The sequence below is a fragment of the Streptomyces sp. Ncost-T10-10d genome, from assembly GCF_900091955.1.
In the GTDB taxonomy this organism is placed as follows: Bacteria; Actinomycetota; Actinomycetes; order Streptomycetales; family Streptomycetaceae; genus Streptomyces.
On the sequence record NZ_FMDF01000153.1, the window covers coordinates 1 to 51982 of the forward strand.

Consider the following 51982-nt stretch of genomic DNA (forward strand, 5'->3'; position numbering starts at 1 on the left):
CCGGAACACCGACCGAAATCGCACCAGCCACCGCCTGCGAGGTCACCACCACCTCAGCCCCAGCGGTCTCGACCATGTAAGCCACCCGCTCCGCCGGCAGACCCGGGTCCACCGGCAGATACGCACCACCCGCCTTCACCACCGCCAGCAACGCCACCACCATCTCGACCCCACGCTCCAACGCGACGCCGACCACCGACTCCGGACCCACCCCACGCCCCACCAACAACCACGCCAACCGATTCGCCCGCTCATCCAACTCCCGGTACGACACCTCCACACCCTCAAACACCACCGCCACCGCACCCGGCGACCGCACCACCTGCGCCTCGAACAACCCCGACAACGTCGACGCCTCAACCCCCACCGCCGTGTCATTCCACTCCACCAACACCCGCCGACGCTCACCGGCATCGAGCACATCGATCGCGCTCAGCGGCACGTCAGGCCCTCCGTCCAGTGCCACCTCCAGTGCCGCCACCAGACCCTCGACTGCCGTACGCACCAGCGCGCCGACGGCCGTCGGCTCAACCGGCGCCACCGCGTCCACGGAGAGACCGATCTCGTCGCCGTTGTCATCCACGAGCAGGGCGAGCGGGTAGTTGGAGCGCTCACGCGCGAACACCAGCCGGGTGCCCTCCATCGCCGTGTCCCAGCTGGCCTCGGCATCCTGGCCGGCGTTGTGGCGGTAGTTGAGGAAGGAGGTGAACAGCGGCCCGTCGCCCAGCATGCCGCTGGCACGCTGCGCCACGACCAACGGAGCGTGCTCGTGCTCCAGTAGTTCGGCAAGCTGCCCGCGCATCCCGGTGACGGCGGCGAGCGCGCCCTGCTCGTCGACGCGGGCGCGCACGGGGAGCATGTTCATGAAGGGGCCGGGGACCCGGTCGGCGCCCGCGCCGGCGTTCAGGCGGCCGAGCAGAACGGTGCCGAAGACCACGTCGCCGCGGCCACTGACCGCGGCGAGCACCCGGGCCCACGTCACGTGCAGTACCGTCGCCGTGCTGACGCCGGCCCGGCGCGCCACGTTCCGCAGCCGAGCAGTCAACTTCTCATCGAGCGGCAGTGTTTCGACCACCGCACCGGTTCCGTCGCCTCGGACGTCGGCCAGCGCGTACGGGGCCGTCGGCTCGGTGATGTCACCGAGCAGTCCCGCGAAGTACTGCTCGTCCGTGGCCCGGTCGGCGCCGCCGCGCACCTGGGCCACGAAGTTGCGGAACGGCAGCGGCTCCGGCAGGTCGTCGTCCTGCCCGGCAAGGAAGGCCTTCACCTCATCGAGCACAACGTTGAGCGCCGTGTGGTCGCGGACGGCGTGGTGCATCCGCATCAGCACCAGCCAGCGTTCGCCGCCGGCGGCTGCTGCGAGTCGGAGGTCGAGCAGCGGCGCCCGGCCCAGGTCCATCGACGAGCCGACGAGTGCGACCAACTCGTTGACGGGATCGGCGCTCTGCGGGTCCAGCGTCACCTCGGCAACCGGCATCACGGCCTTGCGCCACACCACCTGGACCGGCTCGCGCAGACCCTCCCATGCCAGGGCGGTACGGAAGATGTCGTGGCGGTCGATCACCGCCTGCAGGGCGTCCGCGAAGGCGTCCGCCCGTTCCCGCGAGTCGAACTCCAGCACCACCGGCATGACGTAGGCGTCGTCGCCGCCGTCGGCGAGCAGGTGGTGGAAGAGCAGGCCCTCCTGGAGCGGGGCGAGCGGGTAGATGTCCGCGATGTTGGCCGCGCCGCCCTCGACCGTGGCGACGATCCGAGCGACCTCCTCCGTCGTGAGGTCCACCAGCGGAAGCATCTGCGGCGTGATCTCGGTCGCACCCTCCGGGATCAGGTTCTCCGGCACCGCCACCTGTTCCGGACCTGCCGCCAGGGCCAGCCCGGCCGGTGTCGGTGTCTGGAACAGCACCCGGATCGACAGCGCGACGCCGCGGGCCCGCAGGACCTCCGCCAAGCGCACTCCAAGGAGGGAGTGGCCGCCGAGCCGGAAGAAGTCGTCGTCCACGCCCACGTTCTCCAGGCCCAGTACCTCGGCGAACGCGGCGCAGAGTATCTCCTCGCGCACGTTCGCCGGCCCGCGGCCGGCGCCGGTCGTGTACTCGGGGGCGGGCAGGGCCTTGCGGTCCAGCTTCCCGTTCACGGACAGCGGCAGCTCATCCAGCACCACCACGGCGGACGGCACCATGTACTCCGGCAGCCTCTCCCCGACGAACCGGCGCACCGACTCAGGCAGTTCACCGACATCGCCGCCCCCGACGAGGTAGGCGACAAGCCGGATGTCACCGGGGCTGTCGTGGCGGGCGATGACAGCGACCTGCGCGACCCGGGGATGGGCCGCGATAACGGCCTGGACCTCACCCGGCTCGATCCGGAAGCCCCGGATCTTGACCTGCTCGTCGGTACGCCCCAGATACTCGACCACACCATCCGCGTTCCAACGCGCAATGTCACCGGTGCGGTACAACCGCTCACCCGATGCGTACGGCGACGCAACGAACCGCTCCGCCGTCAGACCGGGACGGCCCGCGTAACCACGCGCCAGCTGCACACCCGCCAGATACAACTCACCCGCCACACCCACCGGCACCGGCCGCAACGCACCATCCAGCACGAACACCCGCGTATTCGCCACCGGACCACCGATCGGCACCACCCCACCCCGGTCACCCCGCTCACACTCCCACGCCGTGACATCGACCGAAGCCTCCGTCGGCCCGTACAAGTTGTGCAGCTCCACACCCGGAAGAACCTCGAAGAACCGATCCCGCACCAACGACGTCAGCGCCTCACCCGAACACACCACACGCCGCAACACCCCCGCACAGCCCGCCACCCCCGGATCCGCCAGGAACGCCTCCAGCATCGACGGCACGAAATGCGCCGTCGTCACCCGCTGACCACGAATCACCCCAGCCAGACACGACGGATCCTTGTGACCCTCCGGCCGCACCATCACCAGACCCGCACCCACCGACAACGGCCAGAAGAACTCCCACACCGACACATCAAAACCGAACGGCGTCTTCTGCACCACCCGATCCACACCCTCAAGCCCGAACCGCTCCTGCATCCACACCAACCGGTTCACAATGCCCTCATGCGACACCACCACACCCTTGGGCCGCCCCGTCGAACCCGACGTGAAAATCACATACGCCGGATGCGACGGCAACACCCCCACACCCAACGACACACCCGACAACCCCGCCAACTCCCCCACAACAGCAGGCTCATCCAGCACCACCCGGCCCACGGACGCCGGCACCACACCAACCGACGAACCCACCGACACCACCACCTCGACCCCAGCAGTCTCAACCATGTAAGCCACCCGCTCCGCCGGCAGACCCGGATCCACCGGCAGATACGCACCACCCGCCTTCACCACCGCCAACAACGCCACCACCATCTCGACCCCACGCTCCAACGCGACGCCGACCACCGACTCCGGACCCACCCCACGCCCCACCAACAACCACGCCAACCGATTCGCCCGCTCATCCAACTCCCGGTACGACACCTCCACACCCTCAAACACCACCGCCACCGCACCCGGCGACCGCACCACCTGCGCCTCGAACAACCCCGACAACGTCGACGCCTCAACCCCCACCGCCGTGTCATTCCACTCCACCAACACCCGCCGACGCTCACCGTCGTCCATGAGTTCGGCGTGGTCGGCGAGTTCAGTCGGTTCGACGGACGTCATCCAGTGCACGAGGTTCATGAATCGCCGGGAGATGTCGACCGCCCCCTGCGCTTCATGGCGCTCCGGGTTGACGTCGACGTTGATCTGCAGGCCGGAACGCCCGTAGATGTCGATCCGGACGTCGTCGACCGGGCCGGTGGAGAGGTTGTGTGCCGTGCTGCTGCACGGCCCGAAGCGCAGGTCGTAGTCGAAGTGCATGACGTTGATGTGCAGGCCGCACAGGTCGCTGTCGACGATGTTCAGATCGCCGAGCATGTCCTTGTAGCGGTAGCCCTGGTGGCGCAATCCGTCGCGGACGACTCGGCTGGTCTGCCGGACGACGTCCTCGACGGTGGACTCCGGTCCGATGGACAGCCGCAACGGGATGATGTTGGAGGTCATCCCGGGGATGCCGAGTGTCCGCTTATCGAAGCGGGCGCGCACCGGCAGGCCGATCACCACATCCTGCTCGCCGGTGAGGCGGCGCTGGTACAGGGCGGCGGCGGAGATCACCAGGCCGGGGAGGCTGGTTCGCAGCCGTCGGGCGGCGGCGAGCAGAGCCTCTGAGGCGCCCTGGTCGATGCCGTCGGTGTGGCGCAGTGGCGCCTGCTGGGCGCGTCGGCTGCGGTAGGAGTCGTCGCCGCTGACGGCCGGGTGGTCGGCGAGCACGTGGTGCCAGTACGCCTGGTCGTCCTTGAAGTCGCTGGACGCACGGTAGGCGGCGTCGGCGTCGAACATGACGGAGACCGGTTCGACGGCTCCTTCGGCGGGCGAGCGGCCCTCGACGAGGGCGGTGTAGATCTCGGAGGCCCGGGTGGCGATGAGCAGGGCGCCCTGGCCGTCCAGAACCAGGTGATGCATACGGGTGTACCAGATGTGCCGGTCGTCGGCGACCTTGATGATGGCGGTGCCGCTCAGCGGCTCGTCGACCACCTTCATGGGCCGGTCGAGGTCGGCGTGCATCCAGGCGAGGGCGGCGGCGTGGGGGTCGGCCTCGGTGCTGGCGTCGACCACGTGGACGGGGTAGTCGGCGGCGTCGTGCACGTATTGCCGTGGGCTTCCGTCGATCAGGCGGATGCGCAGGCGGAGGGCCTCGACCTCCTCCGTCCTGAGCCGGGCGGCCTCCACCAGCAGGTCGTGATCGACAGGGCCGTGGATCTCCAGGTATTCGGAGATGTAGAAGGACCGGTTATCGGGGGCGAGTTGCTGGGCGTACCACATACCGAGCTGGCCAGCCATGAGTTCCCGGAGTTCAGCCTCGCGCATTGCCATTTCCGCACACTCCAATCGTTCGTCTCATCGACTGGAACAGCACGGGCCCCCACCACCGAGGCATACCACATGACCGCCCAGCTCTTGGTGCAAAAGCTGTAATCTGGCAGTTCGCACTTCCTTGGTGCCCCGGAAATTTCGGGCCGGCGGATCGGCGTGCGACCGGTTCGTCTCTGCGGCCCGGTTGTCGTGAGGGGTCGTGGAGTCGCCGGTGTGCCGCCTTGCCGGAAACAGAATCCACCGGACGTCGAGCGCCATCGGAACGGTAGGGACCTGGGTGGCGCTGCGGGTGCCCGACAGGGGATTGCTGCTTCGCGGTGATCCACTATGACCCAGTGCCGCACCGGCGATCAATGTTCCGCGTCCGCCTGGCCAACTGCCGCTTCCGCCAACGGCGTCGAGCCCCTCCGGACACGTTCAACTGTGCCGAAGCGGCAGTTGAACAGGGTGTTCCCGGTGTGCGAACCGAGGGGCCGTGAGCAGGTCGGTCGTCCGCCGCCGTTTCCTTGACGGTCTCCGCCGGGTGCTGCGACCGTGACAGCGGCCTATGGCCTGCCCGGTTCGTCCGCCCGCGGTTTTTCTCCGGCCCCGAATCCCGAATGAATGTGTGAGGCACCCGTATGCCCAGTGAGTCGACGGTTTCGCCGCCGCATATCGACCTGGTGGATCCCGAACTCTATTCACATGGTGACCCTTTCACGCAATGGCGGTGGCTGCGCGCGAATGATCCGGTGCATTGGCATCCACCGGCCGAACTGCCGGGTTTCTGGTCGCTGACCCGATACGACAACGTCCGGACGGCGTACAGGGATTCGGAGACATTCAGTTCGGCACAGGGAATTCTATTGCGGCCGGCCGAGCACGGGGCGGATCCCGGGGGCGGGCGCACCCTGGCTCTCACGGATCCGCCGCGTCACAAGCAGCTCCGGGAGCTGGTCGACGGGTGGTTCACGGTCCGTTCGGTGCGGGCGCTGGAGGAGGAGATGCGGGACATCGCGCGCAGCGTGGTGGACCGGGCTCTGGAGCGGGGTGGCTGCGATTTCGTTGCGGACATCGCGGCGCGGATCCCGCTGTATGTGATCTGCAAGATGATGGGGGTCCCGCAGTCCGACTGGGAGTATCTCTATGATTTGACCAGTCAGGCCTTCGCGGCAGGTGATCCGGTCACCCGGCGCTTCGCCCACCTGGAGATCCTGGGATACTTCGAGACGCTCCAGGAGGAGAAGGCGGCCCGGCCGGGCGACGACCTGGTGAGCGTGCTGGCGACGGCGAGTGTCGACGGTGAGCGGCTGAGCCCGGAAGACGTCATCCTCAACTGTGACAACCTGCTGGTCGGCGGCACCGAGAACACCCGGATCGCGGCCTCCGGAGGGATGCTGGCGCTGCTTGAGCATCCCGGCCAGTGGCACGCGTTGTCGCAGGATCCTGGGCTGCTGCCGAACGGGGTCGAGGAGATCCTTCGCTGGACGTCCACCGCGACCCACATCATGCGTACCGCTACCCGGTCGGTGGAGATAGGCGGGCGGCGCATCGCGGCGGGTGACAGGGTCGTGTTCTGGCTCCCGTCGGCCAACCGCGACGAGGAGGTGTTCGAGGATCCCGATCGTTTCGACGTGGGCCGACAGCCCAACCGGCATCTGGCACTGGGATTCGGCGAGCACTTCTGCCTGGGAGCGATGCTCGCCCGGGTGGAACTACGGTTGCTGTACGGCGAGTTGCTCGACCGGTCGGTGCGGGTGGAGCTGGACGGTACGCCGACCCTTCTGTCGTCGATCGTGGTCAACGGTCCGGAGCGTCTACCGGTCCAGCTGAAGGCCGGCTGACCGTCACTTCCTCGCGAGGTACGCCTGCGTCGCGGGCGCATCGGATTGCGAGGCGGCGCAGGTGCCGGGATCCGTAGGTCCGGGCCACCCGGGAGCGGGCTTGCACCATGCCTCGTTGCCGCCCATCGCCGACACGGCGGAAGGGTTCCCGTCCGGCTCCGTGGCGGCCTGCTATGGACCGTCTCCAACGGGCCGTACCGCTCGCGCAGGTCCCGCCATGGAACACGAGCGCGGGTGCGCCGGCGTATCCCGTCCATCAGCTGCCGCTTGGTGTGCACCGGCCCCCGTCCAGGCTTTTTCCCGACGGGGAGTACCAGCTTCAGCTTCGCCCACTGTGCATTCGTCAGATCATGCCTCCCCACGCGGTGGATCCCGACACATCGAGATCCACTTCTGGGACGCGTCCCGAACCTCACAGGGCAATACACCTGGTCCTGTCCGGGCCCGAGGGCGGGTGGCGTCTGGTGGCCCCCCGAGGGGTCGACGTCACCGTTCTCCCACTTGGGGTCGTAGGCCCAGGGCGGACCGTTCAGCGGTACGCCGCACACGAAAGACCCGGTGTGTCCCTCCGCCATGACGCTGCATCCGGACACACCGGGTTGTGGGAAGAGGTCAGGCGCCGCGCTGGACCGGACCGATGAGGGTACCGGTGGCCACCTCGAGCTTGCCCTGGGCGACGGACGTACCAGGGATCTCCCCGTCCGGAGCCTGGAGCGTGAACGATGCCTCCCCCGCGGCGGTGCTGCGGCCGCTACTGGGAACCTGGATATCGAAGTGCACGGGGTGGCCCGGGCCGAAGGTCACCACGGTTGCCTGGTTGCCGTAGTGGCCGGCGGTGACCCCGATATCCGAACCGCGGTCCGAGAAACTCACGTTGGTGGGCGAACCGGCCAGCTTGCACGGCTCGTACCCGCGCGGCGCGGTCAGCGTCACGCGGTAGTGACGGTGCCCTGCGCTGGCGGGCGCATCGGTGATCTTCGCGGTGTGGTTGGCCGGCCGGCAGGCCGAAGGGGCGAGGCCGCCGGCCGTTACGGGCGAAGCCTGCGCGACTCCCGCACCAACAGCACCCGTCAGCGCAGTGGCGGCGACGGTGACGGCGAACTTCCAGTTTGTACGCATCCTGAACACTCCTTGCCTTGCTTAATGGCCCTGTGGGTGTTCTCCATCAGAACCATGGTCAACACGATTCCTGCCCCTCAACACTCGCGGGGAATGTCTCAGGATTGACACGGCCGTACGACCAGACGTGTGCAACCCATACGGACCGTTGAGGTTCGACCACACGTCTGAAGGTCCCGCCCGAAGGGCGCGTCCGGTCGCTCACTGAGGGTTTCGCTTTGCCGTCGGGTGGTGACTGCCGGCGATCCCTGCGGTGCCGATGGGATGCGGTACGCGGAGTGTGGGGCCTGACTGTTGAGCGGCGGGCGCTCATGAACAGGTACGGCGAGAGGCCGGAGGGGCGGTTCGCGGCAGGGTGGGAAGACCGCGGTGATCGCGATGCCGGGTTCAGGCGGGGATCGCCGCCGTTTCCGGGTGAGTGGGTCGACGGCGACTGTGTGGCAGCCGCTGAAAAGGCATGGCTGGAAAGTCGGGATCCGCACCCGTCCGACGGCGGCAGTTCCTGGTGACCACTGAAAGCGCCACGGCTACACATCTCCTGTATCAGAACAGTGAGTTGTTACCCCGCAGCCGGCGGCGCAGGAACGTGGCGAAGGTCTGGTCCTCCAGGCAGGTGAGCGCGGAGCCGTTCGGCTCGATGCAGGCGATGCGCCAGTCCTGCGGGGCGCCCTTGGTGGTGAGCCAGCCGGTTGCTCGGCCCTCGACCTCTCCCCACTGCAGGAACAGTCGGTCCTCGTCCAGCCACCGCAGGACCGGGGACGCCGCGGTGTCCCCTGCGACGGGGAACACCCGCACTCCGGCGATGACACCGCCCGGGAACTCCCGCATGACCGTCAGGTAGTCCTCCGGGAGCACGTCGAAGGACTCGTTCACGGCCCGGTCCAGAAGCTCTTCCGCGTACTGCCGGACGCCCGGGATGCCGACGCTCCGCACCACCGTGAGGATCTCCTCGACCGCCCCGATATGCGGATTGGCCAGCGTCGTGGCCGTCTGTCGCATGTCGTCTGCGACATTCCAGAACGTGTTCGACTCGTATTCCTCATAGGTCTCGAACGCGGGAACTCCCTCAGGGCGCCCCAGAAGAGCCCGCGTGATGAATTCCGATGCGGAGAAAGGAAGGTCCAGCCACACCTGGAAATCGCGTTCGGCGAGGACGGTCGTCCAGTTCGCGGTGTTCTGGTCGGTGGTGTCCCACAGCAGCACGCCGTCACGGGCGGTGCGCCCCCACGGCACCATGCCGCCGGGGTTGGGGAAGAAGGGCAGGGGAAGCTCCTGTTCGCGGGTACGGAGGGACGCCTCCATGTCCTCGATGCGCGGCGCGGCGTCCTCCGTGAAGTGCTCCAGGGAACGCACAGGAAGAGCGGCACGCCCGAGAAGCACGGAACCCGCGATCACCCCCTTCTGCACTGCCTGGAGCAGCAGTTCGCAGTCCTCGGGGATCACGTGCTCGTGCCCGCCGCCCTCCGTCCGCACCGGGGCGTCAAGACCGAGCAGCCGGACGACATCGAGATGATTCACGTGTTCCTCCCTGAACGGCGGCGGTCGCGGGCGGGCAGTCGCCGGCCGCTGACCGCGCCACCACCCTCCGGCACGCGTCGGCTACCGTCTGCTGACGACGATCGAGAGCACCCGTAGCGGCTGCAGGCACGTTCCCACAGATGCCGGATCGGTCGGTCCTGGTTGGGAACGACTCTGGATCTTCCGTCGAACCCCGGCTGTCAGCTTTGCTGAGGATGAAGCGCTGACCGACGGTGTCGATCTGGGCCATGCCCTTCCCAGCGTTCGCGTGCCTGCTGGTCCTGTTCACCCTGGCAGAGAGTGCGTGGAGCTCGGCGAAGGGGCTCGGCGAAAGCGCACGCGAAGGCCCCTGACGGAAGCTGAGCACCAGGTCAGCGCACCCGACCGCGCGGCTTCAGGGCGACAGGCGGCAGTTCGGGAGCGGGTAGCCGGCCCCCGTCGTACCCCTTCACCTCACCGAAGCGGGAGCTCTCCATCCACCCCCTCCGCGCCTCCTCGATTTCCTCATGCGACCGCCCGATGAAGTTCCACCACATGACGATCTCCTCCTCGAAGGGCTCGCCGCCGAGAAGCATGAGGCCCGCGTCGGTGTCCGCGCGCAAGGGGAGTTCGGTCCGGCCGCAGCCGAGGTAGAGCATGGAACCGGGCAGCACGGGTACGCCGTCGACCTCGGCCTGGCCGGACATCGAGAGCACCGCGTACTCGAAGTCCGGGTCGAGTGGCAGTCGGGCCTCGGCGCCGGCGGACAGGGCCAGGTCGGCGCCGACGATCGGGGTGTACGTGGTGCCGGGCGAAGTGGCACCGTCGAGTTCGCCCAGGATCAGGGTGGCGGTGAGACCGGGGGCACTGACGATCGGCAGTTCGGTGTGGTGCTGGAAGTGCGGCTCGAGATGGCGGTGGGCGTCCGGCAGGGCGACCCAGAGCTGGGCGCCGTGCAGAAACCTCGCATGCGGCTTCGGGCTCTCCTCGGAGTGACTGATGGCCCGGCCGGAGGTCATCAGTCCCAGCTCGCGCGGGCGGACGGTGCGGAGACTGCCGAGGCTGTCCCGGTGCAGGACCTCACCCTCGTGCAGCCAGCTGACCGTCTGCAGGCCCATGTGGGGGTGGGGCGGTACCTGCATCCCTGGCTCGCCGGCGATGTCGTCGGGGCCGTAATGATCGACAAAGGCCCATGCGCCGACCATCCGGCGACCCAGATTGGGCAGCAGTCTGCGGACCTCGGTGGACTCACCCAGCCGGACATGGCGCGGGGTGAGGAGTTCACGTACAGGCTCGGCGACGACGAAGCCCCGTCCTCCACAGACGGAGAGTGTGGCCTGGCGATCGAGATTGCTCATGGCGCTCAACCTATTCCCGCGCGGGCCCGGGGTGCCGGTACCCACGCCGAAAATTTAGTGGAATATTCAACCAGTGCACCATGTTGGGGAGACTGCGGCACGGCTGAGCGTATGGCCGGGTCAGTGGCTGGACAGGGCCGGGAGCGATCCCGGGACGGTCCGTGAACGAGGAGGTCAAGTGAGCGACACCTATTTCGAGTTCGGTACGTCCGCCGACCGCTGGGACCGTGCGCAGATGTTCTTCGAAGCGAAGGAGTACATGACTGCGGCCCGGATCCTGGAAGGCCTGGTCGAGGAGGCGCCGGAGCAGGTCTCCCCGCGTCTGCTGCTGGCCCGGGCCTACTACCACTCGGCTCGGCTCGGCAGGGCCGAGACGGAACTGCGGGCGGTTCTGGAGCGCGACCCGGTGGAGCACTACGCGCGGCTGATGCTCGGCCGCACGCTTGAGCGCCAGGGGCGAAGCGCGGAGGCGAGCGGTCATCTGCGGATGGCGGCGGCGTTGTCCGGGGACTTCGACGCGGACCGGACAGGGCTCTAACGGTCGCGTGGGGCGTTCGACAGGCGGTTCAGCCATTCCGTCATGAGGGCGCCCTCGGCCGGACTGAGTGCCGGATCCGGCGACTGCCGCAGCAGCGCGCTCAGCCGGGCCGCGGTGGACGGCACGGGGGCCTCGGACACGGCGGCACCCGTGTCGTCCGCGTCGTCGGAGGCACCGGACACATCCGGGGTGAAGACCGCGGCATGCACGGCGTCGCGTACCCGCCGTGACACGCTCGCGTCGCCGAAGGTCGCGGGGCGGGCGACGAGCATCGGCCCTCCGGAGTCCCCTCCCCGCTTCGGACGCTCGGACAATCCGGATGCCTTCCGCCCGTCCCGCGTGATACTTCACTCGGTCATGACCGACCTTGAGACTCCCCGCCTCTTCCTCCGCCTGATGAGCGCCTCAGATGCCTTGCGGGTGATGGCGGGCAAACCGGGCGACGGTGCCCGCTGGGCGCCCGGATACCCGTCCCCCGGCGAGATGGCCGCGGCCGAGCGCTTCCTCGACACATGCGCGACGACGGGTGATCCCAGCCCCTTCGGTTCGTACGAGATATGTCGCCGCGACAACGGAGAGGTGATCGGCGGGCTGGGATTCCATGGCGCTCCGGACGACGACGGACACGTCACGATCGGCTATGGTCTCGTGCCCTCGGCTCAGGGCATGGGTTACGCCTCCGAGGCACTGCGCGCACTGCTCCAGTTCGCCCGCGACCAGGGTGTGAGCTGCGTGCACGGCGACACCGATCTGGACAACCTCGCGTCGCAGCACGTCATGACAGCCGTCGGTATGCACCTGGTGAAGGAGGACGCGCTGCTGAAGCACTACCGGATCGACTGGGATCGGCAAGCCGAGGAGTGAGTCCCCGCCGGCCCGGCCCCGTGCGGGTACGTACAGCCGTCGGCTCGGTTGCGCAGGACGGGACGACAGAACCCGCCGGGAAGCTCCCGGCGGGTTCCGATGTCTACTGGTGGGCAGTGGCGCGTCGGTCAGCCGGCCGCGGTGGCAGCCCGGTTCGCCGCACCGTTTCCGGTCCTGACGGAGTCGGTCCCCGGCACGAGAAGCTGTTCCGTCAGCCAGCCGAAGACGAGGCCGAAGGTGATCCAGAGAGTGGCCTGCACGGCGAGCGTGGCCAGACGGAACTCCCACAGCAGGCCGGCCGGGAAGTCCTTTCCGACCTCGTTGAACGAGGGCAGGAACACGTAGGCGACCCCGATCACGACGACGTAGGCGGCGGATGCGGTGATCGTCGCGTTCCAGTTGCCCAAGCGTGGAGCCAGCCGCTTGCCGAAGATGACGGCAGCGACGGCCAGCAGCACGCTGAGGGCGACCATCAGGAAGAACAGGGCGGTGCGTCGGCCGATCGTGTCGGGGTTGCCGACCGCCGGCGGGTTGGCCGGGTACTTCAGGAACGGCACGATGTACACCGCCAGCAGGGCCGCACCCGCGATCAGGGCGGCCGTTGCCCGCGGGCCGAATCTGCCGATCCGGCCGAGGGCGTAACAGAAGACGAGGGCGGCGATGCCGCCGATCGCCACACCGAAGACGAGCACACCGGTGGCCAGGCCGGCGGTGGACTGCATGGTGCGGCTGACGAGTTCCTCGCCGCCGCCGTGGTCATGGCTGTGCGCCTCTTCGAGAGCGATGGCCGCGTCCACCCGGGACTCGCCGAGGAAGTAGGCGACGACCAGAGCGAGCGCGCCCGCGGCGAGGCCGGCCAGCATGCCGCGGACGAGCAGGGCTCTGACAGATATGGAGTTCATGAGGATTTCCCCTGGATCGGACGGTACGTCAGTGGCAGGGGAAACCGAGGAGGTGGCGGCCGTCGTGGACCCACTCGTGGACGCCTTCGCCGGAGATGACCGCGGTGGCGCCCTGCTCGGCGCCGACGAAGTACAGCAGTACGAGCATGAGGATGCCGAAGAAGACCGCCCAAGGGGCAATGGCCTTCAGGGAGATGGGGGTGATCGCCGGTACGGCGGTGGCGGGGACAGCTGTCTGTGCCATGGCAGAACCTCCTGAGGGAACACGCGTCCCGTTCGTGGTGCCTGAGACGAAGGTGCTGGGTCTGACTTCCCGTACGGGTACGGGTTCACAGTGGCGCGACCGTGCCGGATTCTCACCGGACTTCCGTCACACTTCGTCATGCTCATCGGACGATACCGCCTGGGAGCAGGCGCGGCCATGGTGCCGTCGGCGGGGCCGGAACGCCCGGATGCCATGGTGGGTGCACTTGAGGGACCCGGATTTCAGGGAGTTGACCCGGTCATGACGATAAAGGTGATGTTGATCTCACCGGCGCTCAACGCCGCGCTGCGCGAGGCCCGCTTCGACGGCGATGCGCCGCTCGACGCGGTCGGGGCCCGGCGGGCCAGGGCCGCTGCGGCAGCGGTGCCCGCGGCCGACCGGTATGTCTGCGGGCCGTCCGAACAGTGCGCCCGGACCGCCGACGCGCTGGGGGTGCGCGCCGAGCACGAACTCGCGCTCCGGAGCTGGGACATGGGCCGGTGGAACGGGCAGCGGCTGGAGGAGGTGAGCGGGAGCGAGCCGGAGGCGGTGTCGGCCTGGATGACCGATCCTTCGGCGGCTCCGCACGGCGGCGAACCGTTGCTGGAGTTCTGCGCCAGGGTCGGCCGCTGGCTGGATTCCCTGCAGCCCCTGTACGGCGACGAGGACTGCCGTGTGCTGGGGGTCGTCGAACCTGCGGTGGTGCGGGCGGTGATCGTACGGGCCCTCGCTCTCCCGACGGAGGCGTTCTGGCGGCTGGACGTCGCCCCACTGACGCTGACCGGGCTCAGCGGCCGGTCGGGACGATGGAACCTGCGCTGTGGGCAGCCGCTGTCCCCGCTCGGGGGGACTGACGTCCTCCCGCGGCCCACAGCATGAACAACTGACGTGCCGGAACCTCCCGTCAGCGCCTACTGTGGTGGTGCAGCTGGTTCGCCCTGTCCGCCAGGCAGGCGCGTCGCAAGAGGGAACCCGGTGGGAATCCGGGACTGCCCCGCAGCGGTGAGTGGGAACGACCGCCGTCATCAAGCACTGGAGCCGATACGGGTCCGGGAAGCGACGGCCAGTAGGTGTCTCGTACGCGAGAAGTGCCCGCGAGTCCGAAGACCTGCCACTGCCCGTGTGCGTCGGACGCACACGGTGATCTCGGTGACCTCGTGGGCGGGTCGGCGTACAGATCGGGCAGGGCATGCGCGCCTCCACGGCGTTGCGGTTCCGCCCGGTCCGTCATCCCTTCGCGCCTTCGCTCCGTCCCGGGGTCGTATCAGGACACACGCTCGCGAAGGAGAGTTCCGTGACCAGCAAGTCCGCAGCCGCGGCAGCCCGGGCCACCGTGTACGGCTGTCCCCGCCAAGGGAGCAACCGCGAACTGAAGAGGGCCGTCGAGGGTTACTGGAAGGGCCGCGTCACCGCAGCCGCCCTCCGGGAGACCGCCGCCGGCCTGCGCCGCACCAACTGGTGCCGGCTCGCGGAGGACGGCATCCACGAGGTCCCGACCGGCGACTTCTCGTACTACGACCATGTGCTGGACACCAGCGTGATGGTCGGTGCCGTACCGGCCAGGCACCGTGAAGCCGTCGAAACCGACGGACTGGACGGCTATTTCGCGATGGCGCGCGGTACGCAGGATGTGGCCCCGCTCGAAATGACCAAGTGGTTCGACACGAACTACCACTACCTGGTGCCGGAGCTCGGTCCCGACACCGTCTTCGCCGCCGACTCCACCAAACAGGTCGCGGAGTTCGGGGAAGCGCTGGCGCTCGGGCTCAGCCCTCGGCCGGTGCTCGTCGGTCCGGTGACCTATCTTCTGCTGGCCAAGCCCGCTCCGGGCGTCGCCACCGACTTCGAGCCGCTGACGCTGCTCGACCGGCTGCTGCCGGTGTACGCCGAGGTGCTGGCCGATCTGCGTGCCGCCGGTGCCCGGTGGGTACAGCTCGACGAGCCCGCCCTGGTGCAGGACCGCACTCCGGCCGAGCTGAACGCCGCCGCCCGCGCCTACCGTGACCTCGGCGCGCTCACCGACCGGCCGAAGCTCCTCGTCGCCTCCTATTTCGACCGGCTCGGTGAGGCTCTCGCCGTCCTCGCGAAGGCGCCGGTCGACGGGCTCGCGCTCGACTTCACCGGTCCGGCGGCTGCCAATCTGAGGGATCTCGCCGCGGTCGGCGGTCTGCCGGGCAGGCGGCTGGTCGCCGGGGTCGTCGACGGCCGCAACGTATGGATCAACAACCACCAGCAGTCCCTCACCACGCTCGGCACCCTGCTCGGCCTCGCCGGCCGGGTCGATGTGGCGGCCTCCTGCTCCCTGCTGCACGTCCCTCTCGACGCGACCGCCGAGCCTGACATCGACCCGCAGGTGGCCCGCTGGCTGGCCTTCGCCCGGCAGAAGACCGCCGAGATCGCCACCCTGGCCCGGGGCCTCGCACAGGGTACGGATGCGATCGCCGCCGAACTCGCCGCGAACCGTGCCGATCTGGCCTCGCGGGCCGGTTCCACGATCACCCATGAACCGGCGGTACGGGCACGGGCCGCTGCCGTCACGGAGTCCGACGGCCACCGCGAAGCGCCGTATCAGCAGCGGGCAGCTGTCCAACGTGACCGCCTGCGGCTTCCGTTGCTGCCGACGACAACCATCGGTTCGTTCCCGCAGACCGCCCAACTGCGTACCGCACGAGCCGATCTGAGGGCCGGACGCATCGACACCGCCACGTACGACAAGCGCATCGAGACGGAGATCCAGGAGGTGCTGGCGTTCCAGGAGAAGGCGGGCGTCGATGTGCTGGTGCACGGCGAGCCCGAACGCAACGACATGGTGCAGTACTTCGCCGAGCGGCTCGTCGGGTACCTCGCGACTCGGCACGGCTGGGTCCAGTCGTACGGCACACGGTATGTCCGGCCGCCGATCCTGGCCGGGGACGTCTCCCGGCCGGAGCCGATGACGGTGCGCTGGACGGCCTACGCGCAGTCGCTCACCGCCCGTCCGGTCAAGGGCATGCTCACAGGTCCCGTCACCATGCTCGCCTGGTCCTTCGTCCGTGACGACCAGCCGCTCGGCGAAACCGCTCGTCAGGTCGCCCTCGCACTGCGGGACGAGGTGAACGACCTCGAAGCTGCCGGCAGTTCGGTCATCCAGGTGGACGAGCCGGCCCTGCGCGAGACGCTGCCGCTGCGGGTCGCCGATCGCGCCGGGTATCTGGCCTGGGCGACCGAGTCGTTCCGGCTGGCCACCAGTGGCGTACGTTCGGAGACTCAGATCCATACGCATATGTGCTATGCGGAGTTCGGGGACATCATCAGGGCCATCGACGACCTGGATGCGGATGTGATCAGCCTTGAGGCGGCTCGCTCCCATATGCAGGTGGCCGACGAACTGGCATCGGCGGGCTATCCGCGGGAGGTCGGTCCCGGTGTGTACGACATCCACTCCCCGCGGGTGCCGAGCGCTGCCGAGGCAGCGGTTCTGCTGCGCAAGGGGCTCGAAGCGATTCCCGCCGAACGACTGTGGGTCAATCCCGACTGCGGTCTGAAGACCCGGGGTTGGCCGGAAGTACGTGCCTCGCTGGAGAACCTGGTTTCGGCGGCCACCGAGGTGCGGGCGGCTCTGCCAGGTAACGCCCACTGACGTCAGTGCGGCCCGGGACGGGCGTCCGTCCTGGGCCGCACCAACGACGGATGGCTGCAAGAAGTATGGTCCGTACCAAAGCCTTGACACGGTCTGGGTTCACTTCTTAAATCGCATACGGAACGAAGACCTCTGCTCGCACCCCCACGACGCGGGAATTGTCATTTGCATGACAGATCCTCGATTCCCTCCACGGGAAGGACCCCATGACCTCCCCCCACCTCACCCGACGTCTCCTGGTGTCCGCTCTCTCCGTACTCGCCCTCGTCTCGGCCTCCTCCGGTCTCGCGGCCGGGGCGCCCCTGCCCGAACCGCGGACCGCTGCGGCGGCACCGTCATTCACCGACGATTTCGACGGCCCCGCGGGCTCCGCTGCCGACGGCGGCAAGTGGCAGATCGAGACCGGCGACAACGTCAACAACCATGAGCGGCAGTACTACACGGCCGGGAACAGCAACGCCGCACTCGACGGCCAGGGCCATCTCGTCATCACCGCACGCAGGGAAAATCCGAACAACTACCAGTGCTGGTACGGCACTTGCCAGTACACCTCGGCACGGCTGAACACATCCGGAAAGTTCTCCCAGACGTACGGACACGTCGAGGCCCGGATGAAGGTGCCGCGCGGTCAGGGTATGTGGCCCGCCTTCTGGATGCTGGGTGACGACATCGGCCAGGTCGGCTGGCCCAATTCGGGCGAGATCGACGTCATGGAGAACGTCGGCTTCGAACCGTCCACGATCCATGGCACCTTGCACGGTCCCGGCTACTCCGGCTCCGGCGGGATCGGCGCCGCGTACACCCTGCCCGGCGGGCAGGCGTTCGCCGACGACTTCCATACCTTCGCCGTCGACTGGGCCCCCGATTCGGTGACCTGGTCGGTGGACGGCAACGCCTACCAGCGCCGCACGCCCGCCGATCTCGGCGGCCACACCTGGGTGTTCAACAAGCCCTTCTTCCTGATCCTCAACCTCGCGGTCGGCGGCTACTGGCCGGGCGACCCCGACGGCAGCACCTCCTTCCCGCAGCAACTCGTCGTCGACCACGTCCGGGTCACCACCAGCAATCTCCGGCCCCCGGCCTGACCACCCCCGCCGCTCCGGGGTCGTCGGCCCTGCCGGTGAGTCCTGGTCACAGCATTCGCAACTACTGGCTGCGGTGGCCGCATCCACCGAGGATGGCGACCGGCTCGGGAGGTGGCGAAATGTCGGCGCATCGTGTCGCGGGTGGAGATGATCCCGTACTGCGATTCCGTGGAGCGGTGCCATTGCAGCACGGCCCCGGCTGGGTCGCGCCCTGGCGGGTGCCACACGAGGAGGCGAGGCTGCACCTGCCGGAGGGCGGGATCGGGCGGCCCGCCCTCCGGCAGGTGTCCGCGTCACGCTGCGGACCGACAGCCGGGAGATCGGCTGCCGCTACCGGGCCGAACCCGCACCACGACTCAACGGGCCACGAGGACCGGGCCGCCCGCACGCCGAACTCCTGAAGTTGGTGGGACTCGGCCCCGAGCACCCCCACCGCCGCCCCCGCCGGCTCTCCAGCGGCCAGTGCCGCGGCATCCGTACACGAAGTCGCTGCTCGCGGCCGTCGTCACGGTCGGTACGGATGCCGCCCCGCCCGGGGAGCTGCTGGAGACGGGCGGGCCGAAGCCTACGCGTCCCGGTATGCCTCCAGCAGGCGCAGCCAGACCTCACTGATCGTCGGATACGCGGGGACCGCGTGCCACAGCCGGCCGATGGGGACCTCGCCCGCGACCGCGACCGTCGCCGAGTGCAGGAGTTCGCCGATGCCCGGCCCGACGAACGTGACACCGAGCAGGATCTCCCGGTCCAGGTCGACAATCATGCGGGCGCGGCCTCGGTAGCCGTCCGCATACAGGCCGGAGCCCGCCACCGCGGCGAGGTCGTGGTCGACGGCGCGTACGCGGTGGCCGGCCTCCTCGGCCTCGGCGAGTGTGAGGCCGACCGACGCGGCCTCGGGGTCGGTGAAGACGACCTGGGGGACGGCCGCGTGGTCTGCGGTGGCCGCGTGGGCGCCCCAGTGGCCGGTGTCCAGCAGCGGCACACCCGCGGCGCGGGCGGCGATCGCGGCGCCCGCGATGCGTGCCTGGTACTTGCCCTGGTGCGTGAGGAGCGCGCGGTGGTTGACGTCGCCGACGGCGTAGAGCCAGGTGGTGCCGTCGACGCGGCAGCTGTCGTCGACGGCGAGCCAGGAGCCGGGCTTCAGACCCACCGTTTCCAGGCCGAGGTCGTCGGTGCGCGGGGCGCGGCCGGTGGCGAAGAGGATCTCGTCGGCCTCGACGCGCTCTCCGTTGTTCAGCTCCACGGTGACCGGGCCGTCCGGGACCGCGCGCCGTACGGAGGTCGCCGAGACTCCGGTACGGATGTCGGCGCCCGCCTCCGTCAGTGCCTGGGCGACCAGCTCGCCCGCGAACGGTTCCATCTTCGGCAGGAGTCCCTTGCCGCGGATCAGCATCGTCACCCGCGCGCCGAGGGCCTGCCAGACGGTGGCCATCTCCGTCCCGACCACGCCTCCGCCGACGATCACGAGGCGGCCGGGTACCTTTTTGGCGCTCGTCGCCTCCCGGCTGGTCCAGGGGCGGGCCCCGTCGATGCCGGGCAGGGCGGGGACGACGGCGCGGCTGCCGGTGCAGACGGCGACGGCCTGCCGGGCGGTGAGCCGGTGTTCCGTTCCGTCGGGGGCGGTGACGGAGACGGTTTTCCTACCGGTGAGCCGACCCTGGCCACGGTAGATGTCCGCTCCGACGCCCTTCAGCCAGGCGGCCTGTCCGTCGTCCTTCCAGTGCGAGGCGTATTCGTCACGGTGGGCGAGGACCGCTGCCGTGTCCAGCGGTCCCTGTACGGCGTCGCGGAGGCCGGGGACCCGGCGGGCATCGGCACGGGCGACTACCGGGCGCAGCAGGGCCTTGCTGGGCATGCAGGCCCAGTACGAGCATTCGCCGCCGATGAGTTCCGCCTCGACGACCGCCGTGCTCAGCCCGGCGGCACGGGCCCGGTCGGCGACGTTCTCGCCCACCGGACCTGCTCCGATCACCACGACGTCGTACTCGGTGTTCAGGGAACTATCTGTCATGGGGACAGTCTGGTCGTGGGTGTGCGCGACGGCCACATGGGCAGGCGGAATAGCGCAGGTACAGGCACGGTTGTGTGGGACAGGTCCGAACGGGCACAGGAAGAGGTAACAGAGCATGAGCACCGTTGAGCTCACCAAGGAAAACTTCGACCAGGTCGTCAGTGACAACGACTTCGTCCTGATCGACTTCTGGGCTTCCTGGTGCGGCCCGTGCCGGCAGTTCGCGCCGGTCTACGACGCGGCGTCGGAGCGCCACGGCGACCTGGTCTTCGCCAAGGTCGACACGGAGGCGCAGCAGGAGCTGGCGGCGGCCTTCGAGATCCGTTCCATCCCCACACTGATGATCGTCCGGGACAATGTGGCGGTGTTCGCCCAGCCCGGCGCGCTGCCGGAGGTGGCGCTGGAGGACATCATCGGGCAGGCCAGGAAGCTGGACATGGACGAGGTCCGCAAGTCCATCGAGGACCAGCAGAAGGAACAGAAGTAGGTTCCGCGCGCATGAGCAGGGTGAGGGGCCCGACCACCGTGGCCGGGCCTCTTTCCGTGGCCTTCGGAGGCCTTCCGTGGCCTTCGGTGGCCTTCCACGGCCGGAAGCGGGCGGCCCGGCCTCAGCTGTCGGCCGTGTCCTCGGCGTTCTTCTCCTTGACCCGGACAGAGAGGCCGTAGTCCAGCTCGGAGCCGTCGACCAGCAGGGCCTCCACCGTGCGCGTCGCCGGATCGATGTCCGCCACGATGCCTTCGCCCGAATACCGGGGGTAGCCCGATGCCCCTGTCTCGCCGGTCGCCGCCACGACCGCCGACCGGATGGCGCCCCCGGGCTCGGCGGCGTCGGCGGTGTCCTCGGCGAATCCGGGGACCAGCAGGATCTCGTAACTCTGCGGATGACTCATGGTCATGACGCTAAGCAAGCGGCGCTCGGCGCGCATGTCGTCGCGCTGCCGCACCGTGCGGAGTCGGCGGCTCAGCTGGACTCGCGGTGGACCGCCCGGGCCCGCAGCAGGTCGTGGTGCTCGGGGGCACCGCCGGGGTGCTGCACCAGCCGGTCGACGAGGTCCGCCAGCGGCTGTGGCGTGGCCAGCTCCATCCGTACGCTGCTGAGCCGGGGCCGCAGCAGTCTGCCGAGCATCAGGTCGTCGGCGCCGACCACGGCCGTCTCGCGGGGCACCTCGATGCCCGCGTCCTGAAGGGCCCGCATCAGGAGCATCGCGTATTCGTCGTTGTAGGCGAACACGGCATCGAGGCCCATGGTGCGCCAGCGGGCAGCCAGTCGGGCGGCCGATTCCTCCTCGTACCGCAGCGGAAGCGGTTCGATACGGGCCCCGTGGCTCAGTGCGGCCTGCCGGGCTCCGGCCAGCCGGGGTTCGGCGAACAGGCCGAGGCCGCTTTCCTCGGGCATGACGACGCCGATGTGGCGCCGGCCGCGCTCCAGCAGATGTCCGGTCGCGCAGCTGCCGACCATGCGCTGGTCCATGACCAGCGCATGGGCACCGTCCACCGGCCGGGGCCCGAGGGTGATCACGGCCTTGGCTCCGGATCGCCTGAGTACGGATATGCCCTGCGGGGTGAGGGCGATCGTGCCGGGTGCGATGACGGCGACGGGACGGAGTTCGGCCCAGGCGCGGGGCGCGTCGTCGGCGTCCAGACCGGTGCTGCCGTACTGGACCACGGTGTAGTCGAGGCGGCGCAGTCCGGATTCCAGTTGGTGGAGGAAGCGGTGGTGGAGCGGGCCGGCCGGGAAGTTCATGGTGGGGAGCAGCACCATGCGGGTGTGCCCGGCACGCAGACTGCGGGCCGCCGCGTGCGGTACGTAGCCCAGTTCGGTGGCCGCCTCCCTGACCCGGCGGCGGGTGGGTTCGCTGATCCGCACGGACGCGTTGTTGTTCAGTACGTAGGACACGGTGGCCCGGGAGACTCCGGCGAGCCGTGCCACATCGGCACTGGTCGGGACGGGGCCTTCGGTGGGCTGGTTCGGTAACTGGCTCATGGCGTCGCGCAGTCTTCCAGACCCGTGCGGCGTGGGTAGGCTCCGGGGCATGGATGACTCCTCGATGGTGGGACTGATCGGCCGGGTGACCGGGACCGTGGGGCCGGGGCTGGTCGGCGAGGTGATCGTACGGATCCGGGGCGGCGCCGAGCACTTCCTCGCGCATCCGGCCTCCGCGAAGGAACGCATCGAGCCGGGCACGGTGGTGACGGTGATCGAGTATCTGCCGCCGCGGACGGTGTATGTGGCTCGCGCATACGGTAGTTGAGGCCTCGGCGGGAGGGTCTTCACACTTTTCGTCGTCAAGAATTCGGCAAGGTTGCGCACGCGTCTTCTCCACCGCCGCGAGCAGGAGAAGACTCCCCCTGTTCAGCGGTGCCGACGGGGCACTGCGATAAGGGGGCGCATGCCGATGGTCATCGGCGTCACGGCGGGTCTCGTACTCGCCGCCATCATCGTGTTGATCGGCCTGTTCAAACTGATGTGGCGAGTGGCCGAGCCGAACGAAGCACTCGTCATCTCCGGTTCCAAGCACAAGACCGAGGGTCTCGGGCAGGGCATGGGGTTCCGGATTGTCACTGGTCACGGCACGCTCGTCCTGCCCGGGGTCCAGGCGGTACGGAAGATGTCCCTGGACCTCAACGAGACCGAACTGTCGGTCGATTGCGTCACGCATCAGGGGATTCCGCTGCGGGTGCGAGGCGTTGTCATTTTCAAGGTGGGCGACGACTTCGTGTCGATCGCCAATGCGGCCCGCCGCTTCCTCGACCAGCAGAAGATGATGTCGGAGCGGGTGCACAACGTGTTCGCCGGTCATCTGCGTTCCATCGTGGGCGGGTTGACGGTCGAGGACATGATCCGGGACCGGGAGAAGCTCACCGGGCAGACCCGGGCGGCTTGCGGGACCGAGATGGAGAAGCTCGGGCTGATCGTCGACTCGCTCCAGATCCATGAGATCGAGGACCCGACGGGCTACATCAAGAACCTGGCGATGCCGCATGCGGCGGCGGTGCAGCGGGATGCCCGGATAGCGCAGGCCGAGGCCAACCGGCGAGCCACCGAGGCGGAGCAGCAGGCCGCTGCCCGGATGTCGGAGGCGACCCGCGACAGCGAGATCCTGCAGGCCGGGTATCAGGCCGAGCGCGACAAGGCCGCGGCCAGCTCCCGGCAGGCGGGTCCGCTGGCCGACGCGGCGGCGCGGCAGGAGGTCGTGGTCCAGGAGACCAGGGTCGCCGAACTGGAGGCCCAGCGGCGCGAGCAGCAGCTGCAGGCCGATGTCCGCAAGCCCGCGGACGCCCAAGCGTACGAGAAGCGCACCCTGGCCGAGGGCGAGCGCGACGCCCGGATCTCGGCGGCCGAGGCGAAGGCCCGGGAGACGGAGCTCGCCGCGGTCGCGGAGGCCAACCGGGTCAAGACGGCGGCGCTCGCGGAGGCCGAGGCGACGAAGGCGCGTGGCGCCGCCGCCGCGACGGCGACCAGGGCGACGGGTGAGGCGGAGGCCGCCGCGGCCCAGGCCAAGGGGCTGGCACTGGCCGAGGCGACCCGCGCCAAGGGCCTCGCCGAGGCGGAGGCGATCAAGGCCAGGGCCGCGGCCCTGGCGGAGAACCAGGAGGCGGTGGTCGCCCAGCAGCTGGCCGAGAAGTGGCCGGAGATCGTCGAGGCGGGCGCGGGCGCCTTCAGCAGCGTGGACCACATGGTGCTGCTGAACGGCGCCGACGGCATGTCCGACATGTTCGCGAAAGCACTGACGATGGGTGGCACGGGTCTTGGACTGGCCCGGCAGCTGCTTTCGACAATGAGTCAGGACAGCCCGGCCGAACCTGCGTCCAAGGTCAACGGGGTCATGCCGGCCGCTGCGCCCTCGCCGCGCAAGCAGCACATTCCGGTGACGGGTGATCAGGAGGGCGGCACGCCTTCCTGACCGGTCCGGTCGGCCGTGGCCGGTGCACGCCCGTCAGCCTCGGGCGAGCACCGGCCACAGCTGTGGTCCCTCGCAGTCGGGCGTGCGGCCTGCTGCCCGTTCACCGGCCCCGCTCCGTGGAACGGGCCGTGCAGGTCCTACGGTGTGGGGATGATCAACCAGCACCGTGACGACAGCACCGACGGCGCGGCCGCCTTCCCCGGCCGCACCGGCCCGGCCGCCACAGCCGAGGCCGACCCGCGCGACGTGGGCCCGGTCCGCACCTCGTACGCCCCCGACCGGGACGGCGACCCCGACCCCGGCGAGATCGTCTGGACATGGGTGCCGTTCGAGGAGAACGACGGGCGCGGCAAGGACCGTCCGGTTCTGGTGGTGGCCCGTGAGGCGGCGGGCACGCTGCTCGCCGTGCAGCTCTCCAGCAAGCGGCACGACCGGGACCGCGAGTGGGTGGCGCTCGGGGCCGGACCGTGGGACAGCTCGGGCCGCCCGTCCTGGGCCGATCTGGACCGGGTACTGCGGCTGCACGAGGACGGGATGCGGCGTGAGGCGTGCGCTCTGGACCGGGACCGGTTCGATTCTGTCGTCGGCCGGCTGCGGGAGCGCTACGGCTGGAACTGACTGCTGAACGTCCGGGCGAAGGCGGACCTGGTGGCGGATTCGGGGCTGCGGTCGAGGATGCCGAAGACGATCTGCTCGAAGTGCCCGGCGAACCTGCCGTCGTCCAGCAGCAGCGTCCGGAACGCACGGGCCACCTGCGCCGGATCGTTGCGGAACACACCGCAGCCCCAGGCACCCAGCACCAGCCTGCGGTACCCGCGCACCGCCGCGACCTCCAGCACCCGCTCGGCCCGGGACGCGAGCGCGGCGGGGATGCGGTGCGCTTCCTCGGGGGTGCGGCTGCGGATGACTCCGGCGTTGGGTGCCGGGGAGGTGAGGAAGCCCGCGGTGTACGGGGTGTCGAGCAGCCGCCCCCGGTCGTCCCGGAACACCGGTACGCCCGGTGAGTGAATCACCCGGTCGGTGTAGAAGGCGCTTCGTTCTGTGCGGTGGTGGGCGTAGTAGTCGGGGGCGCGCAGCAGCGTGGCGTACAGGGCGGAGCCGCGGCACAGGGCTTCCTCCTGGGCCTGTGCGCCGTTGAGATAGCCGCCTCCGGGATTGCGGGCGGAGGCGTAGTTCAGGACAGCGACCTTGCCGGGCCCTTCGCCGGCCATCCGGCGTGCCGCCTGCAGACTGCTCTCGCCGCTGACCTCGACGACCGGCGTGCGGTCGGAGTCGAGTGCCGCGACGGGTACCGGCTCGGGGCCGTACAGCCTGGTACCCGACAGTGCGGTGGTCAGCGCACGCTCGATGCTCACCTCACGCCCTTCCTGCGTGCGGTAGCGGCCGGCCTCGACAATGGCTTCGGTCTCTCGCGCGATGCCGCGCAGCCGTGCGCTCATCGGTACTCCCCCGTGTGGTGCATACGGGGCATGCTCTGCGCTCCAGCGGCATGGATGCAACTGTATTTCCAACGCACAGGGGCACCCTTGTGCGATCTCCCCACAGGGGTTTGGCTGGTACGGACGAACCGAGCAGAAGGAGGCCCCGGCATGTCATCCGACACACCCGGAGACCACGGTCCGCCCGGCCAGGCCCCGCCCCTCGTCGAGGACGAGGCGGAGGATTTACTGCGCTGCATCTGCTTCAAGACCGGACCGCCCCGAACGGTCGGCGTTGAACTCGAATGGCTCATTCACCACCGGGATCAGCCCCGCGTCCCTGTTCCCCACCACCGTCTCGACGCGGCCGCCGACATCCTCCGGGCCCTGCCCCTGAGTGCGGCGCTCACCTTCGAACCCGGCGGCCAGCTGGAACTCAGCTCGCGCCCCGCCGGCTCCCTGATGGCGTGCATCGACGCCACCGCCGCCGATCTCACCGCGGTACGTGACGCCCTGGACCGGGTGGATCTCGCACCTGTGGGTCTCGGCGTCGATCCGTGGCATCCACCCCGCCGTCTGCTGCACGAGCCCCGCTACGACGCCATGGAGATCTCGTTCGACCGGTCGGGACCGGCCGGCCGCGCCATGATGTGCACCACCGCGTCCGTCCAGGTATGTCTGGACGCAGGAGAGGAGGAACCGGGTCCGCTCGGCTACGGGCGGCGTTGGCAGCTGTCCCATCTGCTGGGCGCGGTGCTGGTGGCGGCGTTCGCCAACTCGCCGTTCCAGTACGGCCGCCCGACGCGATGGCGGTCCACCAGGCAGTCGCTCTGGGCCGACCTCGATCCATGGCGGTCCCTGGCACCGCCCGGCTGTCTGCCGCCCCGCGACGCCTGGGCCACGCATGTCCTGGACACCCCGGTGATGTGCATCCGGGACGACGAGGGGCCATGGGCGGTGCCGGACGGTCTGACCTTCCGCGACTGGATCCGCACCGGCACACCGAGACCACCGGTGCGCGCCGACCTCGACTACCACATCAGCACCCTCTTTCCACCCGTACGGCCGCGCGGACACCTTGAGCTGCGCATGATCGACGCGCAGCACGGCGCGGACGGGTGGCTGGTGCCGCTCGCCGTCAGCACTGCCCTGTTCGACGACCCGGAGGCCGCCGAGACCGTGTACCGCACCGTCAAACCACTGGCCGAGACGGCCGGGCCACGGCCCGCGCCGCGCAATCCGCTCTGGGTGGGCGCCGCCCGCGACGGCCTGACCGATCCCGAACTGCGGTCGGCTGCCGTCACCTGCTTCGAACTCGCGCTGGAGGCGCTGCCCCGGATGGGAGTGACCACGGCCGTGCAGGAGGTGGTGGCGGACTTCTACGACCGCTTCGTCGCCCGGGGCCGATGTCCGGCCGACGATCTTCCCGAACTGCTCGCGCCGGGTTCAGCGGGTGATTCGGGCCATCACTTCGAGGGGCCCCGCTCATGACAGACTCCCCCACGCCCGCCGCGTCCGGTCCGCACCGTCCGGTCGGTCCGGACGAGGCGGACACCGAGTCGCTCCGGCAGCGCGCCCTCGCGGCGCTGCTCACCGCCCGCGAACGCACCACACTTCTCACCGACAGCGTGGACGACCATGAACTGACCGCACAGCACTCGCCGTTGATGTCCCCCCTGGTCTGGGACCTCGCGCACATCGGCAATCAGGAGGAGCTGTGGCTGCTGCGCGGGGTGGCGGGGCGGGAGGCGATGCGCCCGGAGATCGACGGACTCTACGACGCCTTCGAGCATCCCCGGGCGACCCGCCCTTCGCTGCCGCTGCTGGCGCCCGCCGAAGCCCGTGTGTACGCCGCGGAGGTACGTGGTCGCGCGCTGGACGTGCTCGACGGCACGACACTGCACGGTGACCGCCCGCTGGTGCGGGCGGGGTTCGCCTTCGGCATGATTGCCCAGCACGAACAGCAGCACGACGAAACGATGCTGATCACCCATCAACTCAGATCGGGACCTGCCGTTCTGACCGCGCCGGTTCCTCCGCCCGCACCCACCGACGCGGCGGGTCTCCCTGCCGAAGTACTGGTCCCGGGCGGCCCGTTCACCATGGGTACGTCCACCGAGCCGTGGGCGCTGGACAACGAACGCCCCGCCCATGTGCGCGACGTTCCGGACTTCTTCATCGACACGACCCCGGTCACCTGCGGCGCGTACCAGGGGTTCGTCGAGGACGGCGGCTACACCGAGCGGCGCTGGTGGGCACCCGAGGGCTGGGCCATGGTCCGCGAGCACGAACTGACTGCTCCACTGTTCTGGCACCGGGATGCCGGCCAGTGGCTGCGCCGCCGCTTCGGAGTGACCGAGACCGTCCCCGAGACCGAGCCGGTGCTCCATGTCAGCTGGTACGAGGCGGACGCGTACGCCCGCTGGGCCGGGCGCCGACTGCCCTCGGAAGCGGAGTGGGAGAAGGCGGCACGCCACGACCCGGCGTCGAGCCGTTCGCTGCGCTATCCGTGGGGCGACGAGGACCCGACCCCCGAGCGGGCCAATCTGGGTCAGCGCCATCTGCGGCCGGCACCTGCGGGGGCGTACGCCGCGGGCAAGTCGCCCCTCGGCGTAAGGCAGTTGATCGGTGACGTATGGGAGTGGACGTCGAGCGACTTCCTCCCCTATCCCGGCTTCGCGGCGTTCCCGTACCGCGAGTACTCCGAGGTCTTCTTCGGAGCGGCACACAAGGTGCTGCGCGGCGGCTCCTTCGCCGTGGACCCGGTCGCATGCCGGGGGACGTTCCGCAACTGGGACCTGCCGGTGCGGCGCCAGATCTTCTCCGGATTCCGTACCGCGAGGGGTCTCTGATGTGTCGTCATATCGCATATCTGGGACCGCCGGTAGCCCTCGGTGAGGTGCTGACGCGACCGCCCCACAGCCTTGTGCACCAGTCCTGGGCGCCGAGACACCAACGGCATGGGACCGTCAACGCCGACGGTTTCGGCGTCGGCTGGTACGCGGACGGCGATCCGGTGCCCGGACGCTACCGGCGCCGGGGCCCGGTCTGGGGCGACCAGACGTTCGCCGATCTGGCCAGAGTGGTCCGCAGTCCGGCGCTGCTCGCCGCGGTACGTGACGCCACCGAGGCGGGCGCCGACGGCGAGGCGGCGGCCGCACCGTACGCCGCCGGACGGCTGCTGTTCAGCCACAACGGCGCAGTGAAGGGCTGGCCCGAGTCCCTGACGCCGCTCGCCGCCGCGCTGCCCCCGGCCGAGCTGCTGACCCTCACCGCCCGCTGCGACTCGGCCCTGGTCTGGGCCCTCGTACGACACCGCCTCGCCGACGGCGACGAACTGCCGCAGGCCGTCGCCGACACCGTGCTCGACGTGGCGGCCGCCGCACCGGAATCGCGGCTGAATCTACTGCTCACGGACGGCACCACGATCGTGGCGACGGCCTGGGGAGACACCCTGTGGTACCTCGCCGAGCCCGGCCTGCGCACGGTCGTGGCCTCGGAACCGTACGACGACGATCCGCACTGGCGCACGGTTCCCGACCGGACATTACTGACGGCGACCCGCGCCGAAGTCCTGCTGACCCCGCTCAAGGAGCCCACTGAGTGAGTCCCTTCCTGCTGACCCGCACCCTGCCGGCGGACGCGACGGACGCGGCGCTGCGCGCCGATGTGCTGCACGGCCTGACCCGGCACCCGAAGACACTGCCGCCCAAGTGGTTCTACGACACGCACGGCAGTGAACTGTTCGAGGAGATCACCCGCCTTCCCGAGTACTACCCGACCCGCGCCGAGCGCGAGATCCTGATCGACCGCGCCGAGGAGATCGCCGCGGCGTCCGGGGCGCAGACCCTGATCGAGCTGGGATCGGGGTCGTCGGAGAAGACCCGGCACCTGCTGGACGCGCTGCCCGCGCTGCACAGCTATGTGCCGGTCGATGTGAGCGAGAGCGCGCTGCGCGGCGCCGCCGAGGCCCTGCTCGCGCAGCGGCCCGACCTCTCCGTGCACGCCCTGATCGCCGACTTCACGGGCGGTCTCGCACTGCCCGGCACCCCGGGGCCGCGGCTGATCGCGTTCCTGGGCGGCACGATCGGCAATCTGCTGCCCGACGAGCGGTCGGTGTTCCTGAAGTCGGTCCGGTCGCTGCTCTCCCCCGGCGACGCGCTGCTGCTCGGCACGGATCTGGTCAAGGACGAGAAGGTACTGATCGCTGCTTACGACGATGCGGCCGGGGTGACGGCGGAGTTCAACAAGAACGTGCTCAGGGTCGTGGACCGGGAGCTGGGCGCGGACTTCGACCCGGCCGACTTCGATCATGTGGCGCTCTGGGACCCGGAGCGGGAGTGGATCGAGATGCGGCTGCGGGCCCGCGAGGCACTCACGGTGAAGGTCCCGGACCTGGATCTGATGGTGAGCTTCGAGGCCGGCGAGGAGTTGCGTACCGAGGTGTCGGCCAAATTCCGCAAGGAGGGCATCCGGGCCGAACTCGCCGCGGCCGGTCTGAGCATGGATCAGTGGTGGACGGACTCCGGGGACCGGTTCGCGCTGTCGTTGGCGACGGCGGTCTGAGCAAGACGGGCCAGAGTGCGGCGGTCCGGGCAGTCGCCCGCCGGAATCTGCGGCAGGACGCGGATCTCCGCGGTCAGCCCGGCCGCCGTCACCACCCGCCACAGGGACGCGATGAGCCGATCGTCGCCGACGAACGCGGCCGCACCGGCCGGGGCCGTGTGCTCCGCCGGAGCGGTGCGGTAGGTGATGCGCACCGGATGAATGGTGGCGTTCGCGTCGATCGCGGCCTGGAACACGGCGGGCCCGAACCGCCCGCCGCCGCGCCCGCACCAGGTGGTGCCTTCCGGGAAGGCGACCACCCGTGATCCGCGGCGCAGTGCCGCCGCGATGTCGCGCACGGTCGTGGGCAGTGCGCGAAACCGTTCGCGTTCGACGAAGAGTGTGCCGCCGACGGCGGCGAGCCGGCCGAGCAGCGGCCAGTTCCTTATCTCGCTCTTGGCCAGCATCCGGCCGGGGAACACGGCCGCGACGAGCGGGATGTCCAGCCATGAGATGTGGTTCGCGACGACGAGCGTGCCCGGTGCGCCTGCCCCGGGTGGCCCGATGACCCGCACACGTACCCCGAAGGCCCGCACGACCCCGTACGCCCAGAGCCGGATCAGCCGCTCCCGCCGTACTGCGCCGAGCAGCAGCCCGAACGGGGCGCCCAGCACCCCGGCCAGGATGCACGCGCACCCGGCGAGCAGCAGGACCACGGCCACCGCGCGGCCCCGCGTGCGTCCGTCGTGACGTGCGCAGGTGGGCGGGGTGCAGGGTGAAGTGGGCAGCCAGGGGTTCACCGCAGTGGGGCGAGTGCGAGGAAGTGCCGCAGATAGCGCGGGTCGGTGCGGCGCAGCGACAGCAGTACGTACAGGTCGGCGACGTTGAAGTCGGGGTCGTACGCGGGCGCCCCGCAGACCCGGGCGCCCAGTCGCAGATAACCGCGGAGAAGGGGAGGGAGTGTGGAGAGTCCGGTGGGCACGTCTCCGCTGCCTGCGGATCCGGCGGCGGGCTGCCACAGGCGGTGGGGGGTGACCCAGTGGTCCTCGGGTGCCAGGTGTTTCGTCCGTACGGTTTCCCAGGCCCCGGCCGCAGCGACGCCACCGTCGGCGAGAGGTATCGAGCAGCAGCCGGCCAGCCAGTTGTACCCGGTGCGTTCCATGTAGCGGGCGAGTCCGGCCCAGATCAGCGCGATGACGGCGCCGTCCCGGTGGGCCGGGTGGACGCAGGACCGGCCGACCTCGACCAGGTCGTCGCGGATCGGTTCGAGCCGACCGAGGTCGAACTCGCTCTCTGCGTAGAGGCGCCCGGCGATCCGTGCCCGGTCGGGCGGCAGCAGGCGGTAGGTGGCGACCACGTCGCCGGTGGTCTCCTCCCGTACCAGCAGATGGTCGCAGTAGGCATCGAACGCGTCGCTGTCCAGACCGGGTTCGGCTCCCTCCAGCCTGGCGCCGAGCTCACCGGCGAAAACCTGATGACGCAGGCGCTGGGCGGCGCGTACGTCCTCCTGGTCGACGGCGAGGGACACCCGGTAGCGCGACGAGGCGGGAGGGGCGGGCCGCTCGGGCGCAGCGGGGGCGGTGGGGGGAGAGGTGACGGGCAGCGCGTTCATGACGGTCTCCGGGGACGGATCGGCAAGGGCGGCCGCCGGACCTTCGCACTGCTGTGAAGGCCCGGCCCCTTACTTCTTCCGTGACCGGCTGGATTCGACATGACCGCATGGGAGAGCCGGGATGTGCGAAGGCTGAATCCCGGGTGTGCCCGAACGGATCGGTGCTGAGTGTGTCAGCGGACCGCGAGCTGGTCGGTGATCTTCTCCGAGGCGGCCTTCGCCTCTTCCTGCGGGTCGCCGCCCTGGAGAACGGCCGTCATGTACGGCTTGATCGGGTTGACGGCCTCGACATTCGCCCACTGCGGCGAGTTCGGCGTCGCACGCCCCTTCGTGGCGCCCCTGGCCATCGCCGCGGTGCCCTCCTGTCCCACGATGACACGCGCGAGATCGGGCTTGTTGGGCACGTAGCTCATGGTTCTGGCGAGTTCCTCCTGCCACTTCCGGCCCGCCAGTGCCTTGATCACATCGATCCCCGCGGTGCGCTGACTCGCCTTCTGCGGAACGATCAGATCGGACCCGCCGGTGAAGACGGAACCGGGAGCCGTCGCGGTCTTGCCCGGGATCGGGAAGTAGCCCAGCTTTCCCTTGAGTTCGGGGTTCAGCTGCTCGATCTGCGCGGCGGCGCCGGGCACCGAAATGATCTGCGCGACATCGCCCTTGGCAAAGACCTTGGCCTGCGGGGGCTTTTCCTCGTCCGCGTCCTTGGGGCCGTCACCGAGCGCCTGGAGTTCTTTGTAGAAGCTCATGCCTCTGATTGCGCCGGGGCTGTCCAGGGCGCCTTCCCAGTCGCCGCCCCTCTCCTCGGCCAGTTCGCCGCCCTCGTCCCAGATGAAACCGGCGAGGACATACCAGTTCTGGCCCGCGAGATAGATGCCCTGGTTGCCGTTCCGGTTCAGCTGTGCGCTGTCCGCGATCCACTCGTCCCGGGTCTTCGGCGGGGTCTTGATACCGGCCTGCTCGAAGAGGTCCTTGTTGTAGATCACCACTCGGTTGGCCGCGTACCAGGGGATGCCGTACTGGACGCCGTCGATGCTGCCCGGGTCGGCGAGACCGGGCAGCCAGTCCTCGCTGCCGAGGTCGCGCACGGACTCCAGCGTGAGGTCACGCAGCCCGCCGCTCTCCGCGTACTGGGGGACCTGGGTGTTTCCGACCTCGATGACGTCCGGGGTGTCCTTGCCCTTGAGCGCATCGGTGACCTTCGGACCGATGCCGCTCCAGCTCTGGATCTTGAACTCGAGCTCGATGGAGGAGTGTTCGTCCTCGTACGTCTTTGTAAAGCGCTTCAGGAAATCGGCGGAGACGCTGTCCTTCATCAGCCAGATCGTGACCTTTTTACTGCTGGACGCCTCCGAGCCCGGGACGAAGCCGCATCCGCCCAGCGCGAAGGTGGAAACGAGCGCAACGGCTCCGACGAGTATGCGGTTCTTCACCAGGTTCACCTTCTGCGAAACGGCACGACGAAATTCAGAACCCGGTGTGGGGGGACTGCGGGCGGCGCTCGCACGGGCGTGGCTGGATTTTGGTATGGACCATTGCTCCGGTCAAGTCCCGTTCATCGCGCATTCCGCACACCGACCTCTCGCGCACCCGGGCCGGGTAGGGCACCGTGGTAGGGACGAGAGGAGACATAAGATGTCGAATCACACCTATCGGGTCACGGAAATCGTGGGGACCTCTCATGAAGGCGTCGACGACGCCATCCGCAGGGGCATCGCAAGAGCTTCGGAAACGTTGCACAATCTCGATTGGTTCGAGATCACTCAGGTTCGCGGAGAGATCACGGATGGCCGGATCGAGCACTTTCAGGTGGGCCTGAAAGTGGGCTTCCGGCTCGACGAGACGAGCTGATCCGGCGCGACCGGATCAGGGCCGCGTCCGGCCGGTGCCGCCACGCCGGGATCACGTACGGCCCTCACGCTCCTGCGCGTCCTCGAGCGCGGGCGACACCCTCATCCAGCGGGCCCGCACCACAGTGAAGCCGGCCTGCTCCGCCGCGACGCAGACGAGTTCGTCGTCATCGACCAGCATCCGCACCACGTACTCCCGGCCCAGTCGCTTCAGGATCTCCAGCTTGGTGTGCCGGGCCGGCCTGCGGTCGTCGCTGCGGCGCATGTACAAGCGCCCCTCGGGCAGCCCCTGTACCGCCAGCCAGGCCACGGTGTCCCGGCGGCAGCGCTCGGGCCGCCCGGTGAGGTACCTGACCTCGCATTCCTTGGCACTGCTCAGTACCAGCCGTACCCCTTCGGGAAGCGGCGGGTCGTCGACGGCTGCGGAGAAGAAGCCGTTCCAGTCGCGCCGTCGACCCTCCAGATAGTGCTGCCGATGGCCGGTGTCCGCGAGCGTGCCGTCCAAGTCGAATACGGCCAGGGGCCGGTGGTCGCTTCTCACGCCCCCAGCAAATCAGACCAGCGCAACCACCAGGAGCACCAGCACGACCACCCCGGCCACCGCTGCGGCCACGCGCAGGGACCGGCGCCGCGACCAGATCGGGAGGACCTCGGGACCATCGCGTCCGGGGAAGACGTAGAAGACGTGGTCGGGATCGTCGGGGATCGAGACGGCGGCCAACTGCAGCCGGCCGATGTCGACGCGTCGGGCCACTTCGCCCTGGAGCGGCGCGAGGGCCGATTCGACGGCCTCGATGTGGGCCGGGTCCAGACCGTCGGGGAGCGGGTCGCCGACCGAGGTCAGAGTGACGCGTTCCCACGCACCGACACGTCCGGTCTGCTGCCGGACGCGCAGCGGCGGTGCCGGCTCCGGCAGCTTCAACGCGGTCCGCTCGGGTGCGTGTCCGACCGACCCCCCGGTCCACAGGGTGACCAGGCCCGTACCGTCGCACGGGGCGTGCTCCGTCGACCTCTCACCCGAACAGACCGGGCAGACCCTGAAGCCCGTGTCGTCGCACTGAGAACACTTCTTGGTGCCCCATCCCCGACATTCCGGACAAGCGGTGCGGGGTTTGCGGCACTTCACGCAGGTGGTCCGCCCGGCAGCGGGGCTCTCCCGCGCCGACTCGGCCGTCGTGCGGCCCTTGCGGCGTTCGCCCGTGCCGTCGCACCAGGTACACGGCTCGACCCCCTTGCAGGCCGGGCACAACGGGCCGGTGTCACAGCGCAGCTTTCCCTTGGCCCGGCACCGCGAGCACGGCTGCCGTCCCTCGTCGCAGCCGCAGGGCACCGTTCTCACCGAGCCACGGAGCACGAACTCCACCGTCCGCGAAACCGTCGGGTCCTTCGGCGGCTCGACCGGATGGTCGCGCAGGTCGCCTTCGTACGTGGGCCGGCCCGACGTGTCGTAAGTGCCGGCCCTGGTCTCCGGCTGCGTGGTACGGGTCTCCACGCAGCGGACGATCCGCAGGTCGAGCATCGGGAGTTGAGCGATGTCGGCGCCGGTCCGCCGCAGCTGCGGCCCCTGTCCGGGCCGGCCGGCGTGCCGGGCGATCGCTTCGAGGATGTCGTCCTCGGACAGTGAATCGGCCATGACGGCGCTTCCGCCTCCCCGGTAGGCGCGCCCGTGCGCAGCACGCAGCGTACGGGCCGGGCCGTCCGCCACTCAAGAGTGCGTCGCGAGGACCTTACGAGGACCGCCCCGAGACGTCCATTGCGCAACCCCCGCGCCCACACGCGCACGGATGTGTGATCATGTCCCTACGTTCCGCGCAGATCGCAAAAGGTTGTACAGGATGTGCGTGGAACCAAAAGCGTTCGTAAAGCTATATTCAGGTTTGTGGCATCCAACGTTAACCATGTGAAGCGAATACTCCTGCGTTCAGGGAAGAGCCCCTACGACGTCGTCCCTGTCGAGCGAGCTCTCCATGAGGACGTGTTCGCCACCAACTCAGGCAATCTGATCTTCAGCGACGCCGCTCACAAGATCCTGGAGACGCCACGTTCGGAGGTGGTGTCGAACGGCATCACCACCAGGGTCGCCGATGCCGACCGGATCAACAGCGAGTACGACGTCTTCGTCATCCCGCTCGCCAATGCCTTCCGGCCGTCCTTCGAGCGCCAGCTGGAGCGCCTGACGCAGCTGATCTCGAAACTGAAGATCCCGGTCGTGGTCCCGGGTGTGGGTGCCCAGACCGGCGTCAACTACTCCGCGGACCGGCTGAAGCCCATGCAGCCGACGGTCCACGCGTTCGTCTCGGCCGTGCTCGACCGCAGCGCCTCCATCGGCGTGCGCGGGGAGTTCACCGAGCGGTATCTGCGGGACATGGGTTTCCGTGACGTGGACGTCATCGGCTGTCCCTCGATGTTCCTCAACGGCAACAGGATCGACATCCGGCAGAGCGGCCGGGCGCTCGGGCCCGAGTCCCGGATCGCCGTCAACGGATCGCACGACGCCGTGCGGAAGCACAAGCTCGGGCGGATCATCAACCACGCCCACGCGCGCTACCCCCACCTCCGGTTCATCGGCCAGAACATCTCCGAAGCACGTCAGCTGCACTGGCGCGACCTGTCCCATCAGAACGCCTCGCTGACCGACATCCCCACCCACCCCGACCACCCCATGTACGGCCAGGACAAGGTCCGGGTCTACATCGACCCGGTCACCTGGATGGACGATCTGCGGGGCTTCGACTTCTCCTTCGGCTCCCGGATCCACGGCAACATCGCGGCGCTGCTGGCCGGAACGCCCGCCACCGTGCTCTGCGGCGACTCCCGGACACTGGAGCTGTGCCGCTACTTCGACATCCCGCACCGGATGCTCGCCGACGCCCCCTTCGACCTCGATCCCGCCGCCCTCTGCGCCGAGGCGGACTTCGGGCCGCTGATGCGCGGTCACCGGGAGCGGTTCGACCGGTTCATGAACTTCCTCGACAAGAACGGCCTGGAGAACACCTTCACCCACGGCGACAGCGGTGCGGCCTTCGAGGCACGGATGAGCTCGCTGGCCTTCCCTCCGGGTATCCGCCCGTGGGTCGGAGCCGACGCCTCCACGATGGGTGCACGACTCAACTGGCTCCAGTCCCAGCTGACGGACCTCACCAACCAGAACACCCAGCTCAAGCGGAAACTCGCGAAGAACACCGCGGTGCCCGTCCAGCGCTCCACGTACCAGCGGGCCCGCAGTGTCGTGGGAAGGCCCATAAAGCGCGCCCTGCGTCCGTCGCGCTAGCACCCTCCCAGGACCCGTCCTGCCTGACCCGAGGCCGGTCCGGCAGGACCGGCCTCCGGTGGTCCCGGGCCCGGGAGACGGTCCGACAGCCCTGCTCCGACCGGTCCCGTACCTACGGGCCTCGCCGCTCCTGAGCCGCTCCTGACGCCTAGTATCGGAGTGTTTGTCCCCAGGCCGCCGGCCCTGCCCCGATCCGTACGGAGTCCCCGCGCACATGTCCACCCCCCACGATCCGTACGTCCGGGTGCGCGGCGCCCGTGAACACAATCTCCAGGACGTCTCGGTCGACATCCCGCGCGACACACTCACCGTGTTCACCGGCGTCTCGGGCTCCGGAAAGTCCTCCCTCGCGTTCGGGACGATCTACGCCGAGGCGCAGCGCCGCTACTTCGAGTCCGTCGCCCCGTACGCCCGCCGGCTGATCCATCAGGTCGGTGCGCCCGCGGTCGGCGAGGTCACCGGGCTGCCGCCCGCCGTCTCGCTGGAGCAGCGCCGCTCGGCGCCCGGTACCCGCTCGTCCGTCGGGACGGTCACCACGCTCTCGAATTCCCTGCGCATGCTGTTCTCGCGCGCCGGGGACTACCCGGCCGGTGCCGAACGGCTGGACTCCGACTCCTTCTCACCGAACACTCCCGCCGGGGCGTGTCCTGAATGCCACGGTCTCGGCCGTGTCCACGGCACCACCGAGGAGCTGCTCGTCCCCGACCCCTCGCTGTCGATCCGGGACGGTGCGATCGCCGCCTGGCCGGGGGCGTGGCAGGGCAAAAACCTGCGCGATGTGCTGGACGCACTGGGCTACGACATCGGCCGTCCGTGGCGCGAGCTCGACGCCGGGGACCGGGAGTGGATCCTGTTCACCGATGAGCAGCCGGTGGTGACGGTCCATCCGGTGCGTGACGCGGGGCGCATCCAACGCCCTTACCAGGGTACGTACATGAGTGCCCGTCGCTATGTCATGCACACCTTCGCGGACTCCAAGAGCCGCACTCTGCGGGCGAGGGCGGAGCGCTTCCTGACCAGTGCCCCCTGCGCGGTCTGCGGCGGCAGCCGGCTGCGTCCGGAGGCGATGGCCGTCACCTTCGCCAACCGCTCGATCGCCGAACTCGCCGCGCTTCCGCTCACCTCGCTCGCCGAGGTGCTGCGCGCGGCGGGCGGCGGAGACACGGCGCGGGTACTGACGGCGGATCTGCTCGCCCGGATCGAGACGGTCTCCGAGCTCGGACTCGGCTATCTCAGCCTCGACCGTACGGCTCCGACACTGTCCTCCGGCGAGCTGCAACGGCTTCGGCTCGCCACCCAGTTGCGCTCCGGTCTGTTCGGTGTCGTCTATGTGCTGGACGAGCCGTCGGCCGGTCTGCACCCGGCGGACACCGAGTCGCTGCTGGGAGTGCTCGGCCGGCTGAAGGAGGCCGGGAACTCGGTCTTCGTCGTGGAGCATCAGATGGACGTGGTGCGCCGGGCGGACTGGCTGGTCGATGTGGGACCGCTGGCCGGCGAGCACGGGGGCCGGGTGCTGCACAGCGGCCCCCCGGCCGGACTGGCGGAGGTGGCGGAGTCGGCGACCCGGCGCTTCCTCTTCGACGACGGGCCCGCTCCGGTGCGGGAGGTACGTACGCCGTCGGGATGGCTGAAACTGAACGGGGTCGACCGCCACAATGTGCGAGGGGTGGACGCAGAGTTTCCACTCGGGGTGTTCACGGCCGTCACCGGTGTCTCGGGGTCGGGGAAGTCGACCCTGGTCGGTCAGGTGCTGGCCGGTGTCCTCGCCGACCGGCAGGCCTCCGCCACCGCCGACCTTCCCGCCGAGCGTCCCACACCCGGGTGCGCGTCGGCGGAGGGACTGGAGGCGGTGGACCGTCTGGTGCAGGTCGACCAGAGGCCGATCGGCCGTACCCCTCGGTCCAATCTGGCCACCTACACCGGGCTCTTCGATGTCGTACGGAAGCTGTTCACCGAGACGGACACCGCGCGCGAGCGCGGCTACAAGGCCGGACGGTTCTCGTTCAACGTGGCGGGCGGGCGGTGCGAGACCTGCCAGGGCGAGGGTTTCGTCTCCGTCGAACTGCTCTTCCTGCCCAGCACGTACGCGCCCTGCCCCGACTGTCACGGTGCGCGGTACAACCCTCAGACCCTGGAGGTCACCCTGCGCGGTCTCGACATCGCGCAGGTGCTGGACCTGACGGTGGAGTCGGCGGCCGGCTTCTTCGCCGGTACGCCCGCTGCCGAGCGCAGTCTGCGGACACTGCTCGACGTCGGCCTCGGCTATCTGCGGCTCGGTCAGCCCGCCACGGAGCTGTCGGGCGGTGAGGCCCAGCGGATCAAGCTCGCCGCCGAGCTCCAGCGCACCCGCCGAGGCCACACCATGTACCTGCTCGACGAGCCGACGACCGGGCTGCACCCCGCCGATGTAGAGGTGCTGATGCGGCAGTTGCACGGTCTGGTCGACGCGGGCAACACGGTCGTGGTCGTGGAGCACGACATGGCAGTGGTGGCGGGCGCCGACCGGGTGATCGACCTCGGTCCCGGCGGCGGCGACCGGGGCGGCCGGATCGTGGCGGCGGGATCACCCGCCGAGGTCGCGCGTGCGGAGGGCAGCCGTACGGCGGCGTACCTCAGGGCCTCCCTCCGTCTCGCCTGAGGATTCCATCGACCTCAACTCACCTGCTTCCAGCAAGAGTTGCCGCATCAGGCAAGCAATGGGAAATGAAAGGGCAAAGAACATTGACCACGGGCTGGTCCAGACCAATCATGGGCATGCCTCACGGCCGCTCCATGCCGTGCGGCATGTGACCCCCGGCCGGGATTCACAGGAACGGGCCGCGCCCCGACCGGGCGCGGTTGAGCCGTGCGATCCGCCCGTTGTCTCACCCCGCTGGGAGCACCCCATGAGACGTCCAAGAACACTCGGCGCAGTCCTGAGTGTCCTGGCAACGACCGTCGCGTCCGCCGGCCTGGTCCTCGGATCGGGCGTCGGCGCGCAGGCCGCCACGAACGCCGCCACTCCCCTGCCCGCGCATGTCTTCGCCCCATACTTCGAGGCGTACAACGGAGACAGTCCGGCCGCTCTCTCGGAGCAGTCCGGCGCCAAGTATCTGACCATGGCCTTCGTCCAGACGGAGGCCCGCGGTTCCTGCACCCCGTACTGGAACGGCGAATCCGGCCGGCCCATCGCACCGTCCGAATTCGGCGCCGACTTCACCACCATCCGGTCGCGCGGCGGCGATGTGATCCCGTCGTTCGGCGGCTACGCGGCCGACAACGGCGGCACCGAGATCGCCGACAGCTGCACCGACGTCGACTCGATCGCCGCGGCGTACGAGAAGGTCATCACGACCTACGACGTGTCCCGCCTCGACATGGACATCGAGGACAACTCGCTGGAGAACAGCGCAGGAATCGACCGCCGCAACAAGGCGATCAAGAAGGTGCAGGACTGGGCCGCCGCCAACGGGCGCTCGGTGCAGATCTCCTACACCCTGCCCACCACTACGAGCGGTCTCGCCGACAGCGGTCTGGCGGTGCTGGAGAACGCCGTGTCCAACGGCACCAGGGTCGACGTCGTGAACCTCATGACGTTCGACTACTACGACGGCGCCTCGCACAACATGGCGCAGGACACCCGGACGGCGATCAGCGGCCTGAAGGGCCAGCTGGCCGACCTGTACCCGGCGAAGACCGACGCCCAGCTGTGGGGCATGACCGGCATCATCGAGATGCCGGGCATCGACGACTACGGCCCGGCCGAGACGTTCACCACGGCCGACGCCATCTCGGTCTACAACTGGGCCGTGTCCAAGGGCGTCAGCACCCTGTCGTTCTGGGCGCTGCAGCGCGACAACGGAGGCTGCCCCGGCACCGGGGGCAGCGACACCTGCTCCGGCATCGCGCAGGACACTTGGTACTTCTCCCACACCTTCGCGCCCTTCACGAGCGGCGCCGGCCCGGTGACGGACGACTACTCGGTGACCGTCGCACCCGCTTCGGCCACGGTCGCCCCCGGTGGCTCCACCACGGCGACCGTCAACACCGCGGTCACCTCCGGCAACGCCGGGACCGTCGCGCTGACGACGAGCGGGGCACCCGCCGGAGTGACGGCGGCCCTCAGCCCGGCCTCGGTCACCGCCGGGGGTACGTCGAAACTGACGGTGAACGCGTCGGCTTCCGCGGCGCCCGGCACGTACCGGATCAGTGTGACCGGCACGGCGGGCACGCTCAGCCACGCGGCGACCTTCACCCTGACGGTGTCGGGTCCGGGCGACGGCACCGGCGCACTGGTGAACGGCGACTTCGAGACGGGTTCGCTGAGTCCCTGGACCTGTGAGACCGGCGGCGCGGTCGTCTCCACTCCCGTGCACGGCGGTTCGCACGCGCTCGCTGCGGCGGCCGGCCCGTCCCGGACGGGCGAGTGCACGCAGACGCTCGCCCTGTCCCCCAACACCAAGTACACACTGAGCGGTTGGGTGCAGGGCAACTACGGCTACCTCGGTGTGCGGGGCGACGCCTCGGCGAGCACCTGGGGTTCGTCGAGCGGCTATGCCAAGCAGTCGGTGGCGTTCACCACCGGCTCGACCGGCACGGTGACCGTCTATCTGCACGGCTGGTACGGGCAGGGCACGGTCTACGGCGACGACATCTCGGTGACGTCGTGACCTGCCTGAGCATCTGAGACTTCCTGGCCCCTGAGGTGAGCGGCCTCCGGGGCCAGGAACTCGGCCGTGGTCTCAGCGGTGCACCTTCCGGGTCGCCCGCAGCCACTCCTTGTTCATGGCCGAGATCGACGGCAGCGGAATGCCCTTCGGGCACGCCGTGGCGCACTCCCCGGTGAGGGTGCAGCCGCCGAAGCCCTCGCTGTCCATCTGTCCCACCATGTCGAGCACCCGGGTCTCGCGCTCGGGGGCGCCCTGCGGCAGGACATTGAGGTGGTTGATCTTCGCCGACGTGAAGAGCATCGCCGAGCCGTTGGGGCAGGCCGCGACGCAGGCGCCGCAGCCGATGCACTCGGCGTGCTCGAAGGCGAAGTCGGCGTCGGGCTTGGGCACCGGTGTGGCGTGTGCCTCGGGAGCGGTGCCGGTCGGGGCGGAGATGTAGCCGCCCGCCTGGATGATCCGGTCGAAGGCCGAGCGATCCACGACCAGGTCCTTGACGACCGGGAAGGCGGAGGCGCGCCACGGTTCGATGTCGATCGTGTCGCCGTCCTCGAAGGACCGCATGTGGAGCTGGCAGGTGGTGGTGCGCTCGGGACCGTGGGCATCGCCGTTGATGACGAGGCTGCAGGCGCCGCAGATACCTTCGCGGCAGTCGTGGTCGAAGGCGACGGGGTCGTCGCCGGCGAGGATGAGCTCCTCGTTGAGGGTGTCGAGCATTTCCAGGAACGACATGTCCTGCGAGATGCCGTCCACCTCGTAGGTGGACATGGCGCCGGGGGCGTCGGCGTTCTTCTGGCGCCAGACGCGCAGGGTGAGCTTCATGCGTAGCTCCGCTGAGTGGGGTGGACGTACTCGAAGACAAGGTCTTCCTTGTGCAGGACGGGGGCTTCGCCGGTGCCGGAGAATTCCCAGGCGGCGGCGTAGGAGAACTCCTCGTCCCGGCGGGCGGCTTCGCCGTCCGGGGTCTGTGACTCCTCGCGGAAGTGGCCTCCGCAGGACTCGGCGCGGTGCAGGGCGTCGAGGCACATGAGCTCGGCGAGCTCCAGGTAGTCGACGATGCGGTTGGCCTTCTCCAGCGACTGGTTGAACTCGTCACCGGTGCCGGGCACCTTGATGCGGCGCCAGAACTCCTCGCGGATCTGCGGGATCCGGTCGAGCGCCTTGCGCAGCCCCTCCTCGGTGCGGGCCATGCCGCAGTACTCCCACATGAGTTCACCGATCTCGCGGTGGAAGGAGTCGGGGGTACGGTCGCCGTCGACGGCGAGCAGCAGGTTCAGCCGGTCCTCGGTGTCCGCGACGACCTCTTCGACGGCCGGGTGCGAGGCGTCGAGCTCGCCGTGGTGCGGGTTGCGGGCCAGGTAGTCGTTGATGGTCGACGGCAGGACGAAGTAGCCGTCTGCGAGGCCCTGCATCAGCGCCGAGGCGCCGAGCCGGTTGGCGCCGTGGTCGGAGAAGTTCGCCTCACCGATGGCGAAGAGGCCGGGGATGGTGGTCTGGAGGTCGTAGTCGACCCAGAGTCCGCCCATCGTGTAGTGCACGGCCGGGTAGATGCGCATCGGGGTCTCGTACGGGTTCTCCGCGGTGATCCGCGCGTACATGTCGAAAAGGTTGCCGTACTTCTCCTCGACCTCGGCCCTGCCCATCCGCTGGATGGCTTCGGCGAAGTCCAGGTAGACGCCCTGTCCGCCGGGGCCGACGCCGCGGCCCTCGTCGCAGACGTTCTTCGCGGCGCGCGAGGCGATGTCACGCGGCACGAGGTTGCCGAAGGCCGGGTAGATGCGCTCCAGGTAGTAGTCGCGCTCGTCCTCGGGGATCTCGTTCGCGGGGCGGTTGTCGCCCTTGGCCTTCGGCACCCAGATCCGGCCGTCGTTGCGCAGCGACTCGCTCATCAGCGTCAGCTTGGACTGGTGGTCGCCGGTGCGCGGGATGCAGGTGGGGTGGATCTGGGTGAAGCACGGGTTGGCGAAGTACGCGCCGCGCCGGTGGGCGCGCCAGATGGCGGTGGCGTTGGAGTTCATGGCGTTCGTCGACAGGTAGAAGACGTTGCCGTAGCCGCCGCTGGCCAGCACGACCGCGTCCGCGAAGTAGGTGTCGATCTTCCCGGTGACCAGGTCGCGGGCGACGATGCCACGGGCCTTGCCGTCGACGATGATCAGGTCGAGCATCTCGGTGCGGGCGTGCAGTTCGACGTTGCCGGCCGCGATCTGCCGGGACAGTGCCTGGTAGGCGCCGAGGAGGAGCTGCTGCCCGGTCTGGCCGCGGGCGTAGAAGGTGCGGGAGACCTGGACCCCGCCGAAGGAGCGGTTGTCGAGGAGGCCGCCGTACTCGCGGGCGAAGGGGACGCCCTGGGCGACGCACTGGTCGATGATCTCCACGGAGATCTGGGCGAGCCGGTGGACATTGGACTCGCGGGCGCGGAAGTCGCCGCCCTTGACCGTGTCGTAGAAGAGCCGGTGGATCGAGTCGCCGTCGTTGCGGTAGTTCTTCGCGGCGTTGATGCCGCCCTGGGCGGCGACGGAGTGGGCGCGGCGGGGCGAGTCCTGGAAGCAGAACTGGACGACGTGGTAGCCCTGCTCGGCCAGCGTCGCCCCGGCCGAGCCACCGGCCAGGCCGGTGCCGACGACGATGACGGTGTGCTTGCGGCGGTTGGCCGGGTTGACCAGCTTCGCCTGGAAACGGCGGGTGTCCCAGCGTTCGGCGACGGGGCCTTCGGGGGCCTTGGTGTCGACGGCGGGCGCGCCCGTCTCGTAGCGCGAGTAGTCGGACATGTCAGCTCACGACTCCGGTCATGACGGCGACGGGTACGGAGATGAAGCCCACCGTCAGCACCAGTGCGAGGACGTTGGCGATGGTCTTGAGGGCACGGTCACGGGTCGCGTTACCCGCGCCGAGAGTCTGGGCGGCGCTCCAGAAGCCGTGCTGGACGTGGAGTCCGAGGGCGAGCATGGCGACGATGTAGATGGTGTTGCCGTACCAGGTGGAGAAGGTGTCGATGACGTTCTGGTACGGGTGTCCGGACTGGAATCCGCCGGAGTGCACCGTGCCCGTCGTCAGGTCGAGGATGTGCCAGACGATGAACAGGGCGAGGATGATCCCGCCCCAGCGCATGGTCCGCGTGGCATAGCTCGCCCGGGGCTTCTTGTGGACGTACTTGCTGGGCCGTGCCTTGATGTCGCGGCGGCTCAGCTGGTACGCGGAGGTGGCATGCAGCACCACGGCGGCGACGAGCACGACGCGGACGACCCACAGGGCCCACTCGTAGTGCAGGAAGGGCTCACCCATGGTCCGCAGCCAGTGCGCGTAATGGTTGAACTCGCCGGACCCGAAGAAGATCTTCAGGTTGCCGATCATATGGACAACCAAGTAAAGGAGCATGATCAGGCCACTCACGGCCATGATCGTCTTCTTGCCGACGGACGAGTCCCAGAGCGTACGCGTCATGGACGGCCGTCGGTCCGTCCGTGTTGCCAATGCCATGGACACGACGCTAGGGCCGAAAGACCCCATCAGTCCAAGACATGGAGCAGCTCATCTTCATAGGTGTGGACTATCGTGGCCGCTAGGCTGAGTGCATGCAATTCCAGCAGCTGACGTACTTCGTGGCCGTGGCCGAGACCCGTCACTTCACCCGTGCCGCTGAAGAGGTGCATGTGTCACAGCCCTCGCTCTCCCAGCAGATCAGAGCGCTGGAGAACGAGCTGGGGGCGGAGCTGTTCAGCAGGGCCCGCGGCAACATCACCCTGACCGATGCGGGCGAGGCCCTGCTGCCGCTCGCCCGGCGCATCCTCGCCGACGCCGACACCGCACGCCACGAGGTGCAGGAGCTGGCTCAGCTGCGCCGGGGCCGGGTCCGGCTCGGCGCCACGCCCAGTCTCTGCACGGGCCTGCTCCCCGACGTACTGCGTGCCTTCCACGACCGGCATCCGGGAATCCAGCTGCTGCTGGAGGAGGGCGGCTCGCTCGACCTCGTGCGGGAGCTGGCGCGCGGAGCACTCGATCTGGCCCTGATCGTGCTGCCGCTGCCCGCGGCGTCCCCCGCACTCACCACGGTCGAGCTGCTCCAGGAGGATCTGGTCGTGGTGTCGTCGGCACAGGCGCCGCGGCCCGGCAGGGGCGGGAGCGTGAGGATCGCCGACCTGCAGGGAGAATCCCTGGTGATGTTCCGGCACGGCTACGACCTGCGCGAACTGACTGTCGCCGCCTGCCGGGCGGAGGGCTTCGAGCCGTCGTTCACGGTGGAGGGCGGGGAGATGGACGCGGTGCTCGGCTTCGTCCGGGCAGGACTCGGGATCGCTGTGGTGCCCAGCATGGTCGCCGGCCGGGCCGGCCACGACCTGCGGACCACACCGCTGGCCCGCCCGGGCCTGCGGCGCACGATCGCGCTCGCGCACCGCAGCGATGTGGCACCACCGCGCGCGGCGCGCGAGCTGCAGAAGGTGGTACTCGCAGCCGGACGGGCCTGAACCGGCGCCGGGCCGCCGGTTACGCGGTCTCCGGCCGCGCTGCGTTCCCGAGCCCCTGATGGACTTGATGTGCGCGATCGAGGACGCGACGTCGACCGGGCGGCCTCGGTGCCTTCACTCCCCGCTCCCTCACACCGCGTCCGCCAGCAGCAGTGAGTGGATCCGGTCGGGCGCACCGGGGCGGGCGTAGTACCACCCCTGAGCCGTGTCGCATCCCAGCTCCCGCAGTTGCTCCGCCTGGGCCCCGGTCTCCACCCCCTCCACCGTGACCGCCAGGTCCAGGCTGTGGGCCAGCGAGACGATTCCTTCGACGATCTTCAGATCGACCGGGTCCGCCGGATGCTGCTGCATGCCCTGCGTGAAGGAACGGTCCAGTTTGAGGACACTCACCGGAAGCCTGCGCAGGTTCGCCAGGTTCGAGTACCCGGTGCCGAAGTCGTCGAGAGCTATGTCGACGCCCATTTCCGCCAGTTGCCGCAGCGGCTTCAGCAGATCGTCGTCCGCGCCGATGAGCGCGGACTCGGTGACCTCCAGGCACAGGGCCCCGGGTTCGAGCCCCGAGCGCTCCAGCACGTCGACCGTCTCGGCGACCAGCCGCGGATGGTGCAACTGGGTCGGCGAGAGGTTGACATTGATCCGCAGCGGACCGCCGTCGCTGTGCCGCTCCTGCCAGACGTGGGCCTGCCGCACGGACTCCTCCAGCACCCAGCGGCCGAGCGGCACGATCAGCCCGGTGTGCTCGGCGAGCGGGATGAACCGGTCGGGACCGAGCACTCCGTGCTGCGGGTGGCACCAGCGCACCAGTGCCTCCGCACCGTGCACCGTGCCGTCGCCGAGGTGCACGAGGGGCTGGTACTCGATGAAGAACTCACCGCGCTCCAGGGCGGCGGGCAGCGCGGTGGTCAGCCCGTGCCGGGTGATGGCACGGGCGTCCGCCTCGGCGTCGGCGAGCTCGAAGCGGTTGCCGCCCGCCGACTTGGCCCGGTACATCGTGATGTCGGCGCTGCGCAGCACCTCGGCGGCGCTGCGTTCACCGGCCGGCCCTTCGACGACCCCGATGGATCCGCGTACGGTCAGCTCACGACCCTCCAGCCGGATCGGGGTTCCGAGCACGCCGAGGATCCGGCAGGCCAGCTCGTCGACCTCCGTCCGGGTGTCGGGGCCGGTGGTCAGGGCCACGAACTCGTCGCCGCCGAGCCGGGCCACCATCTCGCCGGGCGCGGTCGCACAGCTCTGCAGCCGGTCGGCCACCTCGACCAGCAGCCGGTCCCCCGACGCATGGCCGAGGCTGTCGTTGATCGCCTTGAAGCCGTCGAGGTCCAGGTAGCACAGGCCGAAGCGGCTGCCGTCGTCGGCGGAGAGCGCCTTCTCCAGCCGTTCGAAGAAGAGAGTCCGGTTGGGCAGACCGGTGAGCGCGTCATGCGTGGCCTCGTACCGCAGCCGCAGGTTGAGCAGCCGGCGCTCCGTGGTGTCCTCCAACAGCGCCAGCTGATACTCCGGCCTGCCCTCGGAGTCGCGCAGCAGCGACACCGTCAGATTGGTCCACAGCACGGTGCCGTCGTTGCGGTAGTACGGCTTTTCGACCCGGTAGTGCTCGCGTTCGCCACGTACCAGCTCGTTGTAGTACTTCCATACCTGGGGCGAGTCCTCGGGGTGGACCCACTCGTTGATCTTGTGGCTGCGCACATGGTGTTCGAGCCCGCCGAACATCCGGGTGAGCGTGTCGTTGACCTCCAGCACATTGCCGTCCAGGTCGGCGATCCCGATGCCGATGGCCGCGTCCTTGAAGACGGCGCGGAAGCGTGCCTCGGTGGCGTGCAGAGCCTGCTCGGCATCCGAGCGGGCGGTGAGCGCCGAGCGGGCGATGGCTTCCTGTTCGGCGAGGGTCCGCTCGCGCAGCGCCTGCGTGAAGCCGCCGGCGAGGGCGTGCTGTATCCGGGCGCAGCGGGCCCTGCTGTCCTCGGTGGACAGCGACGTAGCGCCGTTGCCTCCGCAGTAGAGCACGAGGTACGAGTCGATGACGCCGAGCGTGCTGCTGAGCGCGTCCGGGTCCGTGCAGTGCGCGGCCACGAGGGCGACGCCCACCTCGCTCGCGGGCGTCGCGTCGAAGGGCCGCGCGTGCAGGATGTCGCTGAGCCCGCGGGCCAGCGGCAGCAGATGCTGTTCGAACTCCGTGCGCGTCATGGAGGTGGCCGTCGACGGGAAGGTGGCCCGGCTCCAGATCGTGGCGAATCTCCGGAGCCGGTCCTCGGGCCCGTCGGGGTCCGTGTCGGGCGCTCCGGACGACTGGGCGGGAATGCTCACGCCTTGCGTCCCACTCCTGCGAAGCCCGAGAAGGCAAATGGGTCCTCGTGCTCCACCGCATGGGGGGTGTCGGGACGCCAGTTCGGCATCGCCACGAGTCCGGGCTCGACCATCTCGTATCCCTCGAAGAAGCCGGCGATCTCTTCGCGCGACCTCATGACCAGGGGGTTGCGGATGTTCTTGTAGACGCCGACCGCGCCGCCGGCCTCCTCCTGTGTGAGCGGAATCCCCTCGTACGAGGCGTGGGTGATGACGATGAGGCTGCCGGGGGCGAGCGCCTCGCGCAGTTCGGCGACCGCGGTGTACGGGTCGTCGGAGTCCTCGATGAAGTGGAGTACGGCGACGAGCAGCAGGGCCACCGGCCGGTCCAGGTCGAGCAGTTCGGAGATCGCCGGGTTCTTCACGATCTCCTGCGGGCGGCGCAGATCCGCGGCGGCGATCACCGCACGGTCGTTTCCTTCGAGTACGGCCCGGCTGTGCGCGACCGCGACGGAATCGTGATCGACATAAGCCACCCGGGCCTCGGGGTCGGCCGCCTGCGCGACTTCGTGCACATTCCCGAAAGTCGGTATTCCGGAGCCGATGTCCAGAAACTGGGTGATGCCCTCGCTCACCGCATATCGCACGGCCCTGCGCATAAAGGCGCGATTCGCCTGCATGATCTTGGGGAGCCCAGGCATGAACTCCATGGCCTTGCGAGCCGCTTCCCGGTCCACCTCAAAATTGTGCGATCCGCCCAGATAGAAGTCGTACATGCGAGACACGCTCGGCACCGAAATGTCTATGCCTTGCGGTGCCCAGGCGGGACGCTCCATCGATGTCTCCAACAAGTCGCCACGGCGATCCGGCCATGTTCATGGTCAGTGTTGACCAGAGGCTACTGATCGACCGCCAGGAGAGCGAGCGGAAACGGAAATTACCCGTCCGTTATTGGTCACACACCAGTGGCATGTGCGACCGGCCCGTCGCTGCGTGTGACATTCGACGACGGACCGGCCTCGGCGAGGCACTGTCGGACCACTCGGGGGCGCCCACCGGTTTGGCGTCGGGGGACACCGCGTACCAAGCACTCCCGATGCCCTGGCCGCTGGTGTCTTCGGGCTTCACATCGCCAAAGTAGGTATAGACCGGCCAACAGCCGATGGCTTGTTGCTTGATTCCGTCAGGCCGATCGAAGGTGACAAAACCCTTGGTCGTGACGCCTTTGATGTCTTTCTTTGCCGATGCGGCAACGACCGGCCACTTCGAAAGGCGGGCACCTGTGCGGGCCGACCTCATCGGTCATGCGACGTCCTTCTTGAACCGATAGACCGTCATGCCGCGCTTGTCCATGACGATGTCCCCGAGTTTCGGATCCTTGCGGACCGAAAGCCCCGCGATTCCGGCCGGTTCGACGCCGGCCGGGCTGTCGGCGTTCACTGCGGCCTTCCTGCCATCCGGTGCGGACGCGAACCGAGCCTGCCTGCCTGCCCGTGCCGCCCTGCTCCGCGCCGTCGGAGCCGTAGCCACCGCCGGAGCCGTAACCACTGTCCGATCCGTAGCCGCTTCCCTCGTCCTGTCCGGCCGGATCGGCGTTGCCCACGTTCTGCCCGGTGGGGGTCTCGGTGCCCTTTTCCTGACCGCACGCCATCGTCAGCGCCAACAGGGCCGCCGCCGTCACTGCGAGCGAGGCGTTCCGCAGGTGCCCATGTCAACTCCCTTTCTGCAAAGCGAGTTGCGAAGCGTCGTCGCGTCATCCATGGCCCTGGGTACGGGCGGCGGCCCCCTCTTTGTTCAACACGTTCACAGAATTTCCCTGAGCCGCAAACCCCCGACGCCGCATGTCCCCACCATCAGGGGAATCCGGTCCGCGCCCGGCGTGCGCTGCGACCGGCCGGAACATGCTCCCCGTCGTGTACGGATCACTCATAGGACGGCTCACGGCAGCCGTCGCACTTCTCTGGCTGCTGACCGCCCCGGCACCCGCGGTGGCGGACAACTGCGCGTACGCCTCCATCGGGGAGGGCGGCGGGAGCTCGGCGGTCGCCGTGTCGGGCAACGGTCACTGTCACGCGGGCCCGGCACCCAAGCCGACTCCACCGCCCGCACCTCCGCCTCCGCCTCCACCTTCGCCATCCCCGCCCCCTCCTCCACCGCCCCCTCCTCCTCCACCGCCCCCTCCCCCACCACCGCTCCCCGCACCACCACGACCGGAACCGGAGCCCGTGCCACCGCCGCCTTCACCCTCGCTCTCCGTACGCCCCACGCATCCCGCGCCCCGGCCCGTGGCGCTCCCCGCCTACCGCAAGCCGCCGCGCAAGGTCCCGCGGCGCGGCACCTCCCTGGTCACCCTCACCCTGCTGATCACCGCCCCTGCGGTGTTCGCCGTCGCCGTGCTGCGTCCCCGCTCCCGATGACCTCCGGAGGAACCCATGTCGGAATGGCTTGTTCTCACCCTCGCCATGGTCGCGGCGAGCGCCGTAGTCCTGACCATCGCCGTACTCAACAACCGCCGGGTCGGGGACGATGACGACCCGTCCGAGACCCCTGACGTCATCGAGTACATGACGATGATGATCGGCGTGGTCTACGCGATCGTCCTCGGCCTCGCCATCGCGGGCGTCTGGGAGGGCCGCAGCGCCGCCCAGGAGTACGTACGCCAGGAGGCCCAGGCCCTGCACGAGGTGAACGTCCGCTCCGCCGTCTACCCGGCCGAGGTGCGTACACGCATCCGCGCCGATGTCGACGCCTACGTCCGCCACGTCGTCCACGACGAGTGGCAAACGATGACCGAGCACGGCTCTCTCACCGACGAGGGGGCCCGGCTCCTCGGCAAGGTGCGCACCGATGTCGCCGAGTACCGGCCGAGGAACGATCACGAGGGCCAGGCATATCAGCCACTGGTCGATCAGGTCGCCGCAGCCGACGACGCACGCAACGCACGCGGACAGAGTGCCGGCGCGACCATGCCGGGCGTGGTCTGGTTCGGCCTGATCACCGGGGCGCTGGTGACCATCGGGCTCATCTTCACTCTGCAGATCCGCAGAACCTTCCGCGAACTGCTGCTGGCCGGACTCTTCAGTGTCCTGATCGCCTTTCTCCTCTTCCTGATCTGGGACTTCGACTCCCCCTTCGGCCGGGGAATCTCGGCCACCGCGGCGCCGTTCCTCGATCTGTTCCCCGGCGCGGCGGGGGGATAGCCGTCCGCCGAAATGCCGGCGGTGCGCCGCTCGGGGGAAGCAGGTGCCCCGGGCGGCGCACTCCGATCGCGAGCAAAATGCGCCACTTCTAGCGTGTGGCGCGTCGAGGTGCATTTCTGACACCAAGTGGAAATCCGTTCCGCAACTGCTCCTCAGGGATCCGGAGGATTCACCCATGCGTGCAACAGGTGCCGCACCCGTCGCCCTGCTCGGCGCCGCCGCTCTCGCCCTGACCGCTCCGGCTGCAACCGCATACGCCGCGACGTCGGGAGGCGCGTCCTCCGCGACCGGATACACCGTCACTCCGTCGGTGATCGCGCCGGGGAGCCAGGTCGTCCTGGCAGCCCGCGGGTGCTCCACAACCGCCACAGCCGGCTCCGGAGTTTTCGACACGGTCACCATTCCCAGGGGCGCGGCCGTCGCGGCCACGGTCGGCTGGGACGCAGAACCCGGCGCCGCCTACGAGGTGACATTCATCTGCAATACGTCACCCGGCTCCACGGCGAAGGCCGGACTCACGGTCCGCGCGGCCTCCGACGCACCCGCCACGAGTGCCCCGGTCTCGCCGGCCGGTGTACAGGGCGGAATCGGCGGCAGCCTCGACAGGGTGAACGCCGCGGAGATCGCCGCCGGAACGGCGCTGGCGGTGGTCACGGCCACGGGCACCATCTATGTCGTACGTGAGCGCAGGGGGAGCCGCCCGCACTGAGAGCAGGGCAGTGCGGCCCGATACGCCCGTCGCCCCGACGCCTCCGACCACGGGCGTCGGGGCGGACGGGCG

44 protein-coding genes, 3 pseudogenes and 2 riboswitches are annotated in these 51982 nt (G+C 69.3%); of the genes and pseudogenes, 23 read left to right on the plus strand and 24 right to left on the minus strand.

Annotation, left to right across the window (positions count from 1 at the left end; translation table 11 throughout):
• Window positions 1-4954, minus strand: a 4954-nt coding sequence (locus GA0115254_RS27435) for a non-ribosomal peptide synthetase (RefSeq protein ID WP_141720916.1), incomplete at its 3' end; no start/stop codon positions are given.
• Between the two features lie 845 nt (window positions 4955-5799).
• On the opposite strand from GA0115254_RS27435, the gene GA0115254_RS27440 reads away from it, so the two are divergent.
• On the plus strand, window positions 5800-6777 hold the full coding sequence (locus GA0115254_RS27440; protein WP_256102804.1) for a cytochrome P450: 978 nt from the start codon (window positions 5800-5802) through the stop codon (window positions 6775-6777).
• Between the two features lie 179 nt (window positions 6778-6956).
• Here the strand turns inward: GA0115254_RS27440 and GA0115254_RS27445 are convergent.
• The 4 genes and pseudogenes from GA0115254_RS27445 to GA0115254_RS27460 all read right to left on the minus strand — a co-directional run.
• Window positions 6957-7352: pseudogene (locus GA0115254_RS27445) on the minus strand (transposase); the annotation flags it as partial.
• A gap of 37 nt (window positions 7353-7389) precedes the next feature.
• Window positions 7390-7896: a DUF4232 domain-containing protein gene (locus GA0115254_RS27450; RefSeq protein ID WP_093897976.1), complete on the minus strand. Its 507-nt coding sequence runs from the start codon at window positions 7894-7896 to the stop codon at window positions 7390-7392.
• Between the two features lie 543 nt (window positions 7897-8439).
• Entirely contained in the window at window positions 8440-9414 is a 975-nt protein-coding gene (locus GA0115254_RS27455; protein WP_093897977.1) for a hypothetical protein, read from the minus strand.
• Window positions 9415-9785: 371 nt separating this feature from the next.
• Window positions 9786-10751 carry a pirin family protein gene (locus GA0115254_RS27460; protein ID WP_093897978.1) on the minus strand — a complete coding sequence of 322 codons (966 nt, stop codon included), beginning with the start codon at window positions 10749-10751 and terminating at the stop codon, window positions 9786-9788.
• Window positions 10752-10929: 178 nt separating this feature from the next.
• Here GA0115254_RS27460 and GA0115254_RS27465 point away from each other — a divergent pair, with 178 nt between their 5' ends.
• Window positions 10930-11289 carry a tetratricopeptide repeat protein gene (locus tag GA0115254_RS27465; protein ID WP_093897979.1) on the plus strand — a complete coding sequence of 120 codons (360 nt, stop codon included), beginning with the start codon at window positions 10930-10932 and terminating at the stop codon, window positions 11287-11289.
• On the opposite strand, the gene GA0115254_RS27470 is transcribed toward GA0115254_RS27465, so the two are convergent.
• Window positions 11286-11561 (minus strand): hypothetical protein, encoded by a 276-nt coding sequence (locus tag GA0115254_RS27470; RefSeq protein ID WP_093897980.1) that lies wholly within the window; start codon window positions 11559-11561, stop codon window positions 11286-11288. The two genes, GA0115254_RS27465 and GA0115254_RS27470, sit on opposite strands and share 4 nt — an antisense overlap.
• 85 nt (window positions 11562-11646) lie before the next feature.
• On the opposite strand from GA0115254_RS27470, the gene GA0115254_RS27475 reads away from it, so the two are divergent.
• Window positions 11647-12153, plus strand: a complete 507-nt coding sequence (locus GA0115254_RS27475; RefSeq protein WP_093898013.1) for a GNAT family N-acetyltransferase — start codon at window positions 11647-11649, stop codon at window positions 12151-12153.
• 128 nt (window positions 12154-12281) lie between these two features.
• On the opposite strand, the gene GA0115254_RS27480 is transcribed toward GA0115254_RS27475, so the two are convergent.
• Both GA0115254_RS27480 and GA0115254_RS27485 read right to left on the minus strand, forming a co-directional pair.
• Entirely contained in the window at window positions 12282-13055 is a 774-nt protein-coding gene (locus GA0115254_RS27480) for a CbtA family protein (RefSeq protein WP_093897981.1), read from the minus strand.
• Window positions 13056-13083: 28 nt separating this feature from the next.
• Window positions 13084-13299 (minus strand): CbtB domain-containing protein, encoded by a 216-nt coding sequence (locus tag GA0115254_RS27485; protein WP_093897982.1) that lies wholly within the window; start codon window positions 13297-13299, stop codon window positions 13084-13086.
• A gap of 45 nt (window positions 13300-13344) precedes the next feature.
• A riboswitch (adenosylcobalamin (AdoCbl) riboswitch) is annotated at window positions 13345-13437 on the minus strand.
• Window positions 13438-13560: 123 nt separating this feature from the next.
• On the opposite strand from GA0115254_RS27485, the gene GA0115254_RS27490 reads away from it, so the two are divergent.
• The 4 genes and pseudogenes from GA0115254_RS27490 to GA0115254_RS47805 all read left to right on the plus strand — a co-directional run.
• Window positions 13561-14178 (plus strand): histidine phosphatase family protein, encoded by a 618-nt coding sequence (locus tag GA0115254_RS27490; protein WP_093897983.1) that lies wholly within the window; start codon window positions 13561-13563, stop codon window positions 14176-14178.
• Between the two features lie 33 nt (window positions 14179-14211).
• Window positions 14212-14430, plus strand: a riboswitch (cobalamin riboswitch).
• Between the two features lie 163 nt (window positions 14431-14593).
• Window positions 14594-16918 (plus strand): 5-methyltetrahydropteroyltriglutamate--homocysteine S-methyltransferase, encoded by a 2325-nt coding sequence (metE, locus tag GA0115254_RS27495; RefSeq protein WP_093897984.1) that lies wholly within the window; start codon window positions 14594-14596, stop codon window positions 16916-16918.
• Window positions 16919-17124: 206 nt separating this feature from the next.
• A pseudogene (locus GA0115254_RS27500) lies at window positions 17125-17985 on the plus strand (family 16 glycosylhydrolase); the annotation flags it as partial.
• A gap of 137 nt (window positions 17986-18122) precedes the next feature.
• A pseudogene (locus GA0115254_RS47805) lies at window positions 18123-18364 on the plus strand (G-D-S-L family lipolytic protein); the annotation flags it as partial.
• A 204-nt stretch (window positions 18365-18568) separates the two neighbouring features.
• Here GA0115254_RS47805 and GA0115254_RS27505 read toward each other — a convergent pair.
• Window positions 18569-20011, minus strand: coding sequence for a dihydrolipoyl dehydrogenase family protein (locus tag GA0115254_RS27505; RefSeq protein WP_176740310.1), 1443 nt, complete (start codon window positions 20009-20011; stop codon window positions 18569-18571).
• Between the two features lie 115 nt (window positions 20012-20126).
• Between GA0115254_RS27505 and trxA the strand changes: the two genes are divergently transcribed.
• Window positions 20127-20498: a thioredoxin gene (gene trxA / locus GA0115254_RS27510; RefSeq protein ID WP_093897986.1), complete on the plus strand. Its 372-nt coding sequence runs from the start codon at window positions 20127-20129 to the stop codon at window positions 20496-20498.
• Between the two features lie 121 nt (window positions 20499-20619).
• Here the strand turns inward: trxA and GA0115254_RS27515 are convergent, their stop codons facing one another.
• The gene (locus GA0115254_RS27515) at window positions 20620-20901 is read right to left on the minus strand and encodes a hypothetical protein (protein WP_093898015.1); all 282 of its coding nucleotides are present in this window, start codon (window positions 20899-20901) and stop codon (window positions 20620-20622) included.
• A 71-nt stretch (window positions 20902-20972) separates the two neighbouring features.
• The gene (locus tag GA0115254_RS27520) at window positions 20973-21995 is read right to left on the minus strand and encodes a LacI family DNA-binding transcriptional regulator (protein WP_093897987.1); all 1023 of its coding nucleotides are present in this window, start codon (window positions 21993-21995) and stop codon (window positions 20973-20975) included.
• A gap of 49 nt (window positions 21996-22044) precedes the next feature.
• Between GA0115254_RS27520 and GA0115254_RS27525 the strand changes: the two genes are divergently transcribed.
• The 3 genes from GA0115254_RS27525 (at window position 22045) to GA0115254_RS27535 (ending at window position 24534) form a co-directional block, all read left to right on the plus strand.
• Window positions 22045-22263: a hypothetical protein gene (locus GA0115254_RS27525; protein ID WP_093897988.1), complete on the plus strand. Its 219-nt coding sequence runs from the start codon at window positions 22045-22047 to the stop codon at window positions 22261-22263.
• Window positions 22264-22401: 138 nt separating this feature from the next.
• Entirely contained in the window at window positions 22402-23916 is a 1515-nt protein-coding gene (locus tag GA0115254_RS27530) for a flotillin family protein (RefSeq protein ID WP_093897989.1), read from the plus strand.
• 150 nt (window positions 23917-24066) lie between these two features.
• Complete coding sequence (locus GA0115254_RS27535) at window positions 24067-24534, plus strand: type II toxin-antitoxin system PemK/MazF family toxin (protein WP_093897990.1); 468 nt, start codon at window positions 24067-24069, stop codon at window positions 24532-24534.
• On the opposite strand, the gene GA0115254_RS27540 is transcribed toward GA0115254_RS27535, so the two are convergent.
• The gene (locus GA0115254_RS27540; protein ID WP_093897991.1) at window positions 24519-25355 is read right to left on the minus strand and encodes a TIGR02452 family protein; all 837 of its coding nucleotides are present in this window, start codon (window positions 25353-25355) and stop codon (window positions 24519-24521) included. The two genes, GA0115254_RS27535 and GA0115254_RS27540, sit on opposite strands and share 16 nt — an antisense overlap.
• A gap of 150 nt (window positions 25356-25505) precedes the next feature.
• Between GA0115254_RS27540 and egtA the strand changes: the two genes are divergently transcribed.
• Genes egtA through egtD form a run of 4 tightly spaced genes read left to right on the plus strand, consistent with a single transcriptional unit; the run spans window position 25506 to window position 29900 of the window.
• Window positions 25506-26825: an ergothioneine biosynthesis glutamate--cysteine ligase EgtA gene (gene egtA / locus GA0115254_RS27545; RefSeq protein WP_093897992.1), complete on the plus strand. Its 1320-nt coding sequence runs from the start codon at window positions 25506-25508 to the stop codon at window positions 26823-26825.
• Window positions 26822-28186 (plus strand): ergothioneine biosynthesis protein EgtB, encoded by a 1365-nt coding sequence (egtB, locus tag GA0115254_RS27550; RefSeq protein WP_093897993.1) that lies wholly within the window; start codon window positions 26822-26824, stop codon window positions 28184-28186. The genes egtA and egtB overlap by 4 nt, the downstream gene beginning before the upstream one ends.
• Window positions 28186-28941, plus strand: a complete 756-nt coding sequence (gene egtC, locus GA0115254_RS27555; protein ID WP_093897994.1) for an ergothioneine biosynthesis protein EgtC — start codon at window positions 28186-28188, stop codon at window positions 28939-28941. Before egtB ends, egtC begins: the two co-directional genes overlap by 1 nt.
• Window positions 28938-29900, plus strand: a complete 963-nt coding sequence (gene egtD / locus GA0115254_RS27560) for an L-histidine N(alpha)-methyltransferase (RefSeq protein WP_093897995.1) — start codon at window positions 28938-28940, stop codon at window positions 29898-29900. The genes egtC and egtD overlap by 4 nt, the downstream gene beginning before the upstream one ends.
• On the opposite strand, the gene GA0115254_RS27565 is transcribed toward egtD, so the two are convergent.
• The 3 genes from GA0115254_RS27565 to GA0115254_RS27575 all read right to left on the minus strand — a co-directional run bounded on the left by GA0115254_RS27565 (window position 29843) and on the right by GA0115254_RS27575 (window position 32921).
• Window positions 29843-30679: a lysophospholipid acyltransferase family protein gene (locus GA0115254_RS27565; protein ID WP_093897996.1), complete on the minus strand. Its 837-nt coding sequence runs from the start codon at window positions 30677-30679 to the stop codon at window positions 29843-29845. The two genes, egtD and GA0115254_RS27565, sit on opposite strands and share 58 nt — an antisense overlap.
• The gene (locus GA0115254_RS27570) at window positions 30676-31491 is read right to left on the minus strand and encodes a GNAT family N-acetyltransferase (protein ID WP_093897997.1); all 816 of its coding nucleotides are present in this window, start codon (window positions 31489-31491) and stop codon (window positions 30676-30678) included. Before GA0115254_RS27570 ends, GA0115254_RS27565 begins: the two co-directional genes overlap by 4 nt.
• Window positions 31492-31664: 173 nt before the next feature.
• Window positions 31665-32921, minus strand: coding sequence for an extracellular solute-binding protein (locus tag GA0115254_RS27575; protein ID WP_093897998.1), 1257 nt, complete (start codon window positions 32919-32921; stop codon window positions 31665-31667).
• A gap of 202 nt (window positions 32922-33123) precedes the next feature.
• Between GA0115254_RS27575 and GA0115254_RS27580 the strand changes: the two genes are divergently transcribed.
• Complete coding sequence (locus GA0115254_RS27580; protein ID WP_093897999.1) at window positions 33124-33339, plus strand: dodecin; 216 nt, start codon at window positions 33124-33126, stop codon at window positions 33337-33339.
• A 51-nt stretch (window positions 33340-33390) separates the two neighbouring features.
• Here GA0115254_RS27580 and GA0115254_RS27585 read toward each other — a convergent pair whose 3' ends face one another.
• Window positions 33391-33879 (minus strand): phosphatase domain-containing protein, encoded by a 489-nt coding sequence (locus GA0115254_RS27585; protein WP_093898000.1) that lies wholly within the window; start codon window positions 33877-33879, stop codon window positions 33391-33393.
• Window positions 33880-33891: 12 nt separating this feature from the next.
• Window positions 33892-34971: a hypothetical protein gene (locus GA0115254_RS27590; protein ID WP_093898001.1), complete on the minus strand. Its 1080-nt coding sequence runs from the start codon at window positions 34969-34971 to the stop codon at window positions 33892-33894.
• Window positions 34972-35217: 246 nt separating this feature from the next.
• Here GA0115254_RS27590 and GA0115254_RS27595 point away from each other — a divergent pair, with 246 nt between their 5' ends.
• The 3 genes from GA0115254_RS27595 (at window position 35218) to GA0115254_RS27605 (ending at window position 41258) form a co-directional block, all read left to right on the plus strand.
• The gene (locus tag GA0115254_RS27595) at window positions 35218-36609 is read left to right on the plus strand and encodes a polysaccharide pyruvyl transferase family protein (RefSeq protein ID WP_256102805.1); all 1392 of its coding nucleotides are present in this window, start codon (window positions 35218-35220) and stop codon (window positions 36607-36609) included.
• A 214-nt stretch (window positions 36610-36823) separates the two neighbouring features.
• Window positions 36824-39247: an excinuclease ABC subunit UvrA gene (locus tag GA0115254_RS27600; protein ID WP_093898003.1), complete on the plus strand. Its 2424-nt coding sequence runs from the start codon at window positions 36824-36826 to the stop codon at window positions 39245-39247.
• A gap of 247 nt (window positions 39248-39494) precedes the next feature.
• The gene (locus GA0115254_RS27605) at window positions 39495-41258 is read left to right on the plus strand and encodes a glycosyl hydrolase family 18 protein (RefSeq protein ID WP_176740311.1); all 1764 of its coding nucleotides are present in this window, start codon (window positions 39495-39497) and stop codon (window positions 41256-41258) included.
• Window positions 41259-41330: 72 nt separating this feature from the next.
• Here GA0115254_RS27605 and GA0115254_RS27610 read toward each other — a convergent pair whose 3' ends face one another.
• Genes GA0115254_RS27610 through GA0115254_RS27620 form a run of 3 tightly spaced genes read right to left on the minus strand, consistent with a single transcriptional unit; the run spans window position 41331 to window position 44732 of the window.
• The gene (locus GA0115254_RS27610; protein WP_093898004.1) at window positions 41331-42077 is read right to left on the minus strand and encodes a succinate dehydrogenase/fumarate reductase iron-sulfur subunit; all 747 of its coding nucleotides are present in this window, start codon (window positions 42075-42077) and stop codon (window positions 41331-41333) included.
• Window positions 42074-44023, minus strand: coding sequence for a fumarate reductase/succinate dehydrogenase flavoprotein subunit (locus GA0115254_RS27615; RefSeq protein WP_093898005.1), 1950 nt, complete (start codon window positions 44021-44023; stop codon window positions 42074-42076). The genes GA0115254_RS27610 and GA0115254_RS27615 overlap by 4 nt, the downstream gene beginning before the upstream one ends.
• A gap of 1 nt (window position 44024) precedes the next feature.
• Window positions 44025-44732 (minus strand): succinate dehydrogenase, encoded by a 708-nt coding sequence (locus GA0115254_RS27620; protein ID WP_093898006.1) that lies wholly within the window; start codon window positions 44730-44732, stop codon window positions 44025-44027.
• A gap of 95 nt (window positions 44733-44827) precedes the next feature.
• On the opposite strand from GA0115254_RS27620, the gene GA0115254_RS27625 reads away from it, so the two are divergent.
• A complete protein-coding gene (locus GA0115254_RS27625; protein WP_093898007.1) occupies window positions 44828-45718 on the plus strand; it encodes a LysR family transcriptional regulator in 891 nt (296 codons plus the stop codon).
• 129 nt (window positions 45719-45847) lie between these two features.
• Here the strand turns inward: GA0115254_RS27625 and GA0115254_RS27630 are convergent, their stop codons facing one another.
• From GA0115254_RS27630 to GA0115254_RS47815, 4 genes are all read right to left on the minus strand, one after another.
• Complete coding sequence (locus tag GA0115254_RS27630) at window positions 45848-48022, minus strand: putative bifunctional diguanylate cyclase/phosphodiesterase (RefSeq protein ID WP_093898008.1); 2175 nt, start codon at window positions 48020-48022, stop codon at window positions 45848-45850.
• Complete coding sequence (locus tag GA0115254_RS27635) at window positions 48019-48837, minus strand: SAM-dependent methyltransferase (RefSeq protein WP_093898009.1); 819 nt, start codon at window positions 48835-48837, stop codon at window positions 48019-48021. Before GA0115254_RS27635 ends, GA0115254_RS27630 begins: the two co-directional genes overlap by 4 nt.
• Before the next feature lie 112 nt (window positions 48838-48949).
• The gene (locus GA0115254_RS47810) at window positions 48950-49300 is read right to left on the minus strand and encodes a hypothetical protein (RefSeq protein WP_370740952.1); all 351 of its coding nucleotides are present in this window, start codon (window positions 49298-49300) and stop codon (window positions 48950-48952) included.
• Window positions 49301-49303: 3 nt separating this feature from the next.
• Window positions 49304-49441, minus strand: coding sequence for a hypothetical protein (locus GA0115254_RS47815; protein ID WP_370740953.1), 138 nt, complete (start codon window positions 49439-49441; stop codon window positions 49304-49306).
• A 785-nt stretch (window positions 49442-50226) separates the two neighbouring features.
• On the opposite strand from GA0115254_RS47815, the gene GA0115254_RS44730 reads away from it, so the two are divergent.
• From GA0115254_RS44730 to GA0115254_RS27655, 3 genes are all read left to right on the plus strand, one after another.
• Window positions 50227-50418 carry a hypothetical protein gene (locus GA0115254_RS44730; RefSeq protein ID WP_176740312.1) on the plus strand — a complete coding sequence of 64 codons (192 nt, stop codon included), beginning with the start codon at window positions 50227-50229 and terminating at the stop codon, window positions 50416-50418.
• Window positions 50419-50433: 15 nt separating this feature from the next.
• Window positions 50434-51201 (plus strand): bestrophin-like domain, encoded by a 768-nt coding sequence (locus GA0115254_RS27650; protein ID WP_093898011.1) that lies wholly within the window; start codon window positions 50434-50436, stop codon window positions 51199-51201.
• A 175-nt stretch (window positions 51202-51376) separates the two neighbouring features.
• Entirely contained in the window at window positions 51377-51910 is a 534-nt protein-coding gene (locus GA0115254_RS27655) for a hypothetical protein (RefSeq protein ID WP_093898012.1), read from the plus strand.
• The last annotated feature ends 72 nt before the right edge of the window (window positions 51911-51982 follow it).

Bases quoted from the DNA above. Each gene is read 5' to 3' on its own strand.
- GA0115254_RS27620 (WP_093898006.1), bottom strand. From the start codon at position 44,732: ATGGCATTGGCAACACGGACGGACCGACGGCCGTCCATGACGCGTACG.
- GA0115254_RS27515 (WP_093898015.1), bottom strand. From the start codon at position 20,901: ATGAGTCATCCGCAGAGTTACGAGATCCTGCTGGTCCCCGGATTCGCC.
- GA0115254_RS27610 (WP_093898004.1), bottom strand. From the start codon at position 42,077: ATGAAGCTCACCCTGCGCGTCTGGCGCCAGAAGAACGCCGACGCCCCC.
- GA0115254_RS27450 (WP_093897976.1), bottom strand. From the start codon at position 7,896: ATGCGTACAAACTGGAAGTTCGCCGTCACCGTCGCCGCCACTGCGCTG.
- GA0115254_RS27615 (WP_093898005.1), bottom strand. From the start codon at position 44,023: ATGTCCGACTACTCGCGCTACGAGACGGGCGCGCCCGCCGTCGACACC.
- GA0115254_RS27460 (WP_093897978.1), bottom strand. From the start codon at position 10,751: ATGAGCAATCTCGATCGCCAGGCCACACTCTCCGTCTGTGGAGGACGG.
- egtA (WP_093897992.1), top strand. From the start codon at position 25,506: ATGTCATCCGACACACCCGGAGACCACGGTCCGCCCGGCCAGGCCCCG.
- GA0115254_RS27475 (WP_093898013.1), top strand. From the start codon at position 11,647: ATGACCGACCTTGAGACTCCCCGCCTCTTCCTCCGCCTGATGAGCGCC.
- GA0115254_RS27605 (WP_176740311.1), top strand. From the start codon at position 39,495: ATGAGACGTCCAAGAACACTCGGCGCAGTCCTGAGTGTCCTGGCAACG.
- GA0115254_RS27490 (WP_093897983.1), top strand. From the start codon at position 13,561: ATGACGATAAAGGTGATGTTGATCTCACCGGCGCTCAACGCCGCGCTG.
- GA0115254_RS27635 (WP_093898009.1), bottom strand. From the start codon at position 48,837: ATGGAGCGTCCCGCCTGGGCACCGCAAGGCATAGACATTTCGGTGCCG.
- GA0115254_RS27525 (WP_093897988.1), top strand. From the start codon at position 22,045: ATGGATGACTCCTCGATGGTGGGACTGATCGGCCGGGTGACCGGGACC.
- GA0115254_RS27570 (WP_093897997.1), bottom strand. From the start codon at position 31,491: ATGAACGCGCTGCCCGTCACCTCTCCCCCCACCGCCCCCGCTGCGCCC.
- GA0115254_RS27540 (WP_093897991.1), bottom strand. From the start codon at position 25,355: ATGAGCGCACGGCTGCGCGGCATCGCGCGAGAGACCGAAGCCATTGTC.
- egtB (WP_093897993.1), top strand. From the start codon at position 26,822: ATGACAGACTCCCCCACGCCCGCCGCGTCCGGTCCGCACCGTCCGGTC.
- GA0115254_RS27520 (WP_093897987.1), bottom strand. From the start codon at position 21,995: ATGAGCCAGTTACCGAACCAGCCCACCGAAGGCCCCGTCCCGACCAGT.
- GA0115254_RS27480 (WP_093897981.1), bottom strand. From the start codon at position 13,055: ATGAACTCCATATCTGTCAGAGCCCTGCTCGTCCGCGGCATGCTGGCC.
- GA0115254_RS27655 (WP_093898012.1), top strand. From the start codon at position 51,377: ATGCGTGCAACAGGTGCCGCACCCGTCGCCCTGCTCGGCGCCGCCGCT.
- GA0115254_RS27530 (WP_093897989.1), top strand. From the start codon at position 22,402: ATGCCGATGGTCATCGGCGTCACGGCGGGTCTCGTACTCGCCGCCATC.
- GA0115254_RS27600 (WP_093898003.1), top strand. From the start codon at position 36,824: ATGTCCACCCCCCACGATCCGTACGTCCGGGTGCGCGGCGCCCGTGAA.
- GA0115254_RS27485 (WP_093897982.1), bottom strand. From the start codon at position 13,299: ATGGCACAGACAGCTGTCCCCGCCACCGCCGTACCGGCGATCACCCCC.
- GA0115254_RS27470 (WP_093897980.1), bottom strand. From the start codon at position 11,561: ATGCTCGTCGCCCGCCCCGCGACCTTCGGCGACGCGAGCGTGTCACGG.
- trxA (WP_093897986.1), top strand. From the start codon at position 20,127: ATGAGCACCGTTGAGCTCACCAAGGAAAACTTCGACCAGGTCGTCAGT.
- GA0115254_RS27625 (WP_093898007.1), top strand. From the start codon at position 44,828: ATGCAATTCCAGCAGCTGACGTACTTCGTGGCCGTGGCCGAGACCCGT.
- GA0115254_RS27580 (WP_093897999.1), top strand. From the start codon at position 33,124: ATGTCGAATCACACCTATCGGGTCACGGAAATCGTGGGGACCTCTCAT.
- GA0115254_RS27505 (WP_176740310.1), bottom strand. From the start codon at position 20,011: ATGACAGATAGTTCCCTGAACACCGAGTACGACGTCGTGGTGATCGGA.
- GA0115254_RS27590 (WP_093898001.1), bottom strand. From the start codon at position 34,971: ATGGCCGATTCACTGTCCGAGGACGACATCCTCGAAGCGATCGCCCGG.
- GA0115254_RS47810 (WP_370740952.1), bottom strand. From the start codon at position 49,300: ATGAGGTCGGCCCGCACAGGTGCCCGCCTTTCGAAGTGGCCGGTCGTT.
- GA0115254_RS27650 (WP_093898011.1), top strand. From the start codon at position 50,434: ATGTCGGAATGGCTTGTTCTCACCCTCGCCATGGTCGCGGCGAGCGCC.
- egtC (WP_093897994.1), top strand. From the start codon at position 28,186: ATGTGTCGTCATATCGCATATCTGGGACCGCCGGTAGCCCTCGGTGAG.
- GA0115254_RS27535 (WP_093897990.1), top strand. From the start codon at position 24,067: ATGATCAACCAGCACCGTGACGACAGCACCGACGGCGCGGCCGCCTTC.